Origin of the sequence: Micromonospora sp. NPDC048830, assembly GCF_043198215.1 — a bacterium.
Taxonomy (GTDB): domain Bacteria; phylum Actinomycetota; class Actinomycetes; order Mycobacteriales; family Micromonosporaceae; genus Micromonospora.
Map to the genome: position 1 here is coordinate 1 of NZ_JBICUP010000039.1, position 57,519 is coordinate 57,519.

Genomic DNA, 57,519 nt, shown 5'->3' on the forward strand with positions numbered 1-57,519 from the left:
GGCGGCGAATGGGCTATCCCTGACCTGCTCCGCAGGGGTTCCGTTTCCTCCCCACGGCTAAAGCCGGGGGTTTCCACGGAAGACATTCGATGAACACGCGCTCCGCCAGCTCCAGGTGAAGGCCGTGGTCCGTGTAGAAGGGCGGATAGATCGTGACCCGCGCCGGCAGCGGCCGGCCGAGGATCTGCTCGAACAGTTCCGCCTTGCCCGCTTCGTCCTCGAAGGGCAGGACGTTCAGGCGGGAGGTGAGCTCGGTGACCCGCCGGACCCTTTTCGCCATGGCCTGGAACTCGGCGCTGTGGATGCGCATGAGACGGTTACTGGACATGCCGCGATCCTTTGAGCTGTGCCGGTAACTGGACGAGACGCGTTGATCACCGATGGTTCGTGAGGACAACCGAAGATCGCCCGGCGGCTGCGGGCCACAGCCTAGCCCTCGATCCGCTGGCGGGTCACCTCGACGAGGCGGTGACGCGTGTCGCTGACAGGTGCGTTCGGGTGGAGCGGCGTGCGACGGCGGCGCAGTTCGTGGAAGGGCTGCTGTCGGACGTGGCGCGCAGGACCTGCTGGTCGAGCAGCTCCGCCGCCTCGACGCGTCCTGGTCACCGACGAGACGGGCTTCCTCAGGAAGGGGGAGGTAAGCCACGTGATCCGGCTTGCGCCCTGTCCGAGGATGGTACGGTGGGTCCCGTTGCAGTTGCTTTCCGAATATTTGTCAGCGTGTGATGGGTAGCTGACCCTCGGCGCTGGTGGTTTCCGGTCATCTCCGGATGTGGGCGATCAACACCGCGACGTCGGGGTCCGCACGGTGTGGGTCCCGAATTCAGCCTCCAAGGAGAAGACATGGCTGTCGGCACTGTGAAGTGGTTCAACGCGGACAAGGGCTTCGGGTTCATCACCCCGGACGGCGGCGGGGCGGACGTGTTCGCCCATTTCTCGGCGATCTCCTCGAACGGCTTCCGCAGCCTCGATGAGAACCAGCGGGTCGAGTTCGACATCACGCAGGGAGCCAAGGGCCCGCAGGCCGCGAACATCCGCGCCCTCTGAACCACCGCCGGCGCGTGCCGTCCATGAACGGAGCATGTCTTGCCTACGCCGACCGGCGCCCTGCTCACGCCCTTCGTTGCGTTCCGCGCCGACGAGTTCGACGGACTGCACCTCGCGCGTCTTCCGTTCGTGCCGGAGATCCGCCTGTACCTGGCGGATGACGCGATCGTGCTGCGGGCCAGGTTGGAGGCGCGGGTCGGGCCGGGGGTCACGCCGTTCTGGGCGAACGCCTGGGCCGGCGGCCAGGCCCTCGCCCGGTACGTCCTGGACCATCCGCAGGTGGTGGCCGGCCGGCGGGTGATCGACGTGGCGTCCGGCTCCGGGCTGGTCGCCATCGCCGCAGCCAAGGCGGGCGCCGTCGAGGTGACCGCCAACGACATCGACCCGTACGCGCTGGCGGCCGTCGCGATGAACGCCACGGCCAACGCGGTCACGCTGGCGGTGAACGAGGACGATCTGCTCGACGGCGACGGCGGCCCCGCCGACGTGATCCTCGCCGGCGACGCCTTCTACGACCCCGAGATGGCCGCGCGGATGCTGGGGTTCCTACACCGCGCTGCCGACCGCGGCGCGCGTGTCCTCGTCGGTGATCCCGGCCGCGGCCACCTGCCACACCGCTGGCTGACGGTACTGACCAGCTACCAGGTACGCGGCCTGGGCGCCGCCGAGGACGCCGAACTCACCCAGGTCTCGGTGCTCGGCCCCGTCGGGTAGGGGTCAGCGCCCACCGCGGCGAGCGCCCGGCCGGGCCCGGGAGGAGAAGGCCGCCACACCGGATCGCGCCGGTGCGGATCGTGTCGAGGCCGTCGGCGCCGGCTTGCCGCCGCGTCGGCTCCGGCCGTCGTGGGCGGGCTGCGCCTCGTGCCGCGGGCCGGCGGACTGCGGTACGGGCTGGGGGACCAGCGTCCGTTCCCCCGGGGCGAGTTCACGCAGCAGCGCGTCACCCGGGCGCAGCCGGGTCGTGGTCGCCGTGATGCCCGCCTTACGCGTCAACTCCCGCACCTCGGGCACCTGCCCGTCGGTCATCAGCGTGACGACGGTTCCGGCCGCGCCGGCCCGGGCGGTACGGCCCGAGCGGTGCAGGTACGCCTTGTGCTCCACCGGCGGGTCGGCGTGCACGACAAGGGCCACGTCGTCGACGTGGATACCCCGGGCGGCGATGTCGGTGGCGACCAGCGTGTGCACCTCCCCGGCGGAGAACGCCCGCAGGTTCCTGGTGCGCGCGGCCTGGGCCAGGTTGCCATGCAGCTCGACGGCGGTCACACCGGCCGCGACCAGCCGGCGGGCGAGGGTTCTCGCGCCCCGCTTGGTACGGGTGAACACCACGGTGCGGCCCGGCGCGGCGGTCAGCTCGACCAGCACGGCGAACCGATCGTCGGCGTGGACGTGCAGGACGTGGTGCGCCATCGCGGCGACCGGCGACAGCGTCGAGTCGACGCTGTGTACGACCGGATCGGCGAGGAACCGCCGCACCAGGACATCGACTCCGGCGTCCAGGGTGGCGGAGAACAGCAGACGCTGCCCGCCGCGCGGGGTCTGCTCCAGCAGCCGCCGTACGGTGGGCAGGAAGCCGAGGTCGGCCATGTGGTCGGCCTCGTCGAGCACGGTGATCTCGACGGCGTCCAGGTGCGCGTTGCCGGCCTCGACGTGGTCGGCGAGCCGACCCGGGCAGGCCACCAGGACGTCGACCCCGGCGCGCAGTCCGGCGATCTGGGGTCGGGCCGCGACGCCACCGAAGATTGTCATCGTGCGCAGCGACAGCGCCTGCGCCAGCGGCGCCATCACGCTGTCGATCTGGGTGGCCAGTTCACGAGTGGGGACGAGGATCAGCGCCCGGGGGCGCCCGGCCCGCCGTGGCGTGGCGGTGGCGGCCAGGCGGGTCAGCACCGCCAGGACGAAGGCATAGGTCTTACCCGAACCGGTGCGGCCCCGGCCGAGCACGTCCCGCCCGGCGAGCGCGTCTGGCAGTGTCGCGGCCTGGATCGGGAACGGCCGATCCACCCCGGCCGCGGCCAGCACGCGGTTCAGCGCGTCGGGCACGCCGAGGTCGGCGAAGGTGAGGGACTCGGGCGAGGTGGTCTGGCGTGGGCGGCGTGCCGCCATGAAGGCTCCGAACGTCGAAGGGACGTCCCGCCCGGCGCTGACCGTTTCGACCGCGGCGCGTGGCGTGGGACATCGAACCCGGCCGCCATGCTGGGCGGGCCGTGCTGTTCAGTCTACTCGAACCCGCTGCCGGGTCCCGCTGCCAACTGGCAGGCGGTGAACGAGCATCGGCGCCGGCCGATCAGGGCGCCACGACCTGCCACCGGCTCTGTCCGTCCATCCATGCCCGGGCCAGGATCTCCGCCGACTGCCGGCCCGGGCACTGGTGGATCTTCGACCGGCCGGCGTCGCCGCCGGCTCGGGCCTCGACCTCCCACGACTCGCCGTCGGTGCGGATGTACACGTCGCGACGCCCTCGCACGGTGCGGTTGCCGTTCCACCAGTGACGCTCGGTTTTCACCCCCCGACCGTATAGCACCGGATCCGAGTTTGGAACGTTGACGATCTTGGTGACCTCTGACCTGCCGGCCGCCCGCCGGTCGGCCCACCCAGGGGCGCGCGCCGGACCGGGCCGGACGGCAGGCAGGCCTCCTCCGCGTTCCGGGACGGCGCGTCCGGGCCCACTCCTCGTGGGTCTGGGTGCCGTTGTCCTTGCTCTTCGAGTTGACATCGCCATGGCTAGCGGTTACCTATTGTCGATCTTCGGAGGGGTGTGCTCGGTGCAGGACGTGGTGCTGGCCATGCTGGCGAAGGAGCCGGCGTACGGGTACGACCTGCGGAGCCGGTTGCGTGGCGCGCTCGGCCCGCTCGGCGAGGCGATGAACGCCGGGCAGATCTACGTGACGCTGGCCCGGCTGGCCAAGGCGGGGCTGGTGACCTCGCAGCGCGCCGAGGGTTTGCCGGATCGGCCCGACCGCAGGATCTACGCGTTGACCCCGGCCGGGCAGCAGCGGGTCGCCGCCTGGCTGACCGAGGTGAGCTGGCCGAGGCCGGACCTCGCCGAGTTCCACCTCAAGCTGGTGGCCGCCGCTGCCGCCCGGCTGGCCGATCCGGTGGCGCTGGCCAAGATCCCCGTGGTCGAGGTGCTGTCCCTCCACGTCGAGCTGCTCGGCCGGCCGATGGTGTACGACGAGGTGATCGACTTCCTCGCCGGAGCGGACGTCAGCCACGTCCGTAGCGAGTACGGCCTGCTGCAGCGGCTCGGGGCAGCCTGGCAGGCACCCCTCCTGACGGTCAACGCCAACCCGGTGTGGCGGTCCAAAGCGCCACCCGGACCAGCGTTCTCATCGGCCCGGATCTGTCGGACGGCCCCGTGAGAAACGACTGACGGCTGGCTTCCCGGGTGGCGGTGCCCCGGCTCATATGCTGTCAGGGTCCCCGCAGCGGGTATCATGCATCAGGCTCGCGGGAGTTCGGGCGGTCGTCTAGAGGAAGTTTGGAGCTATGTCGGCGGCGCACAGGGCATCCGCTGGGGTCGCCGACAACGACGTCTCGAAGAAGGACGTGATCGTCCAGAGGCTTCGTGAGGAGATCGTGTCCGGGGCCATCGCGCCGGGGGAGAAGCTCTCAGAGGCGCGCCTTGCCGAGCGGTTCGGGGTCAGTCGGATGCCGGTGCGTGAGGCGTTCAAGGAGCTCGAAGGCGCCGGGTTCGTCTCGATCGAGCGTCGCCGTGGCACCTTCGTCAAGAGCCTCAGCCGACACGAGATCCTCGATCTCTTCGAGGTGCGTGAGGCGGTCGAGGGGATGACCGCCCGGCTGTGCGCGAACCGCGCCAGCAACCAGCTCATCGCCCGGATCGACGAGGTGATGGCGTCGATGCACGACTGTGTCGAGGCTGGCGACACCGACGGCTACAGCGCCATGGACGCGCGGTTGCACGAACTCATCACCGAGGGTGCCGGCAACGAACGGTTGAGCGACCATTACCGGTTGCTGGTCCAGCACCTGAACCGCGGCCTGCTGTCGTCGATCGTGACCAGGCGGGAGGGGCGGATGCGGCGGTCGCTCGCGGAGCACCGCGCCCTGGTGTACGCCATCCGCGCGCGGGACGCCGATGCGGCGGAAGAGGCCATGCGTGCCCACGTGCAGCGCGGCCGCCTCGAACTCCAGGACGAGTTCACGGCGAAGTTCGGTCGCTGACCGGTCCGGTGCCCTCCGCGCTCGTTCCCGGCGCGGCCAGGGAGGGGCCCGTCGCCGGACGTGAGCGCCACCCCGCCGGCGCCACCCCGCACGCGAGCCCAGCCCAGCGTCGGAGTGCTGCTGCGCAGCAGGTACCCGGCGCCGCCGACGGCGAACGCGTACGCGGCCACTGATCGCGCGCCCGGGCAGGAGCGTGCGCGCCGCCTTGCCGTCCTCGGCCGGTGAGGCCTATCCGGGCTGGTCGGCCCTCGCTTCCGTCGCCGTTTCCGTGCCGCCGACGAGTCGGCGTGGCCAGCGGCAGGTCATCGGAAGTTGGGGTCGGGTCAACCTCTTGACAACTGGTATGGCAGATCAGCAGTATCTGGTGCACGTCGTGGCGCTCCCCCAGTCAAGACGCTTGCATCTGACATACCAGTCTTCTCACCGGTCCGTGTCACCCCCCTGTCACCTGAAACGGGCGACAGCCGACGAAAGGGCTTCGCATGCGTACCAAGATCGCGATCGTGTCAGCCGTTACCGCCATACCCCTCGCCCTCTCGGCGTGTGGGTCCCCGGGCGACGGAGCGGCAGCCGACGGGACCAAGAACATCGGTTTCATCTCCCAGGCCCCCCGCAACGACGGCGGGTTCACCCAGTTCGGCCTGGCCGGCGTGAACGCGGCGATCGAGGCCGACAAGAGCCTCAAGCTGTCCTCCATCGTCGACAACGCCGCCAACTCACAGGAGCAGATCCAGGGCCTCGAGTCGCTGGCCGCGAAGAACCAGATCGTGGTCGCCGACGGCGCCTCGTTCAACAAGGCCGTCGCGGTCGTGGCGCCGAAGTACCCGAAGGTGCGCTTCATCCTGGTGGCCGCCGACCTCGACGCGTACGCCGAGAATGTGACCTCGGTGACGGCCGCCGTCGGCTACAACGCCATCGTCGTCGGGGCCGTCGCTTCGGCCCATTCCCGGACCAAGAAGCTCGGGATGATCGCCGGCCTTGAGGTCCCCTCCACTACCGCCTGGTACCACGGCATGGTCCAGGGCGCCGCGCTGGAGAACCCGAACACCAAGGTCGTGGAGACCTACACCGGCGACTTCAACGACGTCGGTAAGGCCAAGCAGGCCGCCGAGGCCATGATCGCCAGTGGCGTCGACTCGATCCTCTCCGACCTCGACAGCGGCTCCCGGGGCGTCTACCAGGCTGCTGGCGGCGCCGCCAGCCCTACCGACGTGTACGACGTCTTCGCCCTGCACTGCGACTCGAGTCCCCACATCATCGGCTCCGGCGTAGTGAGCTGGTCCGACATCCTGAAGAACGCTGTCGCCGACGCCGCCGCCGACAAGCTGCCGGCTGGCGCCATCAGCTACGGCCTGGGCACCGGCGCGCTGCGGTTCGAGTTCTGCCCAGGCAAGGGGACGGCCGAGGAGAAGGCGCTCGTCGAGAAGATCACCAAGGACATCACCGACGGCAAGATCGTCGCCGACAAGGGTGTTCTCCTTCCCAAGCCGGCCTACCACTTCGAGCAGCGTTAGGCCGCCGTCGATGAAGACTCGTCCCGATCCTGGCCCCGCCCGTCGCGGCACGGACACCGGAGCCTCCGCTCTCCGGCTCACCGGAGTGACCAAGAGGTTCGGCTCCTTCGTCGCCAACGACGCCGTCGACCTCGACATCGCCTGGGGTGAGATCCACGCCCTCCTCGGCGAGAACGGTGCGGGCAAGACGACGCTCATGCGGATCGTCACCGGCCTCTACACCCCGGATGAGGGTGGCATCGAGCTCGACGGAGAGCCGGTGCGGTTCCGCAAGCCCGAGCACGCCCTGCGGGCCGGAATCGGGATGGTCCACCAGCATTTCACCCTGGTGCCGACCCTGACCGAACTGGAGAACCTCGCCATCGCACCAGCCGCCGTTCCGTGGCGCAACGGTCTGACCGAGGCGCGCCACCGTGCACAGGGGGTGGCTGCGGCAACCGGCCTGCGGATCACCCCCGACCGGCTGGTCGCCGACGCGTCGGTGGGGGAGCGGCAGCGACTGGAGATCGTCAAGTTGCTCTGCCGCGGCGCCCGGATCCTGATCTTCGACGAGCCGAGCGCCGCGCTGAGCCCCGGCGAGTGGGACGAACTCGCCAACCTGATGCGGCGGCTCGCCGCCGCCGGCCACGCAGTCATCCTCATCTCGCACAAGCTGTCGGAGGTCTTCAGCGTCGCGGACCGGTACACGGTGCTGCGGCGAGGCGCGGTGAGTGGTTCGGGAACCATCGCGGAGGCGACCCCCGACCACCTGGTGACCCTGATGGTCGGCGATCGAATGGCCGACCGCCCGCCGCTTCCCGCCGGCACACCGGGTCCCGCCGTCCTCACCATCCGCGGTCTCGACGTCGCTCGGGACGACAACCAGCCGGCCGGCCCGAAGGCGCTCCAGGGCATCGACCTCGAGGTGCGTCGAGGCGAGATCCTGGGGATCGCCGGGGTCGCGGGTAGCGGTCAGTCCGAACTCGTCGAGGTGCTCATGGGCATCCGGCCGGCGCTGTCCGGTGCCATCGAGCTGGCGGGGCGGCCATTCACCCGTCGGTCGCCGCGCGGGTTCTTCGAAGCCGGCGGCGCGGTGATTCCAGAGGACCGGCACCACGCGGCGATCGTTCCCGGGATGACTCTCTGGGAGAACATCACCCTGCGGTCGCTGCGCTCCGCGCCGTTGAACAGGCAGGGGATGCTCGACGTCCGGGCGGCGTCCGCCGAGGCGCGCCGGCTGATGGACGAGTTCGACGTACGCGCCGACAGCGAGAACCTGCCGATCGGGCGGCTCTCCGGCGGAAACCAGCAGAAGGCGGTCCTCGCCCGGGAACTGTCGGGGAATCCGGACCTGCTGATCGCCGCACAGCCCGTGCGCGGTCTCGACGTACGGGCGGCGGACTTCGTCTACCGGAGCCTCGTCGCGCACCGCGAACGCGGCGGCGCCGTGCTGCTCATCTCCATGGACCTCGACGAGGTCATCTCGATGTCCGACCGGATCGCGGTGCTCGCCCACGGGCGTATCCAGGGCGTCGTCGACGCCGCGAAGGCCACCCGCGCCAGCCTCGGCGCCCTCATGACCTCGTCCGGAGAGGCTTTGTGATGCTGTCGAAAGACCTGATCATGCGGTTGTTTGTTCAGGTGGGAGTGGCCTTGGCGGCACTGGTCGTCGGCGCGCTCCTGCTGGTGGCGATCGGGGTGGCACCGTCCGACGCGTTCCACGCCTTCTGGAGCGGCACCTTCGGTACGCCGACCAACGCCGGTACGACCCTGACCCAGGCTGTGCCACTGCTCCTGGTCGCGCTCGGCTGGATCCTGACGACCCGGGCCGGACGTCTGCATGTCGGCTTTCCCGGTCAGATCCTCGCCGGTGGATCCCTGGCCACGGCGGTCGGCCTGCAGTGCGGAAGCCTGCCCGGCCCGGTCGCGGTGCTACTCACCGCCATCGCCGGCATCCTCGGCGGGGCACTCTGGGCGGGCCTGACCGCCTGGTTGTGGGCCTCGCGCGGGGTACTCGAGATCGTGTCGTCGCTCCTGCTCAACCTGGTCGCGGTTCAGGCCGCGCACTGGTTGGTCCGGGGGCCGCTGCAGGGTTCCCTGGACGGTCAACCGCAGTCGGCGAACTTCCCGGCCGCCGCACTGTGGCCGAGCGTCGAGTCGATCCCCGGCCGCACCCTCTCGTACGACGTGGTGCTCCTGCCGGTGTGCGCGGTCGCCGTGCTGCTGCTGCTGTCGCGCACCGCGTTCGGCTTCCGCCTGCGGGTGGCCGGTGGCAACCCGGAGGCCGCTCGGTGGTCCGGCATCGATCCGGTCCGCGAAGGGGTCGCGGCCATCGTGATCTCCGGTGGGTTCGCCGGTCTCGCGGGTGCCGCGCTGCTCTTCGCCGGTTCGGCGCCCTGGATGAGTGACGGATTCGAAGCCGGCGTCGGCTTCAACGGCATCGCGGTCGCCCTGCTGGCGCGCAACTCACCGATCGGGGTGGTCGTCACCGCCGTCGTGTTCTCCGCGCTGAACGTCGGTGGGACCGCCATGCAGGCCCAGTTGGACGTGCCGTCCTCGCTGGCCTCGGTGCTCCAGGGCGCCGTCATCGTACTGGTGCTGGTGGCGGCCATCGTCCTGCAGCGCCGCGCGAGCGCGCCGGCCGCGACCAAACCTGCCCTCGCCCGTCGGAGGTCCGGCGTCGTCGCCGCCCCCACCGGGGCCCGGACCGAGGAGGCCTGAGATGGGTATCTTCGACGTCGCCTTCCTCGTCGCGGCGATCACGATCGCCGCCCCGATCCTGCTAGCCGCCACCGGGGAACTCGTCTCCGAGCGGGCCGGCGTACTGAACGTCGGGCTCGAAGGCGTACTGCTCGTCGGCGCCTTCGGCGGCTACCTCGTGATGGCCGGCACGGGGAACATCGCGGTCGGGTTCCTCGGCGGCATCGTCGGCGGTCTGCTGTTCGGGGCGCTGATGGCCGTGCTCGCGATCGAGGCCAAGGTCGACCAGATCGTCTCCGGCATCGCACTGGCCCTGCTCGGCTACGGCCTGACGACGTTCCTCAACGACGACCTCTTCAGCCAGCCACGTGCCTTCGACCCGCTGCCCCGAATCGCGATCCCGGCGCTCTCGGACGTGCCTGTCCTCGGGTCCGCCCTCTTCACCCAGGACGCCTTCATCTATGCCACGGCGGTCGTCGTCGTCCTCGTGGCCCTGGCGCTGACCCGGACGACCTGGGGCATCAACCTGAAGGCGACCGGTGAGAATCCGATGTCCGTCGACGCCGCCGGCGTCAGCGTCCGCGGGCTGCGCTGGGCCGGCGTCCTCTTCTCGGGGGCCTGCGCCGGAGCGGCGGGCGCGTACATCTCCATCGGCGACGTCGGTGTCTTCCGGGAGGCCATGACCGGCGGGCGCGGCTATCTGGCGATCGCCGCCGTCCTGTTCGGTGGCTGGCGGCTGAGCGGGCTGGGCGTTGCCGTCGCGATCTTCGCGGTCACCGATGCCACCCAGTTGCGGCTGCAGGCCGTCGGCGACATCCCCCGTGAGGTATGGGTCGCCGCGGCCCTACTCATCCTGGTCGTTCTCGGCGCCGGGCGGCTCCGGCGGGCGGCGACCACCTTCCGCCTCGACCGGCGGCGGGCTGGGGCCGTCGAACTTGCCGGCCTGGCGGTGGTCGCGGTGCTGGTCGTGCTCGCCGTTGTCCGACCGGCCGTGACCTTGCCGGCGTCCCTGTGGCTCGCCATGCCGTACGTGCTGGCGCTCGTCGCCCTCGCCGTCGAGGGCAAACGGCGGCACAAGGCGCCGGAGGCGCTCGCCGTTCCCTATCTGCGAAGTGAGGTCTGACTTTGATCACCGACGTGCACACGCACTTCTGGACTCGGGAGCACCAGTGCTCTCCCTGGACGGACGGGCTGGGGCGGGTATCGAAGACGCTGGCCTCCGACGAGATCGACCTGGTCACGGTGGAGTCCTACCGCCGGGGCGTCGCGCCCGCCGAGCGGACGATCGTCTTCGGGCTCCAGGCGCAGGCCTCCGGGATCATGGTCCCCAACGATGCCGTCGCCGCATTCGTACGAGAAGTCGGTGGTCAGACCGTCGGCTTCATGTCGGTGGACCCGACCCGTCACGACGCGGTCGACGAGGTGGAGCGCTGCCACGCGGACCTCGGGCTGGTCGGCATCAAACTGGGGCCGATCTACCAGGGAACCTCGCCGCTGCACCCCATGACGATGCGGGTCTTCAAGACCGCGGAGCGGCTCGGCCTGCCCGTCATGATCCATCAAGGCGCGATCTTCGCGAACGCCGGCCGGCTGCCCGACGCCAACCCGCTGCTGCTCGACGACGTGGCATGCACCTTCCCCGACCTGCGGATCGTGGTCGCGCACATGGGTCACCCGTGGATCTACGAAACCGTCGTCGTGATGCGCCGGCACCCCAACGTCTTCGCCGACACGTCCGCGATCGCCAGCCGCCCGACGGTGTTGGCGAACGCCTTCTCGGCCGCCAAGGAGTACGGCGTCCTCTCCAAGGTGCTCTTCGGCAGCGACTCCCCGATGGTGACCGCGGCCAGCGCCGCCGCTGCCCTCGAACGGGTCGTCGCGCGGATGCGGCAGATCGCGCACACGCCCATCACCGACGAGGAACTGCACGGGATCCTGCACCGCCCCTCCTTCGACCTGCTCGGCATCGAGGCACCCGCGGCGTCCCCGCCGAGCCTGCCGATCGCGCTGACCCGAACTGCCTGCTGACCGTCCCCCGGAGAAAGCCATGACTACGAACCAGACCACGCATCCGTCGGTGTTCCTGGACGCTGCGGCCGTACTCGACGGCCCGCTCCCCGTCGAGATCTCGATGGAGCCGATCCTCCAAGGGGCGCCGTTCGCCTACGAGAGGGTCCTGTACGACGCTGCCGGCTCGTTCTTCGCCGTCTGGGCGTGCGACGCCGGTGTCTACCCCCGCGTGAAGGACAAGCGGGGCTCGTTCATGTACATCATTTCCGGCGAGGCCACCATCACGGACGAGGACGGCACCTCCCACGAGCTGACCGCCGGCAGCGTGATCGTGCTGCCGTACGGCTGGGTGGGTGCCTGGGACATCCGCGAGACCATCCGGAAGGTCTACCTGCACACGACCCCGGTGCCGCCGTACCGCGAGGGTGTGCAGCCGTCCGCCTTCCTGGCCGCGGTCGACGTGCTCGAAGGCGACCTGCAACTCCCGGTGGCGGAGACAGGGGCCTCCTGGGCGCCGCCGGTCGCCGAGACCGTCGTGTTCGACGGCCCCGACGGCAGGTGCGCCGTCCAGGAGCGCGGACCGGGGGTGTACCGGCGGGCGGCGGCCGAGGGGGCCTCCTACCTGTACGTCATCTCCGGCGAGGCCACCATCGCGGACGAGGACGGCACCTCGCACGAGTTGACCGCCGGCAGCGCCGTCGCCCTGCCGGACGGTTGGGCCGGCACCTGGGACATCCGCACCACGATCCGCACAGTCCACGTCGACACCGCACCGATCGCCGACAAGTGATCGGGACAGGAGAAACTGTGATCAACAACGACCCCTACGCAGCCGTGACCCCGGCACCGCCGCTGCGCGTATCCAGCGACGACCTCGTCGACGGCACGGAAATGCCGCTGCCCTACCGCGACCCGAACATCGGCGGCACCAACACCTCACCCCACCTGGCCTGGTCGGACTTCCCGGCCGAGACCAAGAGCTTCGCGATCACCTGCTACGACCCGGACGCGCCCACCGGGGTCGGGTTCATGCACTGGGCCGTCGCGAACATTCCCGCCTCCGTGACCTCGCTGCCGGCCGGCGCCGGTGCGCCGGACGGACCGATGCCGCCGGGGTCCCTCACCCTCCCCAACGACCTGCGGATGCGGCAGTACATCGGCCCCAACCCGCCGCCGGGCTCGGGCCGCCACCGCTACGTGTTCATCGTCCACGCCGTCGACGTCCCCGCGCTCGAGATCGATCCCGAGCTGACCCCGGTCGTCCTGGGCTTCAACCTGCACTTTCACACGCTGGCGCGGGGGAGCATGACCGTATGGGTGGACGCGGAGGAGTGACCGTCACGTGATCGCTCAGCAGCCAATTGTCATATTCCTGGAGGCACTGAGATGACAGGAACCCACCCGACGAGCCCTACCGGCCGCTCCCGCCACGCCGAGGTCGCGGGCGCCGGGTTCGCCGGTCTCACCGTGAGCATCGCGCTGGCCCGCCGTGGCTGGACCGTCCGCCTGCACGAGCAGAACGACCAGGTGCGCGACTTCGGCGCCGGCATCCTGCTGTGGCGCAACGCGATGCTGGCCCTCGACGTCATCGGGGTGGCCGGGGCGATCCGGGCGAACGGCGTACAGCCCGGCACCTACGACACCAGCCTGAACGGCGAGCCGGTCTCGTCGGAGCTGGCCGGCTACCCCTACTGGGCGATCACCCGGCCGAAGCTGCACGCGCTGCTGGCCACGGCCGCCCGGGAGGCCGGCGTCGAGATCGTCACAGACTCCCGGGCCGTCGGGGCCGACCCGGCGGGCGCCCTGCTCCTCGCGGACGGGGCCCGGCTGGAGGCCGACCTGGTGATCGGTGCCGACGGCGCCGGCTCGGCCGTACGTAACTCGCTGGGCGAGCTCACCCAGGAACGCAAGAAGTACCAGGACGGCGTCTGCCGGGTCCTGATCCCGCGGCCCGAGGAGTTCCAGGGCCCCGAGTGGGACCGGGTCATCGACTTCTGGACCCTGGAGCCGGACCCGATGCGTATCCTGTTCATCCCCACCGGGCCCGACACGATCTACATGGGCATGATGGCGACGACCACCAACGAGCGCGCCTCACGGATCCCGATCGACGTCGAGGTGTGGTCGAGGCGCTTCCCGCACCTGGCCACGGCGGTGGAACTGGCCGGCAGGGCCGAGGGCGGCCGACACGACAGCTACCAGACCAACCGGGTGACGCCCTGGTCGACCGGTCGGGCGGTGCTCGTCGGGGACGCGGCCCACGCCATGTGTCCCGCGCTCGGGCAGGGTGCCAGCGTCGGCATCGTCAACGCGGTCGAACTCGCCCACACCCTCGACCAGTACGACGACGTCGACAAGGCGCTCGCGGTGTGGGAGCAGCGCGAGCGGGGCATGACCGACGCCGCGCAGGCCCGCAGCGCCTACATGGCCGAGACCCGCACGCTGGCCAAGGGCAACGGCTTCACCCCCGAGGTCATGGAGACGGCGAACTTCGTGCTTTCCTCGGCCACGCCCGAGATCGTGGCGGCGTACCCGGTTCCGGAGGTGAACCGGTCGTGGTGAGCGGGCCCCAGACGGTCGTCATCGGCGACGTCGAGATCACCCGGATCCAGGAGTACGCCGGCCCCAGCCCGGCGACCCCCGGCTTCCTGTTCCCGGACAGCGACCCGGCGTACTGGCGGGACAACGCCGGATGGCTCGACCCGGACTTCTTCGACGCCGGTCGGGGACAGCTGCGCTCGGTGCTGCACACCTGGCTGATCCGCAGCCAGGGGGCGGTGATCCTGCTCGACACCGGCGCCGGCAACGGCAAGGAACGCCCGTACGCCCCGGTCTACGCCCACCACGACACCGCGTACCTCGCGAACCTGGCCGCGGCGGGGGTCGCACCGGAGGACGTGGACATCGTCGTCAACACCCACCTCCACGTCGACCACGTCGGGTGGAACACCCGCCTGGAGGGCCGTGGCTGGGTTCCCACCTTCCCGAACGCGCGTTACCTCATCACACAGGAGGAATTCGAGTTCTGGGACCCGGTGCGGAACCCGCGGCCGCCGGCCGACGGCAACCAGAACGTCTTCGAGGACAGCGTCGTCCCGGTGCACCGCGCGGGACTCGTCGAGCTCTGGAGCGGCGAGTACCGGATCGATTCCGATCTGGTGTTGCAGGCGGCGCCCGGGCACACCCCCGGCTCCGCGGTGCTGCGGCTGGAGTCGGGGAACGCCGGCGCGCTCTTCGTCGGCGACATCATCCACTCACCCGTGCAGATAGCAAACCCGGACGTCAACAGCTGCTTCTGCGAAGACCCGGTGCTGGCCCGGGCGTCCCGCCGCCGCCTCCTCGCCGAGGCCGCGGACCGCTCGTTGCTGGTCTTCCCGGCCCACTTCGGCGGGCACTCCGCCTGTCACGTCGCCGCCGACGCCGACGTGTTCGTCATCCGCGACTGGGCCGACCTGGCCCGGATCTGAACCACCGCTCGGAAGGAACCCACCATCGTGACCGACGACCTGTACGAGGCCGGCCTGGCCATGCGCCGCCGGGTGCTCGGCGACGCCCACGTCGACGCGTCGCTGGCCGCCGCCACCGACTTCTCGATCGATCTGCAGGAGTACGTGACGAAGTACTGCTGGGGCGACATCTGGAACCGCCCCGGGCTCAGCCTGGAGGAGCGCAGCCTGATCAACCTCGCCATGATCACCGCCCTCAACCGGGGCCACGAGTTCAAGGCGCACGTCCGCGGCGCGCTGAACAACGGGGTCTCCCGGGAGAAGATCAAGGAGGTCCTCATGCAGACCGCCTTCTACTGCGGCGGGCCCGCCGCGTTGGAGAGCTTCCGCCTCGCAGCCGAGGTGTTCGCCGCCGTGGACGCCGAGTGACCGGGGTGGGGATCGAGCACATCGGGTTCATCGGCCTCGGCAGGATGGGCCGACCGATGGCCGCGCGACTGTACGAGGCGGGCTATCGACTCACGGTGGCCGACGCCGCACCGGACGTCGCCGAGGGATTCGTGACCGACCATCCGAAGGCGGTCGCCGCCCACACCGTCGACGCGTACCGCACCGTGGACGCCCTGATCCTGATGCTGCCGAACTCGGCGGTCGTCGAGTCGGTGCTCGAGGGCGACGCGGTCGCGGAAGCGCTGCGACCCGGCACCCTGGTCGTCGACATGAGCTCGTCCGAGCCGCTGCGCACCCGCGCGCTGGCCGAGCGACTGGCCGCCCGGGGCCTGCGGATGCTCGACGCTCCCGTCTCCGGCGGGGTACGCGGCGCGGTCGCCGGAACGCTGGCGGTACTGGTCGGCGGGGAGGAGACCGATCTGGCCGAGGTGCGCCCGGCCCTGCAACGACTGGCCCGAACCGTCATCCCGGTCGGCCCCATCGGGTCCGGGCACGCGGCGAAGGCCCTGAACAACCTGGTCTCGGCCACCACCATCTCGGTGACCGTGGAGGCGCTGCGGCTGGGGGAGCGGTTCGGCATCCCGCCGGAGACGATGACCGAGGTGCTCAACAGCTCCTCCGGGCGCTCGAACACCAGCGAGAACAAGGTCGCCCAGTTCATGATCAGCGGCAGCTACGACTCGGGGTTCGCGCTGCACCTGATGGCGAAGGACGTCGGGATCGCCGTCGACCTGGCATGCGAACTCGGCCAGGCCACCGAGGTCGCGGACGGCGTGGCCCGGCAGTGGCGGCGGATCGCCACGGAGGTCACGCCGCAGACCGACCACACCGCCATGTACGAGCTGATCGGCGGTGACCGGTGAACGCCCCGCTGCTGCACTGGATCGGCGGCGAGGCCGTCCCGCCGACCGCCGGGGGTTTCCGTGTCGGCACCAATCCGGCGACCGGCGGTGCCGGGGCACAGGTCGCGCAGGGCACGGCGGCCGACGTCGACCTCGCCGTGCGGGCGGCCCAGGCCGCGGCGCCCGGGTGGCGCCGCATCGCGTCGCTGGAACGCGGCCGGATCCTGGCGGCCATCGGCCGGCGGCTGCTCGCGGACCTGGACGCCCTGGCCGAACTGGAGAGCCTCGACACCGGCAAGCCGCTCGCCCTCGCCACGGCCGAGATCCGCGGTGCCGCGGAGTACTTCGAGTTCTATGCGGCACTGGTGAACCTGCCGGCGGGCGACGTGCTCGACATCCGGTCCGACCTGCACGTCTACACGCGGCGCGAACCGTTCGGGGCGGTCGGGGTGATCACGCCGTGGAACCTGCCGCTCAACCAGGCGGCCCGGGCCTGCGCCCCGGCGCTCGCCGCCGGCAACACGATCGTCGCGAAGCCCGCGGAGACCACCTCGCAGTCGACCGTGGCGCTGGCCCGGATCGCCAGCGAGGAGGGGTTGCCGCCGGGGGTGCTCAACGTGGTGCTCGGCCGCGGCGACGAGGTCGGTACCGCGATCGTGCGGCACCCGCTCGTGCGGAAGGTGGCCTTCACCGGTTCGGTGCGGGTCGGGCAGGACATCGGGCGGATCGCGGCGGACCGGATCCTTCCGCTGACTCTCGAGCTCGGCGGCAAGTCGGCCAACATCGTGTTCGCCGACGCCGATCTCGAGTTCGCCGCCGCCGAGGCCGTCCGGGCCTTCACGACCAACGCGGGCCAGGTCTGCTCCTCCGGGACCCGGCTGCTGGTCGAGCGGTCGGTCCAGGAGCGGTTCGTCGAAGCGCTGGTGGCGGAGACCCGGCGGCTGCGTCCCGGCCAGGACGTGGGTCCGATGATCACCCGAGGCCAGTACGACACCGTGCAGCGGTACTTCGCGATCGCCGCCGAGGAGGGCGCGCGCGCCGAGTTCGGCGGTGGCGTGGTCACCGATCCCGAGTTCGCCGGCGGCTTCTATGTCGAGCCCACGATCTACTCCGGCGTCACCAACGGGATGCGGATCGCCCGGGAGGAGGTCTTCGGGCCGGTCCTGGTGGTCATCCCGTTCGACACCGAGGAGGAGGCCGTCGAACTCGCCAACGACTCGGAGTTCGGCCTGGTCGGGGGAGTCTTCACCGAGGACATCTCCCGCGCCTTCCGGGTCGCCGAGTCGATCGAGGCGGGCCAGGTCTACGTCAACTCGTGGTCGACCCAGTCGGTCCAGATGCCGTTCGGCGGGCACAAGCAGAGCGGCTACGGGCGGGAGAAGGGGATCGAGGCGCTGCACCACTACTCGCACGTCAAGAGCATCAGCGTGCGGCTGGCTCCCCGTCGCTGAGCGAAGCGCCCGCGCGGCGGCGGCACAGGTGTGACCACCGCGATCCCAATTGGTATGGCAGAACTCAGGAGGTTGCAGGATGACGAGCACGCTCCAGACCGCCCCGTCGGTCGAGGCCGACATCAGGCTCGCGGAGAAGATGTTCATCGGCGGCGAGTGGGTGGCGGCCGGTAGCGGTCAGACGTTGCCGGTCTACGACCCTGCCGACGGCAGCTTGGTCGCCGAGGTGCCCGCCGGCGACGCGAGTGACGTCGACCGGGCGGTCGCGGCCGCTCGTGCCGCCTTCGCACCGGGCGGCTCGTGGCGGTCGCTCACCCCCCAGGCCCGCGGCAGGCTGATCTGGCGGCTGGCCGACCTGATCGAGGAGAACGCCGAGCGGCTCGCCGTGCTCGACTCGATCGACAGCGGGAAGCCGATCAACGAGATGCGGTACTTCGACATTCCGTTCTCGGTGGACGTGCTGCGCTACTACGCCGGCTGGACCACGAAGATCACCGGCGAGACCATTCCGATCTCCTACCCGGCCAGCCACGGCGGGAGGTTCCACGCCTACACCCTCAAAGAGCCGGTGGGCGTGGTCGCCGCGATCGTGCCGTGGAACCTGCCGCTGCTCATGGCGATCAAGAAGCTCGCGCCGGCCCTCGCCACCGGCTGCACCATCGTGCTCAAGCCGGCCGAGCAGACCCCGATCTCCATCGCGCTGCTCGCGCAGCTCACGGCCGAGGCCGGTATCCCGGCCGGCGTGGTGAACTACGTGACCGGGTTCGGTGAGACCGTCGGCGCGGCCCTCGTCGAGCACCCCGGCGTGGACAAGGTGACCTTCACCGGCTCGGTGCCCACCGGCAAGGCGATCGTGCGAGCCGCCACCGGCAACCTCAAGCGCGTCTCGCTCGAACTGGGCGGAAAATCCCCCAACATCGTCTTCGCCGACGCCGACCTCGACGCCGTGATCGCCGGAGCGGCCGCCGCCGCGTTCGCCACCCAGGGCGAGAGCTGCATCGCCGGCTCCCGCCTCTACGTGCAGCGTGGCGTCTTCGACGAGGTCGTCCAGCGGCTCGCGAAGCACGCCGCCTCGATCACGCTCGGCCGGGGTACCGACCCCGCCACCCAGATGGGGCCGTTGATCTCGGCCGAGCACCGCGACAAGGTCCTCGGGTACGTCGAGATCGGCGTGGACGAGGGCGCCGAGGTGGTCACGGGCGGCCGCGCGCCGCAGGGAGAGTCCTACGCCGGCGGCTACTTCGTCGAGCCCACCGTCCTCGTCAACGCCCGCCCCGACTCGCGGATCATGCACGAGGAGATCTTCGGCCCGGTCGTCTCGGCCGTACCGTTCGACACCGAGGAGGAGGTGCTGGCGCTGGCCAACAACACCCGCTTCGGCCTCGGCGCCGGCGTGTGGACCCGGGACGTCTCGCGGGCGCACCGGATGGCCGCCGCGATCGAGTCCGGCCAGGTGTGGGTCAACTGTTACCAGGCGGCCGACTCGGCGCTCCCGTTCGGCGGCACCAAGGAGTCCGGCTGGGGCCGGGAGACCTGCCGGGAGTCGCTGGAGGAGTACCTCGAGACCAAGACAGTCGTGGTGTCCCTGTGAGTGCGTCGACGCCCATCGGCTACGACTACATCGTGGTCGGAGCCGGTACGGCCGGGTGCGTCCTCGCGGCCCGGCTCAGCGAGGACCCGGCGGTCCGGGTGCTGCTGATCGAGGCGGGCCGGGCCGACGCCAGCGAACGGATCATGGCTACGTCCACCTGGCCGGCGCTGCGGGGGACGGAGGTGGACTGGGCCTTCCAGACCGTCCCGCAGGCCGGCACCGGCAAGGTCCACGACATCCCGCGCGGACGTACCGTCGGCGGCACCGGCAGCATCAACGCGATGGCCTTCCTGCGCGGCGACCGTAGCGACTTCGACACCTGGGCCTACCTCGGCTGTACGGGATGGGACTACGCCTCCGTCCTGCCGTACTTCAAGCGGTCCGAGACGTCCGCCCACGGCGACCCGGCGTACCGGGGGCAGGCCGGTCCGCTCCGCCCGGCACCGGCCGCGCGGTTGCATCCGTTGTCCCGGGCCTACCTGGCTGCCGCGGCCCAGGCCGGCCACCCGGTCGTCGACGATCTGAACGGCGCCGAACTGCGTGGCGCCAGCAGCCACGACCTGCTCATCGTCGACGGGCGGCGGCAGAGCACCGCGACGGCGTACCTCGAACCGGCGCTCGGCCGGACGAACCTCGACCTGGTGACGGGGGCGTTCGTGGAGCGGGTGGTCATCGACGGTGATCGGTGCCTCGGTGTCGACGTGGTCGTCGACGGCGAGCGGCGCCACTACGCGGCCGAGGTCGACACGATTCTCTGCGCCGGCGCCATCGGCACCCCGCACCTCCTGCTCACCTCGGGGGTCGGCCCCGTCCAGGTCCTGGAGCGCGTCGGCGTCAAGGTGCTCCACGACCTGCCGGGCGTGGGGCAGAGCCTCCAGGACCACGTCATCCTGGCCGGCCTCACCGTCGAGGCCGGCCGCCCGCTCCCGCCCGTCAGCGGCAATCTCGGTGAGACGACGCTGCTGCTGGACAGTGAACCGGGGCGGGCGTCGATCGACCTGCAGATCGTGTTCATCCACGTCCCCTTCACCAACCCCTGGCAGTCGGCGCCCGAGCATGGCTACACCTTCGGCATCGGGCACATGCGTCCCGCCAGCCGGGGCGTGCTGGAACTGGCCAGCCCCGACCCGGCGGTGCCGCCCCGCATCGACTTCCGTTATCTCGACGAGCCCGCCGACGTCCGGGCCCTGGTATCCGGGGTCCGGCACGCCCTGCGGATCAGCGAGATGCCGGCGTTCGACGACTGGAAGGCGAGATCGCACCCACTTCTGGCCGCCGACGACGCCACGGTCACGGCGTTCGTCCGGGAGGCGGTGCAGTCCTACGGACATGCGGCCGGCTCGTGCAGGATGGGCGTGGACTCGCTTGCGGTCGTGGACCCGCAGCTGCGAGTGACAGGGTTGCACGGGCTGCGCATCGCCGACGCCTCGGTCATGCCGACCATCGTGTCGACGAACACCAACGCGGCGACGGTGATGATCGCCGAGAAGGCCGCAGACCTCGCGCAGGGGATCACCGCCGCAGTCTGACCTGCCGGATACCGGCCCGGGCTCGGTCGACCCAGGTGAACGGTCGCCGCGCGGTTACCCGCGACGCACGCCGAGGCGGGGACGGTCCTTGCGCACTGGACCGGACACTACATCCGCGACGTCAAGCCGCACCTCCTTCGATGCGTGCCGCTGCACTCATGCGACTTGCGTGTCGCACGACGAGGTTGAGCCAGGAGGATCCGGTCGGGGTGAAGTGCAGGTGGAACCGCGGGTGCCGGGCGAGCCAGGCGCGGATGGCCGCAGTCTTGTGGGTTCTGTAGTTGTCGCAGATCAGGTGCACGTCCGCCTCTTCCGCAGCACCTTCGACGCCATGCATCCCGAATGACCGGCTCAGACGTCCACGCTTGGGCGGTAGGACAGGCTGCGTGTTGAAGTGCGCTTGGTTGCTCTCTTCGAGTTCAGACCTGCATGAGGACGCCGGAATCCACCACCCACTCCGCACCGGTGACCTGACTGGCCAGCGGGGAGATGAGGTAGGCGATTACTCTCGCGACATCCTCGGGTTCGCTTACCCGCTTGGCTAGTTGTGGGCGGACGGAAGTGCTCATGTGTTCGACGACGTCGTCGAACTCGACTCCGTGAAGTTTTGCTACTTTCTCGCCAAAACGACCAGGCGCTTCATAGATCGCCGTCTTAGTCAATCCTGGAGTGACGACGTTCGATCTCGTTCCTTTGCTGGTAAATTCGGCCGCCAAGGTTTTCGACAGGGAGAGTAGCGCGAGCTTCGCGGCGGCGTAGTCGGGGTTCAGTCTTGTGCCGAGATGGGCTGAAGAGCTGGAGACATGGACGATCGCGCTGTCACCAGCGGCGAGTAGTGCTGGCAATGCGGCCTTGCTCATGCGTCGTGCGACATGAAAGTTCAGGTCGAACATGTCGAGCCATTGTTCTTCGGTGATGCCAAGGAAGCCGTTTCGGAGATCTGGGCCGCCTAGGTTGTTGACCAGCCCGTCGAGGCGACCATGGCGTTTCAGTATTGTTTCGACAATACGATCACCTGCTGCCGGCGCGGTTAGATCGGCGAAGATGTGGTCGACCTGCGGACCAGAGGTTCCCGGCGCCGGGTTGCGGCTCACGCCGACTGCCGTGGCGCCTTCCGCGGCAAGCAGTTCCGCAGTGGCGCGCCCGATGCCTGTGGATGCTCCGGTGACGAGTATCACCCGATCCTTCAGTTGGAGGTCCATAAATCTTCTCCGCGATAGGACACGTGGATTGACGTGTTACGAGGGTGACCGTCCGGCTGGCCCCCGGCGATGTCCGTATAAATCAGTTTTGTCGCGGCGCGGGCATGGTCGGTACGGGGGGACGCTGCCCCCATGCCGCGACACTTGCGATGCACAGGTCATCGAACGAAGGACTCTCAACCTGATCGGCGAACTCCGCAAGATCGGCTGCGGTGATCCCGAACTGCGCATCCAGGTCGGCCGCGATGTGCTCGGCGGTCAGCCGCCATGCTCGTCCCATCGGCGTGCCTCCAACACCATGGCTGGAGGCGTGGACTCCCGTATGGACCAGCCCGTTCGCACGCAACTGCGCGGGGAATGACCGCGACCAGCCGTAGTCACTTCCCATCCGTTTGGTGGCGACCGCCATGATCGCCTTGCTGACCTTGCGGTACAGCGGGTTCGGCGATGAGTCGAAGGGGAACGGCCCCGTGTCTTCGAGGAGCAGCCAGCCACCTGGGGCCAGCCAGCGCACCACCTTGGCGAGCACGGCGTCACGGTCGATGAGGTGCTCGAACACAAACCTGGAACAAATCAGATCGAAGCTGCCCTCCGGGAAGTCGTCGACAGTCACATCGTGCGCGATGACGCGCAGGTTCGACGGACGTCCCTCCGCCGAGATCAAGCTGGTATCGAGATCGGTGGCGATCACCTCGCCGTGAGGACACTGGGTCGCCAGCCAGTGTGCGATGGTGCCGACGCCAGATCCGATTTCCAGACAGTTCCAGCCGGGCTGGATGCCGAAGCGTTCGAGCCGGTGGATGGTGTCCTGGTCGAACGCTCCGGCCAGGGCAGTCAATCGCTCCGCCTCCGCATTGTGGCTATGCGTGAAAAGGAGATGACCATAAGGCGCTGTAGTCAAATCAATATCCCTAAACGTGTACAAGTCGTTATTGTCGCCGCGCCACCTTCCAGAGGTAGTTACCGGCGGGTTAATAGGCAGGCGCAGCCCGCCTTGGCGATAGGGGTGGACATGCCTTGGCGGGCAAGGAAGAGCAGCGGCTTGTTGCCTCACCATACCCCACAGACGATCAACGCGATAGATCCTCGTAACATCATGAGGTTTCGCAGGGCGCGCAACCGCTACAAGATGTTGAAAAGCCCGGTTTGTCCACTGTGCTTCGGCGGATCGGCCCCGATCCGTGACTACTGGCACCAGCGGCGACGTCGCAACCCTGCCCCCATCGGCACGATCACGCTGCGGCTCCTACGAGCCCAGCAAGGCCGATGCCCGATCTGCCGAGGGCTGCCGCTCCACGCCGAGCATGAACCACTCAACCCGGTGTTTCACCTGACCACGTCGGCCGTGCTGCTGGTGGCGGGCGCGGCGATTGGCGGACTGGGTTTCGCGCAGCAGATCGCCGTACGCCGGGCCGAGCGGAAGCAGGCGGAGCAGATCCGCCGGGACGCCGCCACCGCCGAGCGGGAACGGCTGGCCCGCTCCATTCACGACGGCGTGTTGCAGGTACTGACACTGGTGCAGCGTCACGGCCTCGAAATCGGCGGGCAGGGGACACAACTGGCCACGCCCGCCGCCGAACAGGAGGTGGCCTTGCGGACCCTGCTCACCGGCACAGCCACCCCCCCATCCCGGTGGTGATCAGGATCTGCGGGCGACGGCACGACAACGATCTACAGCAGTCCAGGCGAGGAAACCGAGGTCGAGTTCTCGGTTCCGCGGCGTAGGCCCGCCGGGCGGTGAGCGCCCCCAGCACCGAGGCACCCGGTCGGGGCGGGCAGCACGGGGATGGCGGCCGTCACCGGTCTCAACGTCGCGTGGCGCCGGACTCCATGTCGAACAGGGCGAGCTCGGCGCGGGTCGGCAGGACTTCCCAATCGCCAGGTGTCGCCGGCGCCGATCGTGTCGGTCACACGCACCGTGCGGGCGGGGCAGTCGATCCTGCCGTCCGCGGAGTAGGGCGACGCCCCCCGCGCTCCACGCTTGGCGGCCACCTCGGCGACGCCGGCGACGACACGGCCTGCGCCCTCGGCGCGCCACGCGGCGACGAACGGCTCGGACCTACCGGCTTGCCGCCGTCATTCGGGCGAGACCGGCGTCGGCCAGGGCCGACGCGCCGGCCGCGGCATGCTCACCGCCCGCGAACACGAGCGCCTGCGGTCGCGGTGTTGCCCGGGCTGGCTCATCCCTGTCGAACCGGCAGCTCAGCCGCTTCGGGACCAACGGCCGCGATGTCTCCACCAGCTGACCGCCGGACCGGTCGACAACCGGTCCGGCAGTCGGTCGATACCGGAGCGTACGGTCAGGACAGGGTGATGCGTACCTCGATCCGGCCGTCGTGCGGCACCCGCAGCGTGTGCACCCGTCGCCGGGCGTCGCGCAGGTAGGTCCGGGACGTGCTGGTCACGGTGGCCGGCCGTACGCTGTCCCAGCTGATCGTGATGACGGTGCCGCCGCGACGGACGGTCAGGCCGTCGGTGCGGGCAGCCGCGTCGGCGCCGTAGGCGACCGGGGTGCCGTCGGCGAACGTCACGACGTCCTGCGGTTGCAGCACCAGTGGGATCTGCTCGGTCGCCGTCGAGGTGGCCCGCACCGAGCGGATCACGCTGTCCCGGGTGATGGTCAGCTCGGTGGTGATCCGCGAGTCCGGCAGACCGTAGTGCACCCGCACCGGCGCGTCGCCGGGGGAGAGGAACTTCCCGTTCCACTCCCGGTCACCGATCTGGTACTCGGCGACCAGGTTGCTCCGGCCGTCCGGGTTGCCGTTGGGCAGCAGCGTCGACCAGCAGCCGGTGTCGCTCTGCTGGGCGTGCACGATGGTGCCGGCCGCCGGGTGCCAGAGGAAACCCGGTCCGCTGCGGACCGTGCTGGTCGGCCGGGTGCCGAAGAACGCCCCGAAGTAGAGCCCCGGCCGCCTGACGTAGAGGTAGTCCTGCTTGACCGCGGTGTCCCGGCGCACCTGGGCGAACTCCGGCAGCCGCAGGTAGGGCAGCGCCGCGATGGCCCGCTTCTTCTCGGCGTTGCTCGGCAGCGTCTCCGGGTACGGCGCGTGCGCGATGATCCGGGGCGAGGTGTCCTGCTTGGCCAATCCGGGGGCGGGACCCGGCTCGGCGGCCCAGGCGGCGCGGGCGGCGGCCCGGTCCTCCCTGGACGTGAGGAACGCGCCGAGCTGTGGCAGGTCGGGGACGAAGGCCGAGTTGAGGTTGGTGCGGTCCGGGTCGGGGATCACGTTGTCGTAGTAGGCGACGCTGGTCCGGGCGGACATGGCGTAGTAGGTGAGCCAGCCCGAGCCGTCCGGCTCGCGGAGCAGGTTGTAGCCGAACCACTCGGTGAACCGGCGGGCCATCCCCAGCACGGCCCGGTTACCGTTGAGCAGGTAGATCTCCGCCAGCTCCGGCAGCATCACCTCGAAGTTGTAGTTGATGTCCATGCCGGTCGGGTCGTAGAAGAAGCCGGCCGGGCTCTGTCCGTGCTCGGCCAGGAAGTCGATCCGCTCGGTGAGCCGGGCGGCCAGCGCGGCGTCCGGTTGGAGCCGCAGCGCCAGGGTCGCGCCGGCGAGGCCGGCGGCGACCTGGTTGGTCCACTGGACCGGGGTACGCCAGATGCCGTTGGCCGGATCCAGCAGCCAACTCATCCCGGCGCGCAGGGCCCGCTCGATCTCTGTCCGCCGCTGCGGCAACGCATCCGACTGCCGCAGGTTGGCCAGGGTCTTGGCCAGGTAACCGAGGCCGAAGCCGGTGGCGGGCAGCGAGTGCTCGTTGCGGCTGTACTCCGGCCAGGATCCGTCGTCGTGCTGGAGCCCGAGGTAGTGCCCGAGCGCCGCGTCGAGCCGTCCGGCCAGCGCCGCGTTTCCGGCGTACGGATTCCACGGCCGCTGGTTGGCGTGGAACCAGCTCAACGTGTAGACGTGCTCCTGCACCCGGGCGTTGTACGGCGCGTTCGGGGAGCGCCACCAGCCGCCGCCCATGAACCCGGGGTTGGTCGTGTCGGCGATGTCGTTGGTCATCGCCGGAAGGATCGCCAGGTAGCCGGCGAACCGCTGTTCCAGCGGGGCGAACAGGGTCCGGTCCGGTGCTCCGGGCGGCAGTGGGGCCAGCAGCGGCAGACCCGACGCGGTGGCCTCCGACGTCCCGGTGGCCTCCGACGTTTCAGCGGTCTCCGGCGTCCCAGCGGTCTCCGGCGTCCCGGTGGCGTCCGACGTCTCGGCGAGCGCCCGGAGCGGTACGGCGAGCAGCGCTGCTCCGCCCGCTGCGGCGGCCAGCAACGCTCGGCGTCTGAACCTGGTCGGGATCGGGTTGATGGCCATGGTGGTCCTCCTGTCGGGACGGGCAGGCGGGTCGGAGCGGAACCGGCGACTCGGACGTGGCGCGGCGGACCGACCGGAGCCCGTGGCAAGGCGGCGTCGGGCACGGCCACCCGGGATCATCAGTGACGGAGGTGCGGCAGGTGTCTGGCCGCTCCGAGTGCTGAGTGTGGTCCCGGGCGATCCTTCGAGTCAAGAAGCTAATACGGATTATCGGCGCACTTTCGGGTCGCCGGATCAGGCGCTCGGGCCCTTGACCTGGCTGCTCGTCGCAGCCAAGGATGACATCCGGCCGCCACCCGCCTGCCCATGCGTAACATCAGTCGACACCGAGTGTGGCCCATGACTGGCTGGGGTCGGCCGACGCGACCAGACGAAATGGGGTACGCCATGCCGCTGACCGACCTGCCGTTGGCCGAACTCGCCGGATACCGGCCGGTGCGCCGCGAGGCCGCCGACTTCGACGAGTTCTGGGCCGACACCCTGGCCGACGCGGCCCGGCGCGAGCTGGACGTCACCTTCGAGCCGGTCGACTCGCCGCTGCGGGCGATCACCGTCCACGACGTGACGTTCAGCGGCTTCGGCGGCGACCGGGTCAAGGCGTGGCTCGCCGTCCCGGCCGGTGTGGAGGAGCCGCTGCCGTGCGTGGTGGAGTTTCCCGGCTACGGCGGCGGCCGGGGCCTGCCGCACGAGAACCTCCTGTACGCCGCCTCGGGCTACGCCCACCTGTTCATGGACGTACGCGGCCAGGGCAGCGGGTGGAGCGCCGGAGTGACCCCCGACCACGAGCCGGCCGGCGGCAACCCGCAGCATCCCGGCTTCGTCACCCGGGGCGTGCTCGACCCCCGAACCCTCTACTACCGGCGGGTGGTCACCGACGCGGTGCGCGCCGTGCAGGCGGCCCGGGCGCATCCGCTGGTCGACCCGGACCAGGTGGTGGCCACCGGGATCAGCCAGGGCGGCGGGCTGTCGCTGGCGGTCGCGGCCCTCGACCCCCGGCTGCGCGCGGTCGCGCCCGACGTGCCGTTCCTCTGTGACTTCCGGCGCGGCGCCGAACTGGCCACGGCCGGCCCCTACCGGGAGATCGTCAACTACCTGAAGGTCCACCGGGGCAATGTGGAGCGGGTCTTCGACACGTTGAGCTATGTCGACGGGGTCAACTTCGCCACCCGGGGGCGCTGCCCAGCACTGTTCAGCGTGGCGCTGATGGACGCCAGCTGCCCGCCGTCGACGATCTTCGGCGCCTACCACCACTATGCCGGCCCGCGCCGGATGGAAATGTATCCCTTCAACGGACACGAAGGCGGCGGGTCGGTGCAGGACGAGGTCCGGTTGCGGTTCTTCGCCGAGGTCCTGGCCGCCGGAGGAAACTCCGCCGTGTAAGACCGAACGCGTCGGCGAGTATCGGCTCGGAAGCGGACCGTGTTCGAGAATCAGGCAGCGGGCTCTGCGAGGCGTCAGGAGGCGGAAAGGATCTTCCCCGTTGGCCGACCCAGGGGGTATCTTCAGGCCAACGTCGCTGCTCTCCCTGGCCCCGCTGAGGGCTGACGGTCATGACCGGGCACCTTGGTGCCGCCCATCAATTGTGCGCACCAATGCGACAGGTGCTACACACGGTGCACCCCGGCGCGGCATAGTCGAGCGTCGCACAGATTTTCCTGTTCGGCAGCCAGGGAAACCCCGATCCCGGCCGGATTTGAGCGAGAGGTTCATGGTCACTGCTTTCATGTTTCCTGGCGCGGGATCCTATTTCTCGGCTCCCTTCGCGCACTACTCGCCGGGACGGCGTATCGCCACGCAAGTCGCCGAGCGGATCGATCCTGTCAGTGCCGCTCATGGCTGGCCGTCGGTACTCTCAGAGTCGGATCTGAATTCGTGGGATCCGTTGAGTGAGTTGCGGACCTATCATCTCCAGCTCTGTTGCTGGCGAATTCTTGAAGAGGAGCTCGGGCTCCAGGCCGACATAGTCGTCGGACACAGCCTTGGAGAGATAACCTCCCTGGTCGCCGCAGGGGGGCTCACCGTCGAGGACGGGGCGCGCCTGCTGTGCGAGCGGGCTCGCTCTCTCGAGTCCTACGCGCAGCCGACCGCGGCGACTGCGGCGTTCATGGTCGCCCCGGACGAAGCGGAGGAATTTGCTCGGCAGGGAAAGGATGTCGTGGTCGCCGCGACAAACAGCCCGACACAGGTGATTCTTTCCGGGCCGGCCGAGCAAATGCGGCGATTGCTGCGTATCGCCGATTCCCGCGGCATATTGGCGACGAGGCTGCGCACTGGCCCGTATCCACAGCATCATCCCTGTCTCAATTCCGCCTTGCAACACTATCTGGAATCAGTGCGCGGAATCCAACCGCAGGCCCTGCGGACGGCCGTGTATTCGACGATACTTGGGCGAAGGCTTGCGCCGGACGACGACCTGCTCGCGGTGATCGGTGCACAGTTGGTGCGCCCGCTGAACTTCCCGCGGGCGGTGACGGAACTCCGTGAGGCAGGGGTCGACCGGTTTGTCGAATGCGGCCTCAGGGACAGCCTCTCCCGGTTCGTCGTCGAAACCACAGGCGGCGACACCTGCGTGCTGACTCCGTTCAGAACACGCCCGACCGATGCCAATATCCAGCAATACCGTAAGGAGTAGCCATGCTGCCCGAGAACGACGCCCTCCTGCAGGGCCTGCAGAAGATGTACGCCACCGTCCTGGAACTCCCCGAAGAAGTGGTGACGCCAGATGTGGACCTGGAAGCGGAACTCGGTCTGGACTCCCTGCAGCACCGGATCGTGCTCGCGCGCGCCGGGGAGTTGTGGGCAGTAGACACAGGAGATTCCGAGTCTCCCGCGACGCTCACCCTTCGTTCGGTGGCCGATCTGCTGCGACGCTCCGGCCCCACGACCGAGGCGTAAGCAGTGCCTGCCGAGCAGGTCTGCCTGGTCGCGGCAGGCGTGGTGATCCCCGGGTGTGAGGGAATCGAGGATCTCTGGCAACGGGCGCAGGACGGGCCACTCCCGTTCGGAAGGCCTGACAGGTTCCGCGGGCATGAGGCGTTGGCCGCGGCGGCCGAGGACGAGACCGGCCGGGTGCCCGACCTCCGCTTCGGTGAGGTACGCGAGCCCGCCGCGCAGGCGGACGGGGATCTGCAGGCTTCCTGGCTACGCCGTGCCCTGCGGCAGTGCCTGGCGGCGACATCCGGGCATGCGACGCGGCCCGGGCTCTTTCTCGCCGCGTCCACCGACACCAGCTACGAGATCGACATGGCGCTCACCGCCGACATGCTCGCCGCCGGCGCGGCGAGACACCTGCCGGGCCCGGACGACGCCCGGGCCGGCGAACGAATCCGGCACCAGTTGGCGCAGGCCGACCCGTGCGCCGGTTCGCGTCATGGTGAGTTCCTCCCGCATGCGCAAGCCCGGAGAGCGATCGAAGGTCTCCTGCCGCAGGACACCCCGATCCTGATCGTCGACAACATCTGTCCGTCCTCGCTGTACTCCGTGGACCTCGGGGTCAAGCACCTGCTCGACGGTGCGGTGGACGTGGCCTTCTGCGGCGGGGTGAGCTCGCACGGACCGCTACGACAGATCTATTTCTCGGAGATGGGAACGCTGTCCCCGTCAGGCGAGGTACGAGCGTTCGACTCGGCGGCGGACGGCACCGTCTTCTCGGAGGGCGCCGCGCTCGTCACGCTCAAACGCCTCAGCGACGCGCTCCGCGACCACGACACCGTGCTCGCGGTTCTCGCCGGGTTCGGTGCTGCCTCGGACGGAAAGAGCAAGGCGATCTTCGCGCCCAGCCAGGAGGGCCAGGTCCGGGCGATGATCCGGGCGAGAAGCGTCAACGACGTGCCGGGTGGCCAGGTGGCGTGGGTATTGGGACACGGCACGGCCACCCACGTGGGCGATGCCACCGAGTTGCGTTCCATCGCCGCCGCGCATCCCGGCGGCAATCCCTGGGTGACCGGCAACAAGCCGATGCTCGGCCACACCGGAATGGCATGTGGGGCCGTTTCCCTCATCCAGGCAGCACTCGGGTTACACCGGTCCGCCATTCCCCGGCAGCCCAATCACACGACGTTGCCCGACTACGCTCGCTCGCTCGCGGTGCGGATCCCGGCGGCGTCGGTGGGACTCGAAGAGTCGATGACGGACGGGCAGCCGCCGTTCGTCGGTGTCTTCGCCTGCGGACTGGGGGGTATCAACGGCTATCAGCTCCTGATCTCCCCCGACGCGGATGAGCACAAGGTACGGTCATCGCCACCGTCGCTGTGTGACGAGCTGGTTCTCGTCCGCTGGAGCGCCCTTCTACCAGGACGGCCGGACGACGACGTCGTCGCCGCGCGGATGTCCAGGGGAGAAGCGGGCGCCGAGGCGCTCCGCTTCGAGCGTCCCTACCCGGTCCCGCCATTCGAGAAGTCACTGATACCCCCCAAGGTGGCGGCTCAGTTGGACATGAGCCAACTGCTGGTGGTCGAACTCGTGAACCGCCTCGGGGCAGCGGAGCCCGACCGGGGTCTGCTCTGGGACGGACTGGAAGAACGCACCGGCATCTTCGGCGCGCATCACGGTCTCGCCCAGTCGGCGGTCGACTCCACGCTACGGTGTCTGGGCAGCGGCATCGCCCGATCGCTGGACGGAGCGGATGCCCGGGCGGCGGCAGACTACCTGCGGGAACATCGATCGAGCACGAACCCGGTCGGTCCCTACAGCCTGGTGGGGCGTATGTCGTCCACCGCGCTCGGCTGGGTGGCGAACCGTCGAGACCTGCACGGTCCCACGATGATGGTCGACACCGGCCCGGCTTCCGGCCTGGCGGCGTTGCACGCGGCAAGCTGCTACCTGCGACGCGGGGACATCGACCTCGCCCTTGTGATGGCGTGGAGCGCCGGCCCACTGGAGCAGAACGCGCAATCGCTCGGGCTCTCCCCGCAGGAGGTCGCCGAAGGTGCCTATGCGGTCGCACTCGCGCGCCCCGAGACGGCCCAGGCACGGGGCTGGCAGGTGCTCGCGCGAGTGCGCACCGAACTTCGCGCGGATCCCGGTGCGACAGACTGGAGGGGGAAACCGAGCTATCTGGCCGGGGACGGATTCGTCGGTGTGCTGCGTTCCATCTTCGAAGGCAAGCTGCCCCAACGCTTCTCGAGCACGGCAGGGCCCACGATCGACGTACTTCCGCCGTCGTGAGGCGACCGAACTCAGGAGGCTCGCGATGACACAGTTGTACTCGCTCCAGCTCGATCCCTGCCCGGCGGTGCCGGGGTTCGCGGAACGGGAATCGCTGCCACCCGGCGCGCTCGTGCTCACCGATGATCGGGACATCGCGGACCAGCTCTCCAACTCGGCCGAGCCGAGCATCGTGACCGTGGTCGTCCCACCAGACGCGACCTGCTGGGACGAGGACGCGATCGTCAAGCTCATGACCGTCGGGGAAAGAGTCCCGAGTCATGTCCGCGTCATCACCTCCCTGCACTCGGCCAGGTGGCCGGCGGCGCCCCAGCCGCGCCTGCTCGCCCTGCAGGAAGCGGCCTTCCTGGCGGCCAAACGGTTGGCCCAATCGGACCCGCCGGATTCCTCCCTGGCCGTTCTCGTCCTGGACCCCATCGAGGGCGGGACACCCCATCCGCACGGGGCGCTGCTCACCGGCCTGATCAAGGCCATCGCCTGGGAGTTGCCGCATACTCACGCGCATGCCGTGGTGACTGACGCAGCCACCCTGCCAACCGCACTGGCGCAGCTGCGTCGCGAGTCCGCGTGCGTCCGGGGCCTGCCGGTGGCCTACTACCGCGGGCAGTCGACGTCTGCCACGCGTCTGGAAGAACGGCTGCTGCCAGACAACCCAGCCACCGTCGGCGCACACGACGGCGCTCCTTCGTGGTCGACGAGCGAAGGCCCGGTCGTCCTCGCGGTGGGAGGGGCGCGCGGCATCACCGCTCGATGCATCGAAGGCCTGCGCACGCGGCCTTCGATGCTCTGGCTACTCGGCAGCACCGACCCGGAGACGATGGCGGCGCAGTCTCGCGAGATAGGTGAGACCACCAGCGCAGAGTATGCGCGGAAACGCCGGGCAGCGGATCCCGAGGTCCATATGGCCCAGGTGCGGAGCTTCTACGACCGATGTCGTAAGTCTCGCGAGTCTCTGTCGCACCTCGACGTCCTGCGGCAGCGGTTCGGTGCTGCACGGGTTCGCTATTTGGGTTGTGACGTCACAGACGAGACCGCTGTTCGCCGTGTCGCGGCAACGATCCGCGGCACGACACCCCGCCTCGACATGGTCGTCAATGGTGCTGGAATCAGCGGCGCGCGCCGGTTGGCGGCCAAGGACCTGACGACCTTCCGGAAGGTGCGGGACACGAAAGTAGCCGGGTACCACAACCTCAAGGCGGCTTTCGGCGATCTCGCACCTGGCCTGTGGTGCAACTTCAGCTCCGTCGCGGGAGCCTTCGGCCTGGCCGGAGAAAGTGACTACGGCCCGGCCAATGATTTTTTGAACTCCGCAGCCCGATACGAGGCCGCACATTCGGGGGCTGCCGAGTACTCCATCTGCTGGAGCCTGTGGGGTGAGTCAGGTCTCGGGCCGCGGACCGGCTTCACCGAGTACACGGCGCGGACGGGGCAACTCGGCCTGCTCGGCGACGCCGAAGGACAACGCCTGTTCAACGCCGAGGTGGAGGCTCCTCGGTCGGGACGACGGTCGGTGACCACGCCGTTGGGCAACGCGGAACTGCACACGTTGCGTACGCGGTTCCCCGCGCTGGTGGACGCTACCCACCGGAGTCCCTATCTCGGAACTCCGTCGTGGGTGGACGGCGGGGAACTCGTCTGGGAACTCGACCTTGCTCCGTACGTGCACCTCTACGGGCACATCCGGGAGTCACGGGCGCTCGTGCCCGGAGCACTGGCACTGGAACTCGCGGCGGAGGCGGCCGGTTACCTCGCCGGCGCGGCGCCCGTGAACACCTTCCGAAACATCCGCTTCCAAGCTCCGATCGCAGTAGAACCGCAGGTCGTCAGGTACTTGCTCACCGCTTCGTACACCCCGGCCGGGTTCGACTGCGGTGTCGTCCGGGTCGGTATCCACTCGCGGGTTCCCGGCGGGAACCACGACCGGCGCGTCCAGCACTTCGACGTCCTGATCCCGATCGGTGGCGTCGCCACGCCCGATCAGCGCGACACCCTGCGGGTCGCGGCGATCACGAAGCGGGCATCCGCGACGATGTCGATGTCCGGGATCTTCGACCACGTCCGAGACGTGCGACTCGGCGCGCGGCTGACCTCGGCCCGGTGGGAGCCACGCCTTTCCGAGGGGAACGACGACCAGTTCTTCTCTCGACACCGAATTCCGTGGCTGCTGGTGGACGCCCTGTTGCAGACGGCCTGTACCACCGGAACCCCGAACCGGTACGCGACACCCCATTCAATCGAAGAACTGAGACTGCACACCACGGACAACGACCTCACGTTGTCGAAAGCGACGTATGGCGTTCAACTGCACGTCGACCACTCGGACGGGACTGCCGAAGGCGTTGCCTTCGGGTCAGAAAACGGCGAGCCGCTCCTTGCGATGGGGGGCCTCGCGGTCAGCGGACGAGTCCGAATTGGCATGGGTCATGAATAGCCCTCAGGACGTCCTGCTGCGCCTGTTCAGCCCCGAAGGGCGCGCGAATCCCTATCCCTTCTACAGTGATCTGATGGAGCGGGCTCCCGTCCTGCCAATCGGAAAAAATCGCGCGCTAGTCATGGGATTTCAGGAGAGCGTCGACGTTCTGTTGAACTCCCAGCTGTTCCCGGTGCCCGACCCCCGCTACGCCGATCGCTCCTGGCCGGGCTGGCAGGAGCACCCATCGACCATGCTCCTCTACCACAGCCTGCTGTTTCTCAACCCGCCGGAGAATCAGCCCGCTCGTCGTCTGGTGTCGCGGTTCTTCAACCCCAGACGAGTCAAGCTGATGCGCCCGATGATCGAACGTCACGTTGCCGCACACATCGACACGCTTGTCGCCGGTGACGGCAGCGTCGACGCGACACGCTCTTTCACCGTCATCCCGAACTCCGTGATGGGTGAGCTGCTCGGCATCCCACACGACGACGTGACGCAGTTGATGGCATGGCTCGACATGTTCCTGGAACGCAACGAGCTGCATCCACCCGACAAGAGGCTCCAGGGTGCTGATGAAGCTGCGTCCCACCTGATCTCGTACGTCAGGAAGAACTGCTCGGCGAGCGCGGCTGGGGACGCCGGCCTGGCCGGACTGCTTGCCCAGGATGGTTCCTTCGACGAGCAGGACATCATCAGCAACCTGGTGTTCGTGCTCAGCGCGGGTACGGTGACCACGGGCTCTCTTCTCGGCAGCGGAATGCTCCAGCTCGCCCAGGACAATGATCTGCTACGCCAGTTGCGTACGGACGATGCCTTGCTGAGGTCGTTCGTGCTCGAGACCCTTCGTTACGACCCGCCGATTCAGTACGGCGCCAGGGTCGCGGCCGAGGATACCGAGCTGGGCGGGCTGCCCATCGCCCGCGACAGCCTGGTCCTCGTGTGCTTGGGCGCACTTGGCCGGGACTCCCGGCGATTCTCGAATCCGAGCGATTTCGTCGCGGACCGGTTCATCGCGCCAGGTGCAGACCCCAGGGACGTCTTGTCCTTCGGCCTGGGGACACATCGCTGCGCCGGAGCCGAACTGGCCTTGGTCACAGCCGAGATCGCCTTCGGTCAACTCGCCCGGAGAGTCGAGGCGCTGGCCACGGTCAGCGCGCCGCAGCGGCAAAAGCGCACGGTGGTCCGCAGATTCAGCAGGCTTGAGGTCCAGGTGTCCAGGGCGCCCGCGGCGGATCGACTACGCCCTCAGGCTCGGTAGCCGGTGGCAGGGCTGGCGACCATGGCGGTGCGGATCGCGGAGGCCAGATCAACCTCGGGCGAGCCCAGGTAGAAGTGGCCGCCCGGGTACGTACGCAGGTCGAAGGAGCCCGTGGTGTGCCGCCGCCACGCAACGGCCTCGTCCGGTAGGACCTCCGGGTCGCTGTCACCGATGTAGGCGTGGATCGGGATGCTCAACGGCGCGGCGTAGGACGAGAGCCGATAGGCGTCGATCGCCTCGTAGTCGTTGCGCATCGCCGGTAGGGCCGCGCGGAGTGCCTGCCTGTTGTCGAGGAGCCGCGGGTCCGTGCCGCCCAGCCGCTCCAGTTCGGCGCGGACGTCCTCGCCGTCGCGCAGCCGTACGACTTGTCCGCGACGGCGCGACGGCGCGCGACACCCGGAGACGAAAAGCGCCAGTGGGGTGCGGCCACGCACCTCCAGGCGTCGTGCGACCTCGAAGGCGACCAATCCACCCATACTGTGGCCGAACAGTGCGATGGGCCGGTCCAGGCGCCGAGCCAGTTCGTCGGCCACCGCGTCGGCGAGTGCCTCGATCGTGTGGACACACGGCTCGCTGCGGCGGTCTCCCCGACCGGGGTACTGGACCGCGAGCACTTGGACGTCGTCACTGAGGGCGCGGGACATCGGCAGAAAGAAACTCGCCGACCCACCGGCGTGTGGAAAGCAGACCAACTGACTCGCCAGGTGTGGAGCGGGGCAGTAGCTCCGAAGCCACCGACTGTCGTCCCTGTTCATGCAAACCTCCGTAGTCGCAATGCCCATTGTGGTTGACGTTGACGGCGTGAGCCATTACCTCTCAGTGCGCTCTGGCGAGCGCACGGTCGGTAGCCCCGCCTGACGGGTGCGGTCATGCCCGCCCTGCTACCGCCAGCCAGGGCGCGTCTACGCCAACCACATCAAGCTGGGCGCCCTCGTGGCGTTGCCGAAGCCCTGCACCGCATCTGGTCGGCGCGCGGGCTACTCCAAGTCCTTAAATCGTTACTCAAAGAGGCTCAACTGCGCGGCAGTTCCCTACCCCTGTGCCAATTCCAGAAATTGGGGCGCACGACATATTCCCACTTCAACCGGCGAAGCGTAGCCTTCGTTTGGCAACGCATGACACGGCTCGCTTCCATGTGTGGAGTGATGCCCTCGCACTCGCCGACGGCAACACGGAGGCGCGGCGTCAGGAGATGACGGCCGAATTCGGCCGCCATATCACCGATCTGGTTACTGATGGGCGCTAACACGCTCACGGCGTGTTAGGAGGAGCGGGCCAATGGTTAACGATGAACTCATCACCGGAGTTTCCGGCTGCCACGACGGCGGGGGCGGAACCGGCGGTCACCGGCGCCGACGGCTCGTAGTCGGGATCACGGGCGCGACCGGTTCGATCCTGGGTATCCGGCTGCTGGAAGCGTTACGGGCGTTGGACGTGGAGACGCATCTGGTGCTCAGCGACTGGGCTGAACGGACGATCCGGATCGAGACCGACTACACGGTCGCGGAGGTCCGCGACCTGGCAGACACCTACTACCAGTACGGCAATCAAGCGGCAGCGGTGTCGAGCGGGTCGTTCCCCGTCGACGGTATGGTGATCATCCCGTGTTCGATGAACACTCTCGCCGCCCTCGCGCACGGAATCGCGGACAAACTCATCGTGCGGGCCGCGGATGTGACGCTCAAGGAGCAGCGCAAGCTGGTCGTGGTGCCGCGGGAGACCCCGCTGAACACGATCCATCTGCGTAACCTACTCACGTTGAGTGAGATGGGTGTGTCGATCGTGCCGCCGATGCCGGCGTTCTACAACCACCCCGAAACCATCGATGATTTCATCCGCCACATCGTGGCCCGGGTCCTGGATCAGCTCCGGATCGACAACGACCTGACCGTCCGGTGGGGGGTCACCCGGCGCCTGCACTCCAACCCTTCCCGGCCACGTGCCACCGTCGAGTCGGACGATTTGGCGCTCGTTGACAGCCTCGGTCATGTGAACGGCGCTGAAAAACTCAAATAACAGGTAAGGGAAGGGTGTGCCGGTGGAACTGGAAGAAGCCTTGGCGACGCGGCGAAGCATTCGGCGGTACCGTCGAGATGATGTTTCGCGTGACACGCTTGAACGCGTATTCAACTTGGCGCTGATGGGCCCCTCCGGCTGGGGTCTCCAAAAGTCGCGCTTCGTCATCGTTCAGGGAGAGCAGCGGCGTAGGTTGCAGGACCTCTGCGTCGATGCGCTTCCTGAGGTTCGTACTGTCCTGGAGGAGGCGCTTCCGGACAGGCCAGATGAGGTCGACGTACTTATGGAGTTCTATCGTACGTACGGGAACGCCCCGGTTCTCGTGGTGGTGTATGCCGGCCTCCTGCCCGACGGCGATTTTGACGACATAGGAGCCGCACTTTCTGTGCAGAACCTATTTCTCGCAGCTCATGCCGCAGGACTCGGAACAGTGTGGACAAGCATCATGAGGATCCGCGAGGCAGAGATCAACACACTGCTCGGCGTCGGCACGGATCAGAGGATCGCCTGCATCACGCCATTGGGTTATCCGGATGAACAGCCCAGTGCCGCGCAGCGAACGCCGGGAAGGTTGACATGGATCGGGTTCTGACCACCGTACCGACGATCGACATTCACGAGCTCGATTCACTCGAACGGCCCACCGGTGAGGTTGCCGAGAAGCTCGAATACGCATTTCGCCAGTACGGGTTCTTCAGTCTGGTCGGGCATGGCGTATCAACGTCGGTTATTGACGATGCTTTCGCTGCCTCGCGGAAGTTCTTCGACCAGCCGGCGCAAGAAAAGATGCTCAGCACTCCATCCGACGGCTTCTTGGGCTACCGGGGACTGGGTACCCTTCGTGCCTCGACACGAAACGCGCAGTCGTCGACGGACATGAAAGAGACGTTCTCGCTGGGTCCTGATTCTTCACACGGCCTGCCCAGCTCTGCGTCCGTCGCGTCGACGAATATTTGGCCGGCGGGTGTCCCAGAACTCCGTCCGGCTCTGGTCACCTACTACGAGTCCATGGCTTCGCTCGCACTCAAGTTGACCGACATCATCTCGGTCGCATTGGGCCTGCCGGCCGACTCGCTGCGGAATCGATCTGACCGCCAGCTCAGCTGGCTGGCGTCAATCAATTATCCGCCGACGGTTGACGCGAGGCCTGATCAAATGCGATTCGGCGAGCACCGCGACCGCAACTGCGTCACGATCCTGTCAGCTACGGGCGACGGGCTGGAAGTCCAAGACATCTCAGGCCAATGGCATCAAGTGCCGACGCGACCGTACACATTCCTGGTCAACGCAGGTCGGATGCTCGCGGACTGGGTTGGCGGGCGGTGGACCGCTGCCCAGCACAGGGTCTGTAATCCGGCGGGAGCGGCACGCCGCCAGTCACTTGTATACTTCTTCAACCCTAATCCCGAAACACCGCTGGATCCGCTATGCGGTAAAAGTGACGGGCAGCGGCCGGAGAGTTCCCGAACGGTGATCACCGTAGGCGACTATCTGAAGTCGATGCTCGACCTTTACCGATAGAGCGACGGCTGCACTGTAGCTGGTTCCGACCTCGCCGCTCCCTCGATCAGAAACTCGCCACGCCCGACGATCACGGCCGCTCCGGCCACCTCCACCGCCTCGAACCTGTCACCCTGGCCCCACGCGGTCGCCAGCATCGTCGAGGGGCGTCCCATCTCGACGCCCTGCCGGATCTCGATCTGCTTGCCGTAGCCGATCCTGCCGTGCCGTGCCAGGTGTACCGCGAGCGGTCCGGCTGCCGAGCCGGTCGCGGCGTCCTCGGCCACCCCGTAGGCCGGGGAGAACATCCGAGCACGCCAATGGGCGCCGTGGCCTGCGAAGCAGAAGGCGCTCATGTCGGGCAGCGTCGAGAGGACCCGGAGATCGGGCTGCAGTCGCGACAACTCCTCGACGTCTCGCACCGGGAACAGCACGTGCCTCGGCCCGTTGCGGTAGGCGTACACGATTGGCTCCGCCGGCGACGCCCCCAGTCCCCCGGCCAGCGTGGCCGCGTGCTCGTAGGGCTCCCACACCGGGACGGGCTGGCGCATGCTGGCCGACACCGCCCGGTCGTCGGTGCGGTCGAACGTGAATTCCACGTCGCCGACCATCGTTTCCATGATCAGGGTACGGCGTGCGGTGGACTGGGCCAGTGCGACAGCTGTCCCCAGCGTGGGGTGCCCGGCGAACGGCAGTTCACCGGTCGGCGTGAAGATGCGGACCCGCACATCGGCGGCACCCTGCGGGGGAAGGACGAACGTGGTCTCCGACAGGTGGGTCTCCACAGCGATCGACTGCATCTGGCCGGTCGTCAGCCCGGTCGCGTCGAGCAGGACGGCGACCGGATTGCCTGCCAGCGGGGTCTCCGTGAAGACGTCGACGATCATATATCGGTACATGCTCAAGACGATATGCGGGCTGGTCCGCCGGTTCCAGCGCGCCCTTGCCACGAGAGTCGCCGTACAGGATCATTTCCCCTGCCCCCGACCCCCATGCAGATCCGAGGATCCAGACATGTCCGAAAATCTCCCCACAGGGCGCGGCTTCGATGCCGACCAGGCGTTGCGGCAACGGAACAGGGCGGTGGTGGAGGAGTATCTCCGGGTGACCGAAGGGCCGCCACGGTTGCAGCGGCACCGGCTGTTCGCCGAGGACGCGCGCGGTGGGCTGTGGACCACCGACACCGGAGAGCCCGCCGCCGTGCAGGGCCGGGAGAAACTAGCCGAGATGGCGGCGTGGTCGCTGGACTGCTTCCCGGACTGGAAATGGTTCAACATCCAGGTGTTCGAGACGCAGGACCCGAACCATTTCTGGGTCGAGTGCGACGGCGAGGGGCAGATTCTCTTCCCGGATTATGCGCCCGGCTTCTACCGCAACCACTTCATCCACTCCTTCAAGCTGGCCGACGGCCAGATCACCGAGATCCGCGAGTTCATGAACCCGTGCGAGCAGATGCGCGCGTTGGGCATCGAGGTTCCCGTCGTCAAACGCGGCGGCATCCCCAAGTAGGGCAGTGACCTGTGTCCGTCCACGAGCAGCACCGCTCCGGTGCGCGGTCTGATCGGCGCTCCCGGCGCCCGCGGAGACGGACTCCGGCTGGCGATGGCGGCGGGCGCCGCGTTGGGCAACATGTCCGAGGCATGGTGGTGTCCTACCATCCGGGTCCCCGGCGACGAGATCGACGGGCAGCCGGTGCACCGGATGCTGTTCGCCGAGCGGGCACGTCCCGGGGTCATCATGGTGGGCAGGCATGGGCGACGGTTCACCAACGAGGCGCAGAACTACAACGATGTCGGCCGGGCGATGCACGCCTTCTCCGCGTCGGACTTCCGCTTCGACGCCGACCCGTCGTGGCTGGTGTTCGACGCCTCGGTGCGCGGGCGCTACCCGATCGGCTCGGTGCGGCCGGGCGATCCGGAGCCGGAGTGGCTGCTGCGGGCGGAGATCGTCCCCGAACTCGCCGACCGTATCGGCGTGTCCCGCGACGTGCTTGTCGACACGGTCGCCCGGTTCAACCGGGCTGCCGGGTCCGGTGAGGATCTCGAGTTCGGCCGCGGCACCGGGGCGTACGACCGCGCGCTCGGGGACGTCAATGCTGAGCACGTGACCCTGCGGCCGTTGACCGAGCCGCCGTACTTCGCCGTGCCGGTGCACGCCGGGCTCGGCGGCACGAAGGGCGGACCGCGCACCGACGCGCACGGCCGCGTGGCCCGCGCGGACGGTTCGGTGATACCCGGTCTGTACGCGGCGGGCAACGCGGCGGCCAGTCCGTTCGGGCTGGCCTATCCCGGCACCGGCGCGACACTTGGCCAGGCGCTCACCTTCGGCGTGCTGGCCGGTAGGGCCGCGGCGACCGACTGAGGGCGCCGAGGATCGCCCGTCAGGAAGAGGCCACGGTCGTCGAGGCGGCCAGCAGCGGTCTCAAGGTCTCTCTCAGGATCTCCAGGCCGTCCAGTGACAACACCGATTCCGGGTGGAACTGCAGGGAGGTGAAGCCGGGGCCGCGCAGCGCGTGCACCTCGCCGGTGACCGGGTCCCGGCAGACCTCCACCGGAGCCGGCAGCCCGGCGTGGTACAGGCGGTCGTGGTCGGACACCGCCGCGAACGTGTTGTAGAAGCCCACGGTCCGCGTGGTGCCGAACAGGGTGATGTCCGCCTGCCGTCCCTGGTTGGGCACCGCCTTGCGGACGATGCGCAGCCCCAGCAGCGCAGCGAGGACCTGGTGGCTCAGGCACACCGACAGCAGTGGTACGCCAGCACGGAGCCCGCCCCTGGTGAGCTCGCGCAGCACGGCCATCTTGGGATTCCGGTGGTCGAGCGGGTCGCCCGGCCCGGGTCCCAGCACGACCAGGTCGTAGTCGAGGGGGCCGGTGCTCTCGGTGTACCGCTGGATGGTCGCGACCAGTCCGAGCGCGGACAGTTGGGCGCCCAGCATCGCGGTGAAGCCGTCCTCGGCGTCCACGACGAGCACACGCCGCCCGACCAGCTGGGGGTCCACCGCCTGCCGGTGGTGAGGGTTTCGGCGCCAGAACGAGGCGAGCCTGTCCTCCCGCCGCGTCAGGATCGCGCGTACCGCTGAATCCTCCGCCAACGGCGCGCGCGGAGCGGACTGCTGGCCTTGTGAGTCGTCGTCCGCACAGAACGCTGACAGCAGTCCGGAGATCTTGGCGTGGGTCTCGGCGACCTCCGAGTCGGGATCGGAGTGCCGCACCAGCGTTGCGCCGACTCCGACACGCAGCCGGCCGCTGGCGTCGATCTCGGCGGTGCGGATGAGGATTGCGGAATCCATCTCAGGCTCGCCCGACTCGTCGCTGCCGATCACGGCCACGGCGCCTGCGTAGTAGCCGCGGCCCGTCGGCTCGTACCTGGCGACCACCTCGCACGCGCTCTCCAACGGACTGCCCACGACCGTGGGCGCGAACATGGTCGCGCGCAGCACGTCGCGCGGGCCGTGCGCAGTGTGGCCGGACAGCAGGTACTCGGTGTGCGCGAGCCGGGCCATCTCCCTGAGCGTGGGACCGGTCAGGCTGCCACCGAGCGGGCACATTCCCGCCATCGTCTTCAGCTCTTCGTCCAGGACCATGTTCAGCTCGTCGGTTTCCTTGGGGTCGCCGAGGAAGGCGAGCAGCTCCGGCAGGTCGGGCCCCTGCGGCGGATACCGGTGGGTGCCGCTGATCGGGTTCATCACGACGGTGCCCGAGGACAGGCCGGCGTGCAGCTCCGGGCTGGCCCCCACGAACGTGCGCCCGTTGGCGTGGACAAGGAAGGTCCAGTAGGAGCCCTGTTCGGCGGTGAGTAGGCGGGAGAAAATCGACAGGGCAGACCTGATCGAATAGTGCGGGATGTCGGCGAGGAAGGTGCGCTTGATGACGAAATTGGACCCCCGCCCCTGTCCGATTTCCTCGGCCAGCACCGCGCGCACAATGTCGGCGTACTCTCTGTCCGCGATGTCGAAATGGGCATCGGTGAGCGTTACGGGATCCCGGGGAATCGCGAGCAGGGCATCGTGCAAGGAAATGCGCTCCTGCTCGCGAATTCTCAACACGAGGAGCGGGGCGTGGTCGTCGTTGCAGGCGAAACCCCGCTCGGCGAGTTGCCGGTACGGCACCACCACCAGCACGTCGTTGGTCGGCGCGCCAGCCGTCCCGGGCGGCAGCGGGATGTCGTCGAGAGACGCGGATGCCTCCACATGGCCGACCAGGATCTCGACGAAAGACCCTCGGCCGGGACGGTACAAAAGGGCGAACGGCGGCGCGTCCGGTGCGAATAGACGGTTGATCGGCGACGCAGGGGATGCCATGCTGGGCGTATCCACGTCTTCTTCTCCCAATCCAGGAGCGATAGGGCAGGGGGACCCTAGAGTGCATTATGCTCCTGCGGGAAGGAAGATCCAGAGAGTGTGACTGGAGCGACAGCTATGACTTCTTCGAGTTGTACGCTGCGGCACCGCACCCGCACAGAGTGAGACAGCATGAGCATATCCACCATCGCTCCGTACGCTATGCCGGAACGATCCGAATTGCCCGATGGCGTCGTTTCGTGGCGTGCATCCGCCGAGCGGTCGGCACTGTTGATCCACGACATGCAGAACTACTTCGTCGACTTCTTCCCGCCGGACCAACCCCCGAGAACGGTTCTGATCGACAATGTGGGCCGTCTGCGGCAGCGGTGCGTGGAGCTGGGTGTCCCGGTGTTCTACACCGCCCAACCGGGCCGGATGACCGATCAGCAGCGCGGTCTGCTCAAGGATGTCTGGGGCGCGGGGATGACCAGCGCGCCGGAGCACACCTCGATCGTGGCCGAGTTGGCCCCCGGCGAGGCCGATCGCGTGTTCACCAAGTGGCGCTACAGCGCGTTCCACCGTTCCCCGTTGCTCGACGAGCTGGTCAAGCGTGGGCGGGACCAACTGATTGTCTGTGGGGTCTACGCGCACGTCGGCTGCCTGGCCACCGCGTGCGACGCCTTCACCAACGACATCCAGCCGTTTCTGGTCGCCGACGCGATCGCGGACTTCTCCCCAGAACAGCACCGCCTCGCACTGGACTACGCGGGGCGACTGTGCGCGGCCACTCCCGACACGGCGACCCTGCTGGCGGACCTGTCGAGAAGCGCCGGCTGACAACGGCTCCGGCGCAAGGCTCGCGACGGGTAGCGCTGGCCTGCACCAGCAAGCCGTCGAGGGGGACCGGGGTCCGCGCCATGGCTGCAGGTCGTAGTCGAACAGGCGGACCGCCCCGGTGAGCCGTTCGGTGACCGCCCAGCCAGTCCCGCTGACCGGTGACACGCGACAGGCGGGGCAACCGTATCCAGCGTGCACTCGATGCAGGCGTGGTGGTGCCGGGCAAGACCAATACTCCCGAGTTCGGTCACAAGGGCACTACGGACAACATGGTCGACGGCCCGACAAGCACCCCGTTCGACCCTCGGTTCAACGCCGGTGGTTCCAGCGGCGGTTCGGCTGCGGCCGTGGCGTCGTTCATGACGGCCCTCGCTCAGGGCTCCGACGCGGGCGGCAGTGTTCGTATCCCGGCGGCCATGTGCAACATCGCGGCACTCAAGCCGAGTGTTGGTCGCTGGCCGCAGGATGCTCCACCGTTTGCTGCGGCGCCTTTCTTCACCCCCGGGCCCATGGCACGGACGGTGGCAGACGTGGCCATGCTGATGCAGGCCATCAGCGGTCCGTACGAGGGCGATCCGTTGAGTACGGACGGTTCGCTGGACTACATCGGCGCGTTTCGTGGCGGCGTGGAGGGCACGCTTCCGCTCGCGGGTAGGCGCATTGCCTACTCGCCGAACATGGATCTGTTCCCGGTGGAGGCGCCATTTGGGCGTGTTGTCAGCCAAGCCCTCCAGGCTTTCGTGAAGGCCGGGGCAGTGGTTGACCAGGTGAAGCTGGGGCTCGACGAGATCCAGGTCACCGATCTGGGCGGCAGGAACAGGCGGCCGCTGACCAGCCGGCACTTCGCCGACACCTGGGTGCTCATGCAGGCCGGCTTGTACGGCCACGCCCGGGACCTGTTCCTGGAGTTCGGCATTCCTGTGGATCTACGCGAGCGCAAGGACCAGTTGACGCCGCAGTTTGCTGCCATGCTCGACCGGTCGGAGAGGCTTTTGGCCGAAGAGTACCGGCACCTGGACTTCCTGCGCTCCGACGTGCTGCACAAGCTCAACGTCGTGCTGGGGACCTATGACTACATAGTCACGCCGACGGTTGCCGTCGCGGGGGTTCAGAACGCGAAGGATGGCAATACCCTCGGCCCGTCGACCGTCAACGGTATCGCCGTCGATCCGCAGATTGGTTGGTGCTTGACCTATCCGGTCAACTTCAGCGGTCACCCCGCGATGAGTCTGCCGGCCGGCTTCACGCCGAACCCCCTGGGGGCCCGGCGTTGCCGGTTGGTTTGCAGGTCATCGGTCGCATGAAGCGGGATGACGAGGTCATTACCGCCGCCGCGGCCTACGAAAAGTACAACCCCTGGTATCAGCGCTACCTGCGGTAGCCCAGTGATACTGCAGGGTGGAGGCGCCCTTGTTCTCCTAATTCGCATTACATAGAAGAGTGCCTTTCTGGCGTGAGCGGGCCGACGGGCGTGGTGTGAGGGATAGCGGGCCGTGACTCTTGGTTGATCATTCTCGCCGTCCACACGGGATGATGGCAACAGCACAGCCGCGGGCGTGGTCAACGATGCGACCCGGCTGCTGGGCCCGGCCGGCCGGCCGCGGGATATCTGTCGGTGGGAGGGTTGACCCTCGCGCACCCCGGGGTGAGAGGGCTGACCCTCGCGTCGCCCCGGGGTGGGCGGCGGGGGTCACGTCGGGACCGGCCGGCGCCGGGTAGGTGCCGGCCGGCTCGTCGGCGCCTGACCATCCCGGGCCGCATAAGGGGCGGCCGCCTGGGTGGTGGGTCCGCCGCCCGGGGTGCGGCGATGCTGGCCGCCGCGACCAGGTCGGCCGATCTGCCACTGCCGTAGCCGCAGGTTGTGCCGCCGCCCCGCCGACACGTCCAGGACCCTGCGGGGGTCGCTGACGTGCAGGACCCCGATCCGCTGGCCGACGGCCCAGGTGACGACGGTGCGAGCAGCCTCGTGCCGGACCTGCCGCACCCGCCGCCGATGCCGACCCTCCGCTGGGTACGGCACCCCCCCCGCGCCAGGCGCGCCCACAACGCCGGGTGCCCTTCGCTGTGGGGATGCGCGCCCGCCGGCCGTCGAGGGTGAATGTGCCGCAGTACCTGCGCCGCCGCCAACCCCGCCGCCGCCTCGGAGTCCGCGCCGATGCGTTGCCGGCCTTGCGGCGTTTCGCCGCCGCGAACCACGCGTCGGAGCACCCCGCCGCTGCCCGCGCCCGCACCGCGACACGGGTGGTGCGGTACGGGCACGGCCCCAAATATCAGTGAGCTGCCCGATGTCTCTCAGTGCCCGACGAACGAACCTTGCTTCAAGGGAAACAGGTTGGAGGAGGGCAGTGATGGCACTCGCAACCGGAACCGCCGCGGCCGAGGACGTAACCGTCCAGGAGCGGATGCAAGCCCTGTCTCGTCGAGGTGCCCGATCGAGGTCCTCCGCACAGGAACGGCCGGGCCGATGACTGATCCAGCACAGTCACTCGCGGGCGCCCTCGCCGCGCTCGACCGCGCCGCCGACCACTTCTGGTCGTTCATGGAGGACCGCAGCGTGCGGTTCGTTCCGTCGCAGGTCGCACCGATCTTCTTCGCCACGCTGGGGCACCTGGTAACGGGCAGGGACGGCCCGGCTGGCCGCCGCGCGGGGTTGGCGGTGCTGGGCCGGCTGTATCGGCGTTTCGGGCTCTGCCCGTACCACGGGACGGTTATCGCGGCAGCGATGGTGGACACGGTACGGCGGTTCGCCGGCGGCAGTTGGGAGCCGGAACTGGCCGAGGTCTGGGAGCGGGGCTGCCGCCGGGTGCTCCGTTTGGCGGAGCGGGCGGGTGTGGTGGGTGACGAGGACGCGCCCGGTGCGGCGCTGTGGGCGTCCGACCAGCGCCCGTCACCCGTCGGTGAGCTGGTCCCGACCGGGACGGCCGCAGGCAACGACGACGTTCGACCGCCGAGGAGTGCGACATGAAGCTGATGGACACGGACGTCCGCCGCGCGACCGGCGAGGACGTCGCCGCGCTGTCTGCGGTCATCGCCGACGCGCTGGCCGTGGGGCGCCTGGGTGCGTGGCTGGTGCCGGACGTGGCCGAACGCCCCGGAATCGTGCGCCGCTACGCGCAGTTCGCGTTGCGGCGCGGGTTGGCGCACGGTCAGGTGGACACGACCGACGACCGGTCCGCCGTCACGGTCTGGTATCCGCGGTTGGAGCCAGCTGCCCCGGCCGCGGCGTGGATGTACGACCTGCACAGCCTCCTCGGCCCACACGCGGCCCGGTTCGCCCTGCTGCACGCGTACGTCGACGCGGTGCTTCCCCACACGCCGCACCACTACCTCGCTCACGCCGCGTTCCGTCCCGGGCAGGGTGAAGCCGGAAGGGCGCTGCTCGCCAGCCACCACCGTGTCCTGGAGGCTGACGGGTTGCCGTCGTACGCGGAGGTCTGCAGCGACCACCCCCGGGACGGTCTGCTCGCCCGACTCGGTTACCAGCCGCGGTCGCCGATCCTGCTGGAGCCGGGCGGCCCGGCTCTGTGGCGGATGTGGCGGCCTCCGTCCGGCAGCGGCCAGCCCGGTGAACTGCCATGCCGGGTGCCCCTGCACCGCACCGCGACACCGTTGCGCGGTCGGATCATCTCGGCGACGCCCCCGCGTTTTCCCTGACCGCCCGGTCGGGCACCCAGTCGATCACCTGCTGCCGCTGGCTTCGCGGCCAGCAGGCCGCCCTCCGCTCCCCGCTATCGAAGGAGACACCCTCATGCTGACCGTGGCCACCTGTTCCCCCACCGCCCCTCCACCAGGACAGCTCAATGCCGGACGGCGGTCGCCGGCAAGGTTGACCACCACGCGTACCGGTGCCCCCGTCACGGACGCGGGAGACGTGACGGCGGACTCTGCGAACCGGGGGGAGTGGCGGTGAAGCCGACGCATGTGCAGGTGGCTCTCGCGCGGCGGACGTTGACTCCGTCCGGGTTGTGGGTGTTCGGGGCGGCGGCCTCGGCGCCGATGGTGGTGCTGGTCGGTGGCATCGTGGCGATCTACGCGACCACGCAGGTGGTCGCGCTGCCGCTGGCGTTCCTGCTGGTCGCGGGGGTGGTGGCGCTGTTGGCGACCGGGTACGCGGCGATGGCACGTCAGGTCGGGCATCCGGCGGCCTACTACGGCATCCTGGCGAACGGCCTGGGTCGTGGTTGGGGCGTCGCCGCCGGGCTGGTCGCCCTGGTGGCCTACAACGCGATCCAGACCAGCCTGTACGGGCTGTTCGGCGCGACGATGGCCGCCCACCTCGGCGGCGCCTGGTGGGTGTGGGCGGGAATCGCCCTGGCGGTGGTCGGGGTGCTGGGCGTGCGGGCGATCGTGCTGTCCACCCGGGTTCTGGTCGCCGTGCTGGCGGTGTCGCTGCTGATCGTGGCGGCGTTCGTGCTGGCCGGTGTCGGGCAGCCGGCGGGCGGTGGGCTGTCCTGGGAGGGCTTCGACGCCTCGGGGTTGGCGGTCAGCGGCATCGGCGGCGCGGTCGCCTTCTGCGTGGCCGCGTTCATGGGCGTCGACGGGGTGGCGTCCTTCGTCGAGGAGGCCATCGACCGCAGGTCGGTCAGCCGGGCCACGGTCGGCGGCGTGGTCGTGCTCGGCGGGGTGTACGCGGTCGCCGCGTGGGCGATGGGGGTGGCCGTCGGCCCACAGTCCGTCGCCGAGGCGGCCGCCGATCCGGCGGCAGGACTGCCGTTCTCGGTCCTGGACCGCCTCGGCCCCGGGTGGGGTTTCCTCGGTCAGCTGACGCTGATCGGCGCCACCATCACCTGCATGCTCGCGTTCCACGCCGTGATCGCGCGGTACGTGTTCGCGATGGCCCGCGAAGGCGTCCTGCCCGCCGGCCTCGCCCGGTCCAGCGGCGGCACCCGGATCAGCGCGCCGCGCGGCGGGTCGCTGACGCAGACCGGTATCGCCACCGTGGTGCTGGGCGCGTTCGCGCTCGGCGGCGCTGACCCCGTTACGGTGATGTTCACCTGGCTGTCGACGTTGGGTGCCATGGGGCTGCTGTGCCTGCTGCTGGCCGCGTCGGTGGCCGCGTTCCGGGCACCGATCAGCCTGCGTGGGCAGCGGGCCGGGGTGTGGGAGTGGCGGCTCGCGCCCGTGCTGGGTGTGCTCGGCGGGGTGGTGGTGCTGGCCCTGATGGTCGGCAACGTCGGCTCGCTGCTCGGTGCCGCGCCCGGATCGCTGTACCCGTTCCTGCTGCCCGCGATCCTCGCCGCCGCCGCTGCCATCGGTGGGATCTGGGCGGCGAGTCTGCGGCAGTCGCGTCCCGAGGTCTACGCCGGCATCGGCCGTGGCACCCCGAAAACCCACGCCGTGCCCGATCCCATGCACATTTCGATCTGAGGGGCGAACGATGATCGAAACGTACTCTGCCATGCACTCATCTGGTGGGCACTACGGCATCGATCCCCTGGACCCCGCCTGGCGGCCGACCCGCCCGCCGACGGTGCCGCCCGCAGGCCCGCAGCAGCCCGTGACCCCCGTCCCACCGCCCCGATACGGGGCACCCGGGGGTCTCGCCGAGCACCAAGGGCAACCGGCCACCCCTGTCCCTCCGCCCCCGACTGCGAGTCCACGCCTGTCCCTGAGCGGACCGAGGCATTTCGACGACGGGCCGTCGGTTGAGGCCCGCCGCCAGGCTGATCTGCGGATGCAGATCGCGTACCGGTGCAAGCGGGCCAACACCAGCCACCTCATCGCCGCCGACCAGGCGTTCGGCCGGCGCGACGCGGTCAGCCCACACGCCGTGCTGCTGTTCTACACCTGCGACGCCCTCACCGAGCCACATGGCTACAAGCTGTACACCGCCACCCGAACCTGGCCGCAGTCACCGGACTCCGACGACCTACCCAGGCTGCTGGGCGACCTGACGGAGGTGGCAGCGGACAACATCGCCACTTTCGGGCGTGCCTGGAGTCCTCTCGGGCCCCAGGGCTCCATGGTCAACGGCGGGGACATGACCCTGCCCACGGGCGCCACGTACGTCGGCGTCGGTGTCAGCACCCTCGACTCGGACCAGGGACGCTGGTACCAGGTCGCCGCGACGCTCCGCGACGCGGCTGCCGCCGGCCGCTACATGTCGGCCTTCAACCTCAAGGGCCAGTGCTACGCCGTGATGGTCGACCGCACCGCCATGCACATCGACCGCGACCCCGAGGCCCGCCTGGGCGACACCGGGATCCGCTGCAGCAAGACCCTCGACCCGGACCGAATCACCTACCACAATCCCCACGCCAACCTCACCGAGCAGGGCGACGACGAGACCCGCCTGATATGGCGGGAGCTCATCACGCTGAACACCACCCTCGCCACGCACCTGCGCGCCAGGCGGCCGGCGTGACCCACACCCCGACCCGCAGCCTCACCGATGCCGCGGACCTCAGCCACGCACCGGTCGACATCACCGCCGTTCTCGACCACCTGGTGCGCGAGGCCAACGCCGCAGCCGCGACGAACATCGGCTTTCCCGCGGCCGTGGACCTCGACCAGACCGCGGTCATGGCCCGCCTCGGCAACCGGCTGTGGAACAACATCGGCGATCCGACGGACCCGGGCGGGGGCGCCCACACGCGAGCGCTGGAGCGGGCCGTCGTCGCCTGGGTCGCCGACATCCTGGCCATGCCGACCGACGACCGGTGGGGCTACGTCACCACGGGCGGCACCGAAGGCAACCTGTCCGCCCTGCACGCCGCCCACCGCCGCCATCCGACCGCACGTATCTACTACTCGACCGCCGCGCACTACTCGATCCCCAAATCGGTGGAGATACTCGGGGCGCGCGGGGTGGTCATCAGCGCCCGCCCGGACGGGGAGATGGACTACGCGCATCTGGCCGCGCAGCTGCGCAAGCGCCGACGGCGGCCCGCCATCGTGGTGGCCACCGCCGGCACCACCCTCACCGAGGCGGTGGACGACAGCGCCCGCATCCGCGCCGCCCTCGACGAGAACGGCGTGCAGGGACACCTGCACATCGACGCGGCCCTGTCCGGCATTCCACTCGCCCTCGACGGCCGGCTGCGCTTCGACGACGCCGGCGGCATCGCCAGCATCGCGGTGTCAGGACACAAGTTCCTCGGCACGCCGACTCCCTGCGGGGTGGTGCTCATCCGCGACAGTATGCGCGGCCACGGCAGCCACGTCGCCTACACCGACACCGCCGACACCACGATCACCGGTTCCCGCTGCGGCCTGGCCGCCGCGCTGCTGTGGCACGCCATCGCCACCCACGGCCGCGAGGGGCACCGGTGGCGTGCCAGCGAAGCACGAACCCTCGCCGCCTACGCCGTCAACCAGCTCACCGCCGCCGGTTGGCCCGCCTGGCGGCACCCCCACGCGTTCACCGTCGTCCTTCCCACCCCACCCGAACCGGTACGGAAGAAATGGCCGCTGGCCACCGACGGCGGCACCAGCCACATCATCTGCATGCCCGGCGTCACCCCCGGTCAGATCGACGCGTTCGTCGCCGACATCGCCGCCGCCGCACCGCCGGCGCCGATCCCGCAGCCCCGGCTCTCGCCCGACCCGCGCACCAGCGCCGCTGGGGGTTGACCGTTCCTCATCCGGCACCGTCTACCGATCCACGGAGGCGATCACCATGACCAACCGGCTACGCCTTTCACCCCGGGTACCCGTGGCACGACGCCGGCACCAGCCCCGGCCGGATGCCCGCGCCCTCGCCGCGCGCTCCAACCCTCAGCCGCCGGCAGACCACACCGTCATCGAGCGGATCCGAACCGTGCTCACAACCCACCAGGTCGGTGACGACGGCTTGTGCCGCGGCTGCGAAGACCTCGGGCAGTTCGCCTTGACGCCCTGCCCGACGGCGCGAGACGCCCATGACATCCTCACCCGGTACGGGGAGGCCCAGACCAACGCGTCCGCGGCAATGTGGGGCGGTCCGGGCCCCGAGAGCAGACACCCGACTCGTCAGTGAGCGCGGCGCAAGCCGTCCTCCGTGCACTGACGGAAGCATCGGACTCGGCAGTGGTAGGCACCCAGCTGCCGAGGTACGGGGCGGCGGCAGTCGACCCGAATGACTGCCGGGTCGGCCCTGCCAGCGGTCCCATGCGCAGGGATACCACCGGCCCGTGGCCGGCGGTGGGCCCTTTCTCCCCTCCCACCGCCGGCTGCGCCAGCCCCCAACTGCCAGCACCGTTGAGCGAAACGTCCAGGTACGTTGCGATCGCTGGCCCAGCATGGCGCGACGAAAAGTCCGCCAAGACACGGTCGGTGGGCGACCGGCGATGATTCGACATGGCCTGCCGGACGTTTCGACTGGCCCACCGACCGTCGCGGGTGAGCGGGGCTGATAGGAAGAACCCATGCTGACCATCGGACTGCTCGGCGGGATGAGCTGGGAATCCAGCGCGCACTACTACCGGCTGGTCAACGAATTCGTCCGCGAGCGCCTGGGGGGTCTGCACTCGGCCCGCTGCGTGCTGTACTCGGTCGACTTCGCCGACATCGAGCAGCTGCAGAACACCGGGCGGTGGGACGAGGCCGGCCACCTGCTCGGCCGGGCCGCCGCTGCCGTACAGGCCGCGGGCGCCGACCTGTTGCTGCTGTGCACGAACACCATGCACAAGGTCGCCGACCAGGTCGAAGCCGCCATCGACATCCCGCTGCTGCACCTGGCCGACGCCACCGCCGCTGCCGTCGGCGCGGCGGGTCTGGACACGGTGGGTCTGCTCGGTACCGCCTTCACGATGGAGCAGGACTTCTACCGCGACCGGCTGGCCGGGCACGGCCTGAACGTGATCGTTCCCGAAGCCCACGACCGGGCCGAGGTCCACCGCATCATCTACCAGGAGCTGTGCCTCGGTCATGTCAGCGACACGTCGCGGCAGACCTACCGGCAGGTCATCGACCGGCTCGTTCACTCCGGTGCCCAGGCTGTCATCCTCGGCTGCACCGAGATCGAACTACTGATCTCGCCGGACGACAGCCCGGTCCCGGTTTTTCCCACCACCCGGCTGCACGTCGAGGCCGCCGTCGACGCCGCGCTGCGACCCGCGTTGCCGAGCTGATCCGCGACCGGCGCCGCACGCCGGCCGCTACGCGCCGTCGGGACCGGCCGGCACCTTCCCGGCGCCGGCCGGTCCCGACGTGACCCTCGCCGTCCACCACCGGGCAGTGTGAGGGCCCAAATGGCCCGCTGTGGCCCCCCACCACCCGGTGGGGAGCCGCTCGCTATCTACGGCGAGGATCCACAACCCACCGGAACCCGGTGGACGTTCGTGGACACAGCGCTAGATCGCGCGGGCGACGCAGATTCTGGCGTCGAGGCGGGGTCCGGCTTCGTAGAGCATGTATTGGACGCCGCCGTCGGTGCCGAATGCTGGGGCTGCGACGCGGCCGTTGTCGGATGCGATTGGTCGGTGGAACACTCCGAGGTGGACTTCGCGGTCGAAGTTGTTGCCGATTTCGGTGAGGTACATGTTGCCGCTGTTGCCGTGGTAGGCGAGGTATGCGGTGCCGTTGCGTTTCAGCAGGTGTGCTGCGGAGATGTCGGTGAGTCCGTCGCCGGAGGGTGAGACGAGGGGGTTCGGGTCGAACTGCCAGCCGCTCCAGCCGTTGGGTGACCAGCCCCAGAAGATTTTGCGGGCGCCGGGTCCGATGGTGTGCAGGCCCATGAACACCATGACGTAGCGGTTGTTCTTGCCGGCTACGGAGTGTTCGAAGACTCGGGCGTAGGAGGTTTCGGTGGTGTTGGGTACGAGTCTGGTGGAGAGGATGGGTGTTTCGTCGGTGAAGTGGATGCCGTCGGTGGAGCGGGCGACGCGGGTGGTGTAGTTCTCGCCGTGGAAGTAGAGGTAGAACTGTTGGGTGGGGGTGTCCCAGACGACGTGTGGTGAGGACACGTGGCTGACGGTGGTGGTGGGTAGGTAGCGGTCGATGATGGGGTTGTTGGGGTATTCGGTGTAGGGGCCTTCGAGTCGGTCGGCGTAGGCGAGGCAGATTCCGCCGGGTGCGTCGTGGGGGGCGTAGTAGAGGTAGTAGCGGCCGAGGTAGGTGTCGAGTTTGTCGTAGACGCCGCGGACGCAGGGGAAGATGAATTCGCCGGTGGGGTTGTAGCGCAGTGGTCCGGTGAACGCGTCGCGGACGTATTGGTAGTTGGGGAAGCCGGCTGGTGCGGCGAGCGCGGGCGTGGGCGCGGCGGCGAGGGCGGCGCCGGTGGCCGCGACGCCGGCGGCGGCCGCACCGCGTAGCAGGGTGCGTCGGGTGATGGGGCCTTCAGGGGTACGCGTCATCGCGGTCCCTCCGTTCGTGAGACGGGCCGAAGAGGGCAGGGGAGACGGGGCCGGCCGGGACGGGTCAGCGGGCGTGTTCGACCTCGCTGGGCGGCCGGTTTGGTGTGGACGCTTGTCGCGGACGGCTTCTTTGGTCGATGAGTCTGCGCGCGCCGTCTCGGCGGCGTCAAGACGCTAATACGAATTAGCAAGGCGGTTTGGACGCGCTCCGGCTGGCGATGCCGCCGGCGTCACCGGCCTGTCGGCTGAAGCCCGATTTGCGCGCCGTGAACCCCGAACCGCTTCCGCCCGTGCAGGGGGCGTAGCTCGGTGACGACACGGGCATGTGCTCGCAAGGCGGGAGCTGAATGTGATGTTCGCACCTTCTGACCGGATCACCCGGCCGCCATCCCGATGGCAGGTCTGGCGGCGCGGCGTCGTGAAGGCGGCGGTAGTCGTGGTGGCCGCCGCGGCCGGTGTCTCTGCGATCTCGGCGAGCAACGCCGCCGAAACTCCGAACGCGGTACCGCTCGACGCATCCCTCGTCCCGGTGCTGGCGAACGCGGCCTCGTCGTGCACGGCGGCTCCCGAGCAGACCAGGGCCGTGCCGGCGCTACCACTGGGAGTCGAGCAGACCCAGCCACCGACGTTTCAGACGCCGATGAGCAAGGTCGCGCCCCTGTTCTCGTTCAAGGGCTTCCCCGACGCCGCCAACCTGCGGCTGAACGGGTCGGCGACCGTCGCGGGCGGGCGGCTGGTGCTGGCATCGGGGCGGGACAAGGCGGGCAGCGCGTGGGCGACCACCAGGATCGACCCGTCCCGCTCCTTCAGCACGGGGTTCTCGTTCGAGATCACCAAGATCAGCGACGGGATCGCGTTCGTGGTCCAGGGTCAGTCCCGCACCGCGCGCGGGAGCAGCGGCGAAGGGCTCGGCTACGGCGCCCGGCCGAACACCGGCCGGCCCCGGATCCAGCCGAGCCTGGCGGTCGAGTTCGACGCGTGGGCCAACAGGTTCGACCCCGTCGGCCGCCAGCACGTCGCGGTGACCAGGAACGGTGACATCACCCAGCATCTCGTGTGGAAGGACCCGGGCTTCAGCCTGTACGGCAGGGGCGTCGTCAACGTGTGGATCGACTATGACGCCAGGTTGCACAGGCTGAGGGTCTACGTGAGCAGGACGTCCGGCTTCCGTCCGGCCAAGCCGCTGTTGACGACATCGGTCGACCTGCGCCTGATCGTCGGCACCGGGCAGGCCTACGTCGGGCTCACCGGCGGCACCGGCATCACGACGGTGGCCGACCCGGTGCAGACGGTGGTGGCCTGGAACGTGAAGTTGAGGTGAGAGCCGACGTCGTGCGCGTGGACCGGTGTCGGGTCAGCGCTTTGCGGGACCGTCCCGCCATGCCTGCGGCTGCAACGACCGGAGGCCACTGTGCCAGGGATGGTTCGGGTTGCTTTCCACCAACGCCAACTTCTCTCTCATCTTGCCGAGCACTGGCGGCTCCTCGTCGTCGTCGAAGAAGTCGCCTTGGAGAAGCCTGATCAGATCGAGCCGATACTCAGGGTCACGGATGTACGAGCTGAACAACACGTTCAGCCGGTAGTAGACAGTGATGAAGTTGCGCCACCACTGGGTGGCGTTGCGCGACTTGCGCTCGAACTCGGCGAACGCGGACTTGGCGTAGCCGAGCGGTGCGGCGGCGATGATGTTGCTCGCGGCGAGCCGCGCGCTGCTGAGCGCGATGCCGACGCCGCTGGAGAAGATCGGGTCCACGAACCGCGCGGCGTCGCCGACGAGCACCCATCCGTCGCCGGACAGTTCGCGCATCGAGTAGCTGTAGTCGCCCTCCGCGGTGTACGGGCGCAATCGTCGGGCGGCGCGCAGTGCCTGTGCCAGCGGCGGCCGGGTGCTCACCCACGCGTCGAAGAACTTCTCCAGGTCACCGCTCGCCTCGCGCAGGCGGGCCTTCTCCGTGACGACGCCGACGCTGGTCACGGTGTCCGAGATCGGGATCTGCCACATCCAGGATCCGGCGAAGGGAAGGAAGTGGATGATCGTGTAATCGCCGATGCCGGTGGTGCCGCTCGCCGCCTCCCGGTCGAGGCCCTCGAACCAGGAGTGCACGGCGTACTGCTTGAACTCTGGATCGGCGACCTTGAGTTTGAGCTGACGGCCGAGCAGGGTGCCACGGCCGCTCGCGTCGACCACCATCGGCGCGTGCACCTCGGAAGTCGCGCCATGCCGTCGGAAGGTCACGCGCTTGATCGGGCCGTCGAGGTCCACCCGCCCGACCCGGGCCTCCTGGAGCACGGTCGCGCCCAGTTCGGCGGCATGTTCCAGCAGCAGCGTGTCGAAGCGGGCCCGGTCGACGTGATAGGTGTATTCGTGGGATACCCCGGTTTGTTGCCGTTCGGCGAACCGGACGGCGACCTGCGGGATGGTGAAGTGGCGGCGGTAGCGCACCACGCCGTCGGCCGTCGGGGCGTCGTCCGCCGCGGCCGTCCACGCCGCACCGTACTTTCGCGCGAACCCGGCCCGGTCGATCTTGTCCAGCACGCCGATCTCCTGGAGGGCGACCGTCGCTCTCGGCACCAGCGACTCGCCCACGTGCGGGCGGGGAAACCGGTCGCCTTCCAACACGATGCACCGCAGACCCGCCTTCGCCAGGTACGACGCGGTGGTCGAGCCGGCGGGGCCACCTCCGATGATGCAAACGTCGTAGGTCTCGGCAGTCACGATCCGTCCCTCTCTGCAGTCGTGCGGTCCTCAACCAACGCACGGCGGTCGAGCTTGCCGTTGGCCGTCCGCGGCAGCCGGTCGACCGTGCGGACGCTGTCGGGAATGAGGTGCGGGGCCAGTCGCCGCGCGAGGAACGGCTTGACCTCGCCCAGCGGCAGGGTGTTCCCCGAACGGGTGCGCACCCATGCGCGCAGCCGGGCCCGGTGACCGGATCCGACGGCCACGACCGCTGCCTCGACGACATCCGGGTGAGCGTGCAGCGCCGCCTCGATCTCGGCCGGTTCCACGCGGTAGCCGCGAATCTTCATCATGTGGTCGCGGCGGCCGACGTACTCGAACGCGCCGTCGGGGAGTCGGCGCACGACGTCGCCGGTGGCGTACGGGCCGTGCAGCGGCTCGGCGTTGAGGTAGCCGGTCATCAGCGTCGGCCCGGTGACCATCAGTTCGCCTTCCTCGCCGGGTTCGGCGATCGTTCCGTCCTGGCGGACGGCCCAGATCTCGTCGCCCGCGGCTGCGGTGCCGATCGGCACCGCAGCGGTGCGGTCGGCCGGGATCGCCCCGACGCGGTGGTAGGCGCAGACGTTGGTCTCGGTGGGGCCGTAGAAGTTGTAGAGGTCCAACGAGGGCCAGCGCTCGCGCAGCGCTCTGAGGTGCTCGATGGGGAACGTCTCGCCTGCGAACACGACGGCGCGCAGCGGCAGGCGGGCCTGGTCGAGCAGATGTCCGAATTCCATCATCATCGTCAGCGCGGACGGTACCGAGTACCAGATGGTGATGGCGTGGTCGTCGATGAACCGCACGAGGTTC

51 protein-coding genes and 1 pseudogene (1 of these 52 only partly in view) are annotated in these 57,519 nt (G+C 69.2%); 39 read left to right on the forward strand and 13 right to left on the reverse strand.

Features of this window, described 5'->3' with window-relative positions; genetic code table 11:
- Positions 1 to 13: 13 nt before the first annotated feature.
- The gene (locus tag ACGFIZ_RS26480; protein ID WP_393423514.1) at positions 14 to 328 is read right to left on the reverse strand and encodes a hypothetical protein; all 315 of its coding nucleotides are present in this window, start codon (positions 326 to 328) and stop codon (positions 14 to 16) included.
- A 515-nt stretch (positions 329 to 843) separates the two neighbouring features.
- Here ACGFIZ_RS26480 and ACGFIZ_RS26485 point away from each other — a divergent pair.
- Both ACGFIZ_RS26485 and ACGFIZ_RS26490 read left to right on the forward strand, forming a co-directional pair.
- Positions 844 to 1,047, forward strand: coding sequence for a cold-shock protein (locus ACGFIZ_RS26485; RefSeq protein ID WP_393423516.1), 204 nt, complete (start codon positions 844 to 846; stop codon positions 1,045 to 1,047).
- Between the two features lie 39 nt (positions 1,048 to 1,086).
- Positions 1,087 to 1,761, forward strand: coding sequence for a class I SAM-dependent methyltransferase (locus ACGFIZ_RS26490; RefSeq protein WP_393423518.1), 675 nt, complete (start codon positions 1,087 to 1,089; stop codon positions 1,759 to 1,761).
- Positions 1,762 to 1,764: 3 nt separating this feature from the next.
- Here the strand turns inward: ACGFIZ_RS26490 and ACGFIZ_RS26495 are convergent, their stop codons facing one another.
- Both ACGFIZ_RS26495 and ACGFIZ_RS26500 read right to left on the reverse strand, forming a co-directional pair.
- On the reverse strand, positions 1,765 to 3,150 hold the full coding sequence (locus ACGFIZ_RS26495) for a DEAD/DEAH box helicase (RefSeq protein ID WP_393423520.1): 1,386 nt from the start codon (positions 3,148 to 3,150) through the stop codon (positions 1,765 to 1,767).
- A 181-nt stretch (positions 3,151 to 3,331) separates the two neighbouring features.
- The gene (locus ACGFIZ_RS26500; RefSeq protein WP_347671085.1) at positions 3,332 to 3,550 is read right to left on the reverse strand and encodes a hypothetical protein; all 219 of its coding nucleotides are present in this window, start codon (positions 3,548 to 3,550) and stop codon (positions 3,332 to 3,334) included.
- A 259-nt stretch (positions 3,551 to 3,809) separates the two neighbouring features.
- Here ACGFIZ_RS26500 and ACGFIZ_RS26505 point away from each other — a divergent pair, with 259 nt between their 5' ends.
- The 16 genes from ACGFIZ_RS26505 to ACGFIZ_RS26580 all read left to right on the forward strand — a co-directional run bounded on the left by ACGFIZ_RS26505 (position 3,810) and on the right by ACGFIZ_RS26580 (position 20,741).
- Complete coding sequence (locus tag ACGFIZ_RS26505; RefSeq protein ID WP_393423522.1) at positions 3,810 to 4,406, forward strand: PadR family transcriptional regulator; 597 nt, start codon at positions 3,810 to 3,812, stop codon at positions 4,404 to 4,406.
- Positions 4,407 to 4,533: 127 nt separating this feature from the next.
- Positions 4,534 to 5,229 carry a GntR family transcriptional regulator gene (locus ACGFIZ_RS26510; protein ID WP_393423524.1) on the forward strand — a complete coding sequence of 232 codons (696 nt, stop codon included), beginning with the start codon at positions 4,534 to 4,536 and terminating at the stop codon, positions 5,227 to 5,229.
- Between the two features lie 503 nt (positions 5,230 to 5,732).
- Positions 5,733 to 6,743, forward strand: coding sequence for a BMP family protein (locus tag ACGFIZ_RS26515; protein ID WP_393423526.1), 1,011 nt, complete (start codon positions 5,733 to 5,735; stop codon positions 6,741 to 6,743).
- A gap of 85 nt (positions 6,744 to 6,828) precedes the next feature.
- Positions 6,829 to 8,325: an ABC transporter ATP-binding protein gene (locus tag ACGFIZ_RS26520; protein ID WP_393423528.1), complete on the forward strand. Its 1,497-nt coding sequence runs from the start codon at positions 6,829 to 6,831 to the stop codon at positions 8,323 to 8,325.
- Complete coding sequence (locus ACGFIZ_RS26525) at positions 8,325 to 9,443, forward strand: ABC transporter permease (RefSeq protein ID WP_393423530.1); 1,119 nt, start codon at positions 8,325 to 8,327, stop codon at positions 9,441 to 9,443. Before ACGFIZ_RS26520 ends, ACGFIZ_RS26525 begins: the two co-directional genes overlap by 1 nt.
- Before the next feature lies 1 nt (position 9,444).
- Entirely contained in the window at positions 9,445 to 10,545 is a 1,101-nt protein-coding gene (locus ACGFIZ_RS26530; RefSeq protein WP_393423532.1) for an ABC transporter permease, read from the forward strand.
- A gap of 2 nt (positions 10,546 to 10,547) precedes the next feature.
- Positions 10,548 to 11,450, forward strand: a complete 903-nt coding sequence (locus ACGFIZ_RS26535; RefSeq protein WP_393423534.1) for an amidohydrolase family protein — start codon at positions 10,548 to 10,550, stop codon at positions 11,448 to 11,450.
- Between the two features lie 19 nt (positions 11,451 to 11,469).
- Positions 11,470 to 12,222, forward strand: coding sequence for a cupin domain-containing protein (locus ACGFIZ_RS26540; RefSeq protein WP_393423536.1), 753 nt, complete (start codon positions 11,470 to 11,472; stop codon positions 12,220 to 12,222).
- Between the two features lie 17 nt (positions 12,223 to 12,239).
- Complete coding sequence (locus ACGFIZ_RS26545; protein ID WP_393423538.1) at positions 12,240 to 12,767, forward strand: YbhB/YbcL family Raf kinase inhibitor-like protein; 528 nt, start codon at positions 12,240 to 12,242, stop codon at positions 12,765 to 12,767.
- Positions 12,768 to 12,818: 51 nt separating this feature from the next.
- A complete protein-coding gene (locus tag ACGFIZ_RS26550) occupies positions 12,819 to 13,994 on the forward strand; it encodes an FAD-dependent oxidoreductase (protein WP_393423540.1) in 1,176 nt (391 codons plus the stop codon).
- Positions 13,991 to 14,899, forward strand: coding sequence for an MBL fold metallo-hydrolase (locus ACGFIZ_RS26555; RefSeq protein WP_393423542.1), 909 nt, complete (start codon positions 13,991 to 13,993; stop codon positions 14,897 to 14,899). Before ACGFIZ_RS26550 ends, ACGFIZ_RS26555 begins: the two co-directional genes overlap by 4 nt.
- Positions 14,900 to 14,959: 60 nt before the next feature.
- Positions 14,960 to 15,307, forward strand: coding sequence for a carboxymuconolactone decarboxylase family protein (locus ACGFIZ_RS26560; RefSeq protein ID WP_145777827.1), 348 nt, complete (start codon positions 14,960 to 14,962; stop codon positions 15,305 to 15,307).
- Entirely contained in the window at positions 15,304 to 16,191 is an 888-nt protein-coding gene (locus ACGFIZ_RS26565; RefSeq protein ID WP_393423544.1) for an NAD(P)-dependent oxidoreductase, read from the forward strand. Before ACGFIZ_RS26560 ends, ACGFIZ_RS26565 begins: the two co-directional genes overlap by 4 nt.
- A complete protein-coding gene (locus ACGFIZ_RS26570) occupies positions 16,188 to 17,621 on the forward strand; it encodes an aldehyde dehydrogenase family protein (RefSeq protein WP_393423545.1) in 1,434 nt (477 codons plus the stop codon). The genes ACGFIZ_RS26565 and ACGFIZ_RS26570 overlap by 4 nt, the downstream gene beginning before the upstream one ends.
- Positions 17,622 to 17,700: 79 nt before the next feature.
- Positions 17,701 to 19,212 (forward strand): aldehyde dehydrogenase family protein, encoded by a 1,512-nt coding sequence (locus ACGFIZ_RS26575; protein ID WP_393423547.1) that lies wholly within the window; start codon positions 17,701 to 17,703, stop codon positions 19,210 to 19,212.
- Complete coding sequence (locus tag ACGFIZ_RS26580) at positions 19,209 to 20,741, forward strand: GMC family oxidoreductase (protein WP_393423549.1); 1,533 nt, start codon at positions 19,209 to 19,211, stop codon at positions 20,739 to 20,741. Before ACGFIZ_RS26575 ends, ACGFIZ_RS26580 begins: the two co-directional genes overlap by 4 nt.
- Positions 20,742 to 20,913: 172 nt before the next feature.
- Here ACGFIZ_RS26580 and ACGFIZ_RS26585 read toward each other — a convergent pair.
- From ACGFIZ_RS26585 to ACGFIZ_RS26595, 3 genes and pseudogenes are all read right to left on the reverse strand, one after another.
- Positions 20,914 to 21,042, reverse strand: a pseudogene (locus ACGFIZ_RS26585) (transposase); the annotation flags it as partial.
- Between the two features lie 118 nt (positions 21,043 to 21,160).
- The gene (locus ACGFIZ_RS26590) at positions 21,161 to 21,943 is read right to left on the reverse strand and encodes an SDR family NAD(P)-dependent oxidoreductase (protein WP_393423551.1); all 783 of its coding nucleotides are present in this window, start codon (positions 21,941 to 21,943) and stop codon (positions 21,161 to 21,163) included.
- An 82-nt stretch (positions 21,944 to 22,025) separates the two neighbouring features.
- The gene (locus ACGFIZ_RS26595; RefSeq protein WP_393423553.1) at positions 22,026 to 22,868 is read right to left on the reverse strand and encodes a class I SAM-dependent methyltransferase; all 843 of its coding nucleotides are present in this window, start codon (positions 22,866 to 22,868) and stop codon (positions 22,026 to 22,028) included.
- Between the two features lie 171 nt (positions 22,869 to 23,039).
- Here ACGFIZ_RS26595 and ACGFIZ_RS26600 point away from each other — a divergent pair, with 171 nt between their 5' ends.
- Complete coding sequence (locus ACGFIZ_RS26600; protein WP_393423555.1) at positions 23,040 to 23,582, forward strand: hypothetical protein; 543 nt, start codon at positions 23,040 to 23,042, stop codon at positions 23,580 to 23,582.
- Positions 23,583 to 24,243: 661 nt separating this feature from the next.
- Here ACGFIZ_RS26600 and ACGFIZ_RS26605 read toward each other — a convergent pair.
- Positions 24,244 to 26,247, reverse strand: coding sequence for a hypothetical protein (locus tag ACGFIZ_RS26605; protein ID WP_393423557.1), 2,004 nt, complete (start codon positions 26,245 to 26,247; stop codon positions 24,244 to 24,246).
- 387 nt (positions 26,248 to 26,634) lie between these two features.
- On the opposite strand from ACGFIZ_RS26605, the gene ACGFIZ_RS26610 reads away from it, so the two are divergent.
- The 6 genes from ACGFIZ_RS26610 to ACGFIZ_RS26635 all read left to right on the forward strand — a co-directional run bounded on the left by ACGFIZ_RS26610 (position 26,635) and on the right by ACGFIZ_RS26635 (position 35,084).
- Complete coding sequence (locus ACGFIZ_RS26610; RefSeq protein WP_393423559.1) at positions 26,635 to 27,627, forward strand: acetylxylan esterase; 993 nt, start codon at positions 26,635 to 26,637, stop codon at positions 27,625 to 27,627.
- 328 nt (positions 27,628 to 27,955) lie between these two features.
- A complete protein-coding gene (locus ACGFIZ_RS26615) occupies positions 27,956 to 28,879 on the forward strand; it encodes an ACP S-malonyltransferase (protein WP_393423561.1) in 924 nt (307 codons plus the stop codon).
- A 2-nt stretch (positions 28,880 to 28,881) separates the two neighbouring features.
- On the forward strand, positions 28,882 to 29,142 hold the full coding sequence (locus ACGFIZ_RS26620) for an acyl carrier protein (protein ID WP_393423563.1): 261 nt from the start codon (positions 28,882 to 28,884) through the stop codon (positions 29,140 to 29,142).
- Between the two features lie 3 nt (positions 29,143 to 29,145).
- Positions 29,146 to 31,413, forward strand: a complete 2,268-nt coding sequence (locus tag ACGFIZ_RS26625; protein WP_393423565.1) for a beta-ketoacyl synthase N-terminal-like domain-containing protein — start codon at positions 29,146 to 29,148, stop codon at positions 31,411 to 31,413.
- A gap of 25 nt (positions 31,414 to 31,438) precedes the next feature.
- On the forward strand, positions 31,439 to 33,844 hold the full coding sequence (locus ACGFIZ_RS26630) for an SDR family NAD(P)-dependent oxidoreductase (RefSeq protein WP_393423567.1): 2,406 nt from the start codon (positions 31,439 to 31,441) through the stop codon (positions 33,842 to 33,844).
- Entirely contained in the window at positions 33,837 to 35,084 is a 1,248-nt protein-coding gene (locus ACGFIZ_RS26635; protein WP_393423569.1) for a cytochrome P450, read from the forward strand. Before ACGFIZ_RS26630 ends, ACGFIZ_RS26635 begins: the two co-directional genes overlap by 8 nt.
- On the opposite strand, the gene ACGFIZ_RS26640 is transcribed toward ACGFIZ_RS26635, so the two are convergent.
- Positions 35,072 to 35,866, reverse strand: a complete 795-nt coding sequence (locus ACGFIZ_RS26640) for a thioesterase II family protein (RefSeq protein WP_393423571.1) — start codon at positions 35,864 to 35,866, stop codon at positions 35,072 to 35,074. The two genes, ACGFIZ_RS26635 and ACGFIZ_RS26640, sit on opposite strands and share 13 nt — an antisense overlap.
- A gap of 496 nt (positions 35,867 to 36,362) precedes the next feature.
- Here ACGFIZ_RS26640 and ACGFIZ_RS26645 point away from each other — a divergent pair, with 496 nt between their 5' ends.
- Genes ACGFIZ_RS26645 through ACGFIZ_RS26655 form a run of 3 tightly spaced genes read left to right on the forward strand, consistent with a single transcriptional unit; the run spans position 36,363 to position 38,621 of the window.
- Complete coding sequence (locus ACGFIZ_RS26645) at positions 36,363 to 37,100, forward strand: UbiX family flavin prenyltransferase (RefSeq protein WP_393423573.1); 738 nt, start codon at positions 36,363 to 36,365, stop codon at positions 37,098 to 37,100.
- 22 nt (positions 37,101 to 37,122) lie between these two features.
- On the forward strand, positions 37,123 to 37,692 hold the full coding sequence (locus ACGFIZ_RS26650; RefSeq protein WP_393423575.1) for a nitroreductase family protein: 570 nt from the start codon (positions 37,123 to 37,125) through the stop codon (positions 37,690 to 37,692).
- Positions 37,677 to 38,621, forward strand: a complete 945-nt coding sequence (locus ACGFIZ_RS26655) for an isopenicillin N synthase family dioxygenase (protein ID WP_393423577.1) — start codon at positions 37,677 to 37,679, stop codon at positions 38,619 to 38,621. Before ACGFIZ_RS26650 ends, ACGFIZ_RS26655 begins: the two co-directional genes overlap by 16 nt.
- On the opposite strand, the gene ACGFIZ_RS26660 is transcribed toward ACGFIZ_RS26655, so the two are convergent.
- Positions 38,612 to 39,487: a PhzF family phenazine biosynthesis protein gene (locus ACGFIZ_RS26660; protein ID WP_393423579.1), complete on the reverse strand. Its 876-nt coding sequence runs from the start codon at positions 39,485 to 39,487 to the stop codon at positions 38,612 to 38,614. The two genes, ACGFIZ_RS26655 and ACGFIZ_RS26660, sit on opposite strands and share 10 nt — an antisense overlap.
- Before the next feature lie 127 nt (positions 39,488 to 39,614).
- Between ACGFIZ_RS26660 and ACGFIZ_RS26665 the strand changes: the two genes are divergently transcribed.
- Positions 39,615 to 40,109: a PhzA/PhzB family protein gene (locus ACGFIZ_RS26665; RefSeq protein ID WP_393423581.1), complete on the forward strand. Its 495-nt coding sequence runs from the start codon at positions 39,615 to 39,617 to the stop codon at positions 40,107 to 40,109.
- 39 nt (positions 40,110 to 40,148) lie between these two features.
- On the forward strand, positions 40,149 to 40,961 hold the full coding sequence (locus ACGFIZ_RS26670) for an FAD-binding protein (protein WP_393423583.1): 813 nt from the start codon (positions 40,149 to 40,151) through the stop codon (positions 40,959 to 40,961).
- Between the two features lie 19 nt (positions 40,962 to 40,980).
- On the opposite strand, the gene ACGFIZ_RS26675 is transcribed toward ACGFIZ_RS26670, so the two are convergent.
- The gene (locus tag ACGFIZ_RS26675) at positions 40,981 to 42,900 is read right to left on the reverse strand and encodes an anthranilate synthase family protein (protein ID WP_393423620.1); all 1,920 of its coding nucleotides are present in this window, start codon (positions 42,898 to 42,900) and stop codon (positions 40,981 to 40,983) included.
- 171 nt (positions 42,901 to 43,071) lie between these two features.
- Here ACGFIZ_RS26675 and ACGFIZ_RS26680 point away from each other — a divergent pair, with 171 nt between their 5' ends.
- From ACGFIZ_RS26680 to ACGFIZ_RS26715, 8 genes are all read left to right on the forward strand, one after another.
- Entirely contained in the window at positions 43,072 to 43,719 is a 648-nt protein-coding gene (locus tag ACGFIZ_RS26680) for an isochorismatase family protein (protein ID WP_393423585.1), read from the forward strand.
- A 158-nt stretch (positions 43,720 to 43,877) separates the two neighbouring features.
- Positions 43,878 to 45,023, forward strand: a complete 1,146-nt coding sequence (locus ACGFIZ_RS26685; protein ID WP_393423587.1) for an amidase family protein — start codon at positions 43,878 to 43,880, stop codon at positions 45,021 to 45,023.
- Between the two features lie 1,160 nt (positions 45,024 to 46,183).
- Positions 46,184 to 46,684, forward strand: coding sequence for a hypothetical protein (locus ACGFIZ_RS26690; protein ID WP_393423589.1), 501 nt, complete (start codon positions 46,184 to 46,186; stop codon positions 46,682 to 46,684).
- Positions 46,681 to 47,373: an N-acetyltransferase gene (locus tag ACGFIZ_RS26695; RefSeq protein WP_393423591.1), complete on the forward strand. Its 693-nt coding sequence runs from the start codon at positions 46,681 to 46,683 to the stop codon at positions 47,371 to 47,373. The genes ACGFIZ_RS26690 and ACGFIZ_RS26695 overlap by 4 nt, the downstream gene beginning before the upstream one ends.
- A gap of 267 nt (positions 47,374 to 47,640) precedes the next feature.
- Positions 47,641 to 49,086, forward strand: a complete 1,446-nt coding sequence (locus ACGFIZ_RS26700; protein WP_393423622.1) for an APC family permease — start codon at positions 47,641 to 47,643, stop codon at positions 49,084 to 49,086.
- Between the two features lie 307 nt (positions 49,087 to 49,393).
- Positions 49,394 to 50,083: a hypothetical protein gene (locus tag ACGFIZ_RS26705; protein WP_347671529.1), complete on the forward strand. Its 690-nt coding sequence runs from the start codon at positions 49,394 to 49,396 to the stop codon at positions 50,081 to 50,083.
- A complete protein-coding gene (locus ACGFIZ_RS26710; RefSeq protein WP_393423593.1) occupies positions 50,080 to 51,291 on the forward strand; it encodes a histidine decarboxylase in 1,212 nt (403 codons plus the stop codon). Before ACGFIZ_RS26705 ends, ACGFIZ_RS26710 begins: the two co-directional genes overlap by 4 nt.
- Positions 51,292 to 52,064: 773 nt before the next feature.
- Positions 52,065 to 52,769 carry an aspartate/glutamate racemase family protein gene (locus ACGFIZ_RS26715; protein ID WP_393423595.1) on the forward strand — a complete coding sequence of 235 codons (705 nt, stop codon included), beginning with the start codon at positions 52,065 to 52,067 and terminating at the stop codon, positions 52,767 to 52,769.
- Positions 52,770 to 52,991: 222 nt separating this feature from the next.
- Here the strand turns inward: ACGFIZ_RS26715 and ACGFIZ_RS26720 are convergent, their stop codons facing one another.
- Entirely contained in the window at positions 52,992 to 53,993 is a 1,002-nt protein-coding gene (locus ACGFIZ_RS26720; protein WP_393423597.1) for a hypothetical protein, read from the reverse strand.
- 352 nt (positions 53,994 to 54,345) lie between these two features.
- Between ACGFIZ_RS26720 and ACGFIZ_RS26725 the strand changes: the two genes are divergently transcribed.
- Entirely contained in the window at positions 54,346 to 55,314 is a 969-nt protein-coding gene (locus ACGFIZ_RS26725; RefSeq protein ID WP_393423599.1) for an L-type lectin-domain containing protein, read from the forward strand.
- A 33-nt stretch (positions 55,315 to 55,347) separates the two neighbouring features.
- Here the strand turns inward: ACGFIZ_RS26725 and ACGFIZ_RS26730 are convergent, their stop codons facing one another.
- Both ACGFIZ_RS26730 and ACGFIZ_RS26735 read right to left on the reverse strand, forming a co-directional pair.
- Positions 55,348 to 56,709, reverse strand: coding sequence for an NAD(P)/FAD-dependent oxidoreductase (locus tag ACGFIZ_RS26730; RefSeq protein WP_393423601.1), 1,362 nt, complete (start codon positions 56,707 to 56,709; stop codon positions 55,348 to 55,350).
- Positions 56,706 to 57,519, reverse strand: partial view of an amino acid adenylation domain-containing protein gene (locus ACGFIZ_RS26735; protein WP_393423603.1) — the 3' portion only. 677 nt of this gene lie beyond the right edge of the window; the window shows 814 of its 1,491 coding nt (coding positions 678–1,491); its start codon lies beyond the right edge, outside the window — the gene reads right to left on this strand; its stop codon occupies positions 56,706 to 56,708. Before ACGFIZ_RS26735 ends, ACGFIZ_RS26730 begins: the two co-directional genes overlap by 4 nt.

Coding starts and splice junctions, on each gene's coding strand:
- ACGFIZ_RS26655 (WP_393423577.1), top strand. CDS start 37,677: ATGGATCGGGTTCTGACCACCGTACCGACGATCGACATTCACGAGCTC.
- ACGFIZ_RS26560 (WP_145777827.1), top strand. CDS start 14,960: ATGCGCCGCCGGGTGCTCGGCGACGCCCACGTCGACGCGTCGCTGGCC.
- ACGFIZ_RS26665 (WP_393423581.1), top strand. CDS start 39,615: ATGTCCGAAAATCTCCCCACAGGGCGCGGCTTCGATGCCGACCAGGCG.
- ACGFIZ_RS26690 (WP_393423589.1), top strand. CDS start 46,184: ATGACTGATCCAGCACAGTCACTCGCGGGCGCCCTCGCCGCGCTCGAC.
- ACGFIZ_RS26705 (WP_347671529.1), top strand. CDS start 49,394: ATGCAGATCGCGTACCGGTGCAAGCGGGCCAACACCAGCCACCTCATC.
- ACGFIZ_RS26615 (WP_393423561.1), top strand. CDS start 27,956: ATGGTCACTGCTTTCATGTTTCCTGGCGCGGGATCCTATTTCTCGGCT.
- ACGFIZ_RS26590 (WP_393423551.1), bottom strand. CDS start 21,943: ATGGACCTCCAACTGAAGGATCGGGTGATACTCGTCACCGGAGCATCC.
- ACGFIZ_RS26645 (WP_393423573.1), top strand. CDS start 36,363: ATGGTTAACGATGAACTCATCACCGGAGTTTCCGGCTGCCACGACGGC.
- ACGFIZ_RS26640 (WP_393423571.1), bottom strand. CDS start 35,866: ATGGGCATTGCGACTACGGAGGTTTGCATGAACAGGGACGACAGTCGG.
- ACGFIZ_RS26630 (WP_393423567.1), top strand. CDS start 31,439: ATGACACAGTTGTACTCGCTCCAGCTCGATCCCTGCCCGGCGGTGCCG.
- ACGFIZ_RS26540 (WP_393423536.1), top strand. CDS start 11,470: ATGACTACGAACCAGACCACGCATCCGTCGGTGTTCCTGGACGCTGCG.
- ACGFIZ_RS26675 (WP_393423620.1), bottom strand. CDS start 42,900: ATGGCATCCCCTGCGTCGCCGATCAACCGTCTATTCGCACCGGACGCG.
- ACGFIZ_RS26720 (WP_393423597.1), bottom strand. CDS start 53,993: ATGACGCGTACCCCTGAAGGCCCCATCACCCGACGCACCCTGCTACGC.
- ACGFIZ_RS26485 (WP_393423516.1), top strand. CDS start 844: ATGGCTGTCGGCACTGTGAAGTGGTTCAACGCGGACAAGGGCTTCGGG.
- ACGFIZ_RS26680 (WP_393423585.1), top strand. CDS start 43,072: ATGAGCATATCCACCATCGCTCCGTACGCTATGCCGGAACGATCCGAA.
- ACGFIZ_RS26480 (WP_393423514.1), bottom strand. CDS start 328: ATGTCCAGTAACCGTCTCATGCGCATCCACAGCGCCGAGTTCCAGGCC.
- ACGFIZ_RS26600 (WP_393423555.1), top strand. CDS start 23,040: ATGAGGTTTCGCAGGGCGCGCAACCGCTACAAGATGTTGAAAAGCCCG.
- ACGFIZ_RS26495 (WP_393423520.1), bottom strand. CDS start 3,150: ATGGCGGCACGCCGCCCACGCCAGACCACCTCGCCCGAGTCCCTCACC.
- ACGFIZ_RS26550 (WP_393423540.1), top strand. CDS start 12,819: ATGACAGGAACCCACCCGACGAGCCCTACCGGCCGCTCCCGCCACGCC.
- ACGFIZ_RS26610 (WP_393423559.1), top strand. CDS start 26,635: ATGCCGCTGACCGACCTGCCGTTGGCCGAACTCGCCGGATACCGGCCG.
- ACGFIZ_RS26635 (WP_393423569.1), top strand. CDS start 33,837: ATGAATAGCCCTCAGGACGTCCTGCTGCGCCTGTTCAGCCCCGAAGGG.
- ACGFIZ_RS26660 (WP_393423579.1), bottom strand. CDS start 39,487: ATGATCGTCGACGTCTTCACGGAGACCCCGCTGGCAGGCAATCCGGTC.
- ACGFIZ_RS26575 (WP_393423547.1), top strand. CDS start 17,701: ATGACGAGCACGCTCCAGACCGCCCCGTCGGTCGAGGCCGACATCAGG.
- ACGFIZ_RS26510 (WP_393423524.1), top strand. CDS start 4,534: ATGTCGGCGGCGCACAGGGCATCCGCTGGGGTCGCCGACAACGACGTC.
- ACGFIZ_RS26530 (WP_393423532.1), top strand. CDS start 9,445: ATGGGTATCTTCGACGTCGCCTTCCTCGTCGCGGCGATCACGATCGCC.
- ACGFIZ_RS26725 (WP_393423599.1), top strand. CDS start 54,346: ATGTTCGCACCTTCTGACCGGATCACCCGGCCGCCATCCCGATGGCAG.
- ACGFIZ_RS26695 (WP_393423591.1), top strand. CDS start 46,681: ATGAAGCTGATGGACACGGACGTCCGCCGCGCGACCGGCGAGGACGTC.
- ACGFIZ_RS26605 (WP_393423557.1), bottom strand. CDS start 26,247: ATGGCCATCAACCCGATCCCGACCAGGTTCAGACGCCGAGCGTTGCTG.
- ACGFIZ_RS26620 (WP_393423563.1), top strand. CDS start 28,882: ATGCTGCCCGAGAACGACGCCCTCCTGCAGGGCCTGCAGAAGATGTAC.
- ACGFIZ_RS26715 (WP_393423595.1), top strand. CDS start 52,065: ATGCTGACCATCGGACTGCTCGGCGGGATGAGCTGGGAATCCAGCGCG.
- ACGFIZ_RS26525 (WP_393423530.1), top strand. CDS start 8,325: ATGCTGTCGAAAGACCTGATCATGCGGTTGTTTGTTCAGGTGGGAGTG.